Genomic DNA, 57,671 nt, shown 5'->3' with positions numbered 1-57,671 from the left:
CTCTTATACTCCCTAGCTCCTTTATTTTGTCCACAATATGTTGCCATTGTAACACTCATCACTCCAAATGGAAGCATAAAAAACTCTGTTATCTTTCTAGCTGCTGTATGAGCTACTATTGTATTTGTTCCAAGAGCATTGATAGCTATTTGTAGAGCCAAAGTTCCAAAATATACAAGGGACATCATCATTCCCATAGAGAGACCAGAACCATAAAGTTTTTTTACGAGTTGTATATCTATTTTGAAATCCTCTTTTTTCAATCTAAGATTTGGATATTTTTTCCACATATATACTACACAAAATAGTACTGATATTCCTTGAGAGGTGACTGTTGCCCAAGCTGCTCCAACTACTCCCATTTTAAGATTAAGTATAAAATATAAATCCAAAAATATATTAAATCCACAAGCTATAACTAAAAATATAAGAGGAGCTATTGTATCTCCAATAGCTCTTAATATTCCAGCAAAAGCATTATAAAACATAGTAGCTATTATTCCCAAAAGGATAATTTTAATATATCCATAAGATTGTGAAAAAATTTCATTAGAAACATTTAATATATTAAGTATTGGTTTTAAAAATGTAACACTAAAAAAACTTATGAATAGTGCTGTTAAAAAACCTAATAAAAATGTTCCCCCTATACTTTTCCTTATATTCTTTTCATTTTTTGCTCCAAAATTTTGAGCAATAATAATAGAAAATCCATTTGTAAGTCCTGTTAGAAAACCAATAAGTAGAGTACTTATTGCTGTACTTGCCCCAACAGCTGCTAGAGTATTTTCTCCTAAAGTACTTCCCACTATCCTAGTATCTGTTAAGCTATAAAAAAGTTGAAATAAATTCCCTAGACACACTGGGATAGCAAATTTTAGCATTTGTTTTGTAGGACTACCTGTTGTTAGATCTGTCATAATTAAGTCTTCTCCTCGATTTTTAACCTCAATATTTGTAGAGCTTTATTAAATAAATACTTGTACCATTATCAATAATTATACATAGATTTTTATTTTTTATCTATCATTTTTTAGAATATTATTAACTTTCCCAAGTAATATCTAGAATTTCTCCCTTATTATCAGTAATAACTACAAGAATTTGACTGCTAAACTTTTTATCTAGCATAAAATCCCATACAGCATAGTCTTCATATTTTGGGTATATTCCTACTCTTACTAGATTTATAACCCTAAAAAGTTTCTCATCTATTGGAAGAGTTTTTTCTGTTTCTTCAGTGAGTTTTTCTATATCTTTTTTATCGAATTCTTCTATGTGCCAATCTATCCACTCTTTTGTAAGACCCCAGTCATCAAAATCCTCATTTAATTTTTCTTCTATTTTTTCTTTAAAACTAGATAAGTTTGAAATATATTCATCATACTCTAATATCCAATCTTTTTTTCCTACTACTTCCTCTAAATCCAAATCTAATTGGATATCTCTATCCTTTAAATGAATAGTAGTTTCATAATAGTCTTTATTGATATCAATCTCTCCAAAGAATCTTATCTTCATCTTCTTACTTCCTTTCTCCTTAGATTTTTTTATTATTATAGCATAACTATAATTATATAGATAGTAACTAATTAAAGAAAACTCAGAGAATTGTGAAGGAAACACTGAAAGCTTTGCTTTTTGCGTCTCAAAATTTTTTTCACATTTGGATAGTTTTCTCTTTTTGTAACGCTTCTAGTCCTTGTAAATATTTCATTAAGATATTCTGCCTCTTCTTTAGTTACTATTGACATAAGTATCCATCTAATCAATTTTCTTATTTATTTTAATTTTCCATATATACACTCATCATAAATTATGCCATTTTTATATAGATTTTTCTCTTATTCCTTCTAATTTAAATCCATTTTTTTCAATTACTCTTCTTGAGTCAATATTATCTTTAAAAGTGGTCGCCATTATTTTAATAATATCTAACTGCTCAAATGCTAATTCATAAACTTTTTCTGTTGCCTGTGTCATTATTCCTCTTCACCAATATTCAGTTGAAGGATAATAACCTAAGACCCCCTCTTTAATATAAATATCTCCTCTTTTTTCAATACTTATTGTTTCACAAATTTTTCCATCAATAACAATAGCTCTGAAGATTCCATTGCTTCCTTCATTTTTTCTACATAATCTAAATAATCTAACCACCAAATTACATCTTCAGCTTTATAAGGGTTTGGAATTCTATTTGATAAATATTTTCTATCTATTTTATTACAAATATCCTTCAATTCATACTTATACTTTTTATTCCATTTTCTTAATTCTACTTTCATATTTCTCTCCCTTTTATAATCTAATATTTCTCTTGTAACTTTCAATTTTTCTTTCTGGTAATTTTCTCTCTATATTATTTAATATACTCCAAAAATTTTTATTATCCTATGAAAATAAAAAACAGTCAGTATTTTTTAAAAATTTCTGACTGTCAAATTTAATTTAAAATTTATTGTAGCTCTATCCTACTATGACTAGGTTCTCTGAAACATTTACACTCCCTACCACGGCTTAGGGTTCTCCTCATTCAAGTTATGTAATAAATTTTATTTTTAGTCAATTTTTAATTATTTCTCCTTAGTTATCAAGTTAAATACATTCTATATTTCTATATATTTTTTATCTAAAGTTTCGACTTTTCTTCAGCTAGTTTTAATAATCTATCTCTCGTATTATATCTTTTATCAAACTCCACCGCAATCCCAACTCCAAGAGCATAATCTCTCTTTATACAGTGAGCATAATAATAATCTTTTTGATTAAATATATCCTCCTATATACATACTTTTTTGCAACCATAAGTTTATATTTTAATTTTGTCATAATAATATGTCATTTTCAGAACTTTTGAGTATTATATTGACAATTAGATTTAAAAATGTTATATTCAAATTAATAAGAATATTTTATCTTCAGGGCAGGGTGAGGTAACAATTCCCGACCGGTGGTTATAGTCCACGAGAATTTTTTAATTCTGATTTGGTGAAATTCCAAAACCGACAGTATAGTCTGGATGGAAGAAGAAAAGATATACTATTTTTTCGTTTATTTTGCCCAGAGTTTTCTGGGTTTTTTTAATAGTTATCTTTAAGTTTTCCATTAAAAATATTTAATTTTTATGGAGGTTGTTATGAATAAATATTATATTGGATTTGATGCTGGAACTCAAAGTGTTAAGGTTGCTATCTATTCATTAGAAATGGAGTGTGTAGCTGAAAAATCTTATCCTACTACTCTCAATTATCCTCAATCTGGTTGGGTAGAGATGGATGTAAATGAATATTTAGAAGCTTGTAAAAAAGGGATAAGAGATTGTGTTACACAGATGAAGGAAAAAGGCTTAAATCCAAGTGAAGTGAGAGGAATTTTTGGTGATGGAATAATCTGTGGTATTGCTGGAATAGATGAAAATGGTAAACCTATAACACCATATGTAAACTACTTAGATTCTCGTTGCCAAAAAGATGTAGAGGAGCTTTTAAGTAAAAATTTTGATATCTGGGCTAAAGAAACTGGAAATCCTACTCCTAACTGTATGTTTCCAGCTATGATAGCTAGATGGTTTTTAAAAAATACTAAATTTCTAGAAAATGGTTGTAAATTTGTTCACAATGCTCCATATATTTTGATGAACCTAGCTGGATTATCTCCTAAAGATGCTTTTATAGATTGGGGAACTATATCTGGTTGGGGACTAGGATACAATGTCTATAAAAAAGAGTGGTCAGATGAACAACTTAAAATTTTAAATATAGATAAAAAATATCTTCCTAAAATAGTAAAACCTTGGGATATAATTGGAAACCTTTCTCAAGAGATGGCAGAGTTTACAGGATTACCAGCAGGTATTCCTATCTGTGCTGGTGCTGGAGATACTATGCAATCTATGTTAGGTTGTGGGCTTTTAGAGAAAAATATGGCTGCTGATGTAGCTGGTACTTGTGCTATGTTCTGTGTATCAACTGATGGAATAAAAGAGGAGTTGAGCAAACCAGAAAATGGATTGATTTTTAATAGTGGAACTTTAGAAAACTCATATTTTTATTGGGGATTTATAAGAACAGGTGGACTTGCTCTTAGATGGTTTAGAGATAATATCTGTGATAAAGTTGGTGAGGATTCATATTTCGATAAACTTTCTAAAGCAGCAGAAAAAATTCCAACTGGAGCTAATGGAGTTTTATTTTTACCATATCTCACTAAGGGAGTTGGAGAATTAGCAAATGCCTCTGGTTGTTTTTTAAATATGGGAATGGATACTGACCAAGCTACACTATGGAGAGCTGTACTAGAAGCTATTGGATACGACTATATTGGAATCACAGATATATATAAAAAAGGTGGAGTATCCCTAGAGGAGATAACTATAACTGAGGGTGGAAGCAAAAGTAACCTTTGGAATCAAATAAAAGCTGATATGCTAAATACCAAAACTAAGACTTTTAAGAAATCTGGCGGAGCTGTAATGATGAATGTATTAACTGTGGCTTATGCTCTTGGAGATATAAAAGATTTAAAAGAGGTAATAAAAAATAATTTAGAGATTAATAAAAATTATCTTCCTCAAAAAGAAAAAACTGATTATTATAGAGAAATTTTTGAAACTAGAAAGATGCTCTTAAACTCTGAAATGAAGGAAGTTTTCAAAATTTTAGAAAAAGTAAAATAAATTTTTACTTGACAAATAAAAAAAATTATACTATACTTTAGACAATTTAATAGTTCCGGTAAGTAAGGCTACTATAGGGATATGGGTTACTGCCGCAAAATAGTGGAGACACTATGCGCTGGTTTGAACAGGCAACATCGAAACCAAGGTGTTATCTAATGTAACTTCACCGCCCTACAGAGTTGAAGCTCAAACGGTGGTAAAAAATAGTTTTTATTTTTTATATTTATTTGGATATTACTCCATACCACTGTTTGAATTGGGATGGAGTTTTTTATTTTCTTGATTTTTTAGGAGGTGCAAAATGGACGTAGAAAATAGTGGCAGTAGTATGTATTTAAAAGTTCAATATTTATCAGACATCTTTTTCTATGTCTGTTTTTAAGTTCGCCCTTGTTCTTTTAAATATATGCTACCCTGTTTAAGCTTTAAAGATATTTTAAAATTAAGGAGGATAGCAATGAAAAAATTTAAAAACATTAACAAAGCTGAAATCAACTCAAGAAATCTAAAAGATGAAGAAAACAAAAAAATAAGAGTGTACTCTTCTCTAGGAACAGAGGAGTTACTAAAAAAATTAGATACATCTTTAGAGGGAGTTACTAAGGAGCAAGCTGAAAAAAGCTTAGATATATTTGGAAAGAATATAATAACTCACGGAAAGAAAAAATCATTCTTCAAAAAAATAGTAGAGGCTTTTGTAAATCCTTTTACAGCTGTACTTTTCTGTCTAGCCCTTGTGTCTACTGTTACTGATATGATTATTCCTTGGTACAGCAACACTCCAGAAGATTTTTCTCCTATTACAGTAATCATTATCACTACTATGGTTACTATCTCTGGATTATTACGTTTTATTCAAGAGGAAAAAAGTAATAATGCTGCTGAAAGCTTATCTGCTATGATAACTACTACTACTTCAGTTAAAAGATTTGGAGAAAATAAAAAGGAGATTCCTTTAGAAGATGTAGTAATCGGAGATATAGTTTATCTTGCTGCTGGGGATATTATTCCTGCTGATTTAAGAATAATTGAATGTAAAGACTTCTTTATCAGCCAATCTTCTCTAACAGGTGAAAGTGAGCCTGTGGAGAAAAAAGCTCAAATTATACTAGATGATAAACTTGCTGTAACAGAGTTAAATAACATAGCTTTTATGGGAAGCAATGTTATCAGTGGCTCAGCTATTGGAGTTGTTATCTCTACTGGAGATAATACACTTCTTGGTTCTATATCTAAAACTTTAGTATCAGATGAAAAAATTGAATCTAGTTTTGAAAAAGGTGTCAATTCTGTTTCATGGTTACTTATCCGTTTTATGATGGTAATGGTTCCTATTGTATTCTTTGTAAATGGATTTACAAAAGGAAGCTGGGTACAAGCTCTACTATTTGCCATCTCAATAGCAGTAGGACTTACTCCAGAGATGTTACCTATGATAGTTACAACTTGTCTAGCTAAAGGTGCTGTATCTATGGCTAAAAAGAAAACTATCGTTAAAAATCTTAACTCTATTCAAAACTTTGGTTCAATGGATATCCTTTGTACAGATAAGACAGGAACTATCACTTTAGACAAGGTAGTTCTAGAGTATCATATGGACGTACATGGAAATGAAAATAATAGAGTATTACGTCATGCTTTTTTAAATAGCTGGTTTCAAACAGGATTAAAAAATCTGTTAGATTTATCTATTATTGAAAAAACTCATGAAGAGGGAGAAAGGGATAGTTCTCTTTTAGAATTAGAAAAGATATATACAAAAGTTGATGAGATTCCTTTTGACTTTTCTCGTCGTCGTATGACTGTGGTGGTAGAAGATAAATCAGGAAAAAGACAGATGATAACTAAAGGTGCTGTTGAAGAGATGTTATCTATTTGTAAATATACAGAGTTTAAAGGTGAGATAGTTTTACTTACTGATGAGATAAAAGAGGAAGTTTTAAAAACTGTTGAAAATTTCAATGAAGACGGACTTCGTGTTATTGCTCTTGCTCAAAAAACTAATCCATCTCCTGTGGATAGTTTTGGAGTAAAAGATGAAGTGGATATGGTACTTATGGGATATCTTGCTTTCTTAGACCCACCTAAACCTACAACTGCTAAAGCTATTGCTGCTCTAAAAGAGTATGGGGTAAGAACTAAGGTTTTAACTGGTGATAATGATAAAGTTACTAAAAGTATTTGTGGAAAAGTTGGACTTAATAGTAAAAATATTTTACTTGGCTCAGATATAGATAATATGAGTGATGAAGAACTTTCAACTGTTGTTGAAAAGGTAGATATATTTGCAAAACTATCTCCTATGCAAAAAACTAGAATTGTTCAAATCTTAAAAGAGAATGGACATACAGTTGGATTTATGGGAGATGGAATAAATGATGCTGCTGCTATGAAAGAGGCAGATATAGGAATATCTGTTGATACAGCTGTGGATATAGCTAAAGAATCTGCTGATATAATCTTACTTGAAAAAGATTTAATGGTATTAGAAGAAGGAATTATTGAGGGACGTAAAACTTATGCAAATATGATTAAGTATATTAAGATGACTGCTTCATCTAACTTTGGTAATATGTTTTCAGTATTAGCTGCTAGTGCTTTCTTACCATTTTTACCAATGATGAGTATACACTTAATTCTATTAAATCTAATCTATGATCTATCTTGTACTGCTATCCCTTGGGATAATGTAGATAAAGAGTTTTTAAAAATTCCTAGAAAATGGGAAGCAAGCTCTATTGGAAAATTTATGTTATGGATAGGACCTACTAGTTCTATATTTGATATAACTACATACTTATTGATGTATTTTGTTATCTGTCCTATGTTTGTATCGAATGGAGTGCTATACAACTCTATCCCTGTTGAGCAAGAAACATTGAGAACAGCTTATGAAGCTATGTTCCAAACAGGTTGGTTTATTGAGTCTATGTGGTCACAAACTTTAGTTATCCATATGATAAGAACTCCTAAGTTATCATTTATTCAAAGTATTGCCTCTTTACCTGTTATAGTTCTTACAACTTTAGGAGTAATATTTGTTTCAATCATTCCTTATACTAGACTTGGAATCTATTTAGGGCTTACATCTCTTCCTCTAGTATTTTGGTTTGGGCTTGTATTGACAATAGTGGCTTATATGTCAGTAGTTACTTTTGTTAAGAAAAAATATATTAAAAAATATGGAGAATTATTATAAAAAATATTGACAAAATAGTATTTTTAGGTATATAATTACCCCAACAACAAAAAACAAACCATCAAGAGAAACTGAGAGACTGGCTCTATGACGTTTCAGCAACCTATCTTATAGATGTGGTGCTAATTCCAGACAGATGGAAGATACTAATTTTGTATCCAACTCTATTACTTGATGGTAATAGAGTTTTTTTATAATTTTTTCTAGGGAGGATTTTATGATTGAACTAAAGAACATCAGCAAGACTTACTATGACAATGGAAAAAAAGTAGAGGCATTGAAAAATATCAATCTCTCTTTTAATCCTGGGGAAATCGTAGGGATTATAGGATACTCTGGAGCAGGTAAAAGTACACTACTCAGATGTATAAATCTCTTAGAACCACCCACTACTGGAGAAGTTATCATTAATGGAGTCACACTAAATACTCTAAATGATAAAGAACTTCGAGAAATTAGAAAAAAAATAGGAATGATATTTCAACACTTTAATCTAATGAAAAGTAGAACCATCTCTAAAAATATCTCCTATCCACTAAAGGGAAGTAACTTATCTAAAAAGGAGATAGATTTAAGAGTAGAGGAGTTACTTGAACTAGTTAACTTAAAAGAGAAAAAGGAGAATTATCCATCTCAACTATCTGGAGGACAAAAACAGAGAGTAGGTATAGCAAGAGCACTTGCTAACAAACCAGATATAATTCTATGTGATGAAGCTACTTCTGCTCTAGACCCTGAAACTACAATTTCTATTCTGAAGCTTCTAAAAAAAGTTAATCAAGAATTAGGAGTTACAATTATCCTAATAACACATCAAATGGAAGTAATAAAAGAAATATGTGATAGAGTTATAGTTATGGAAGATGGAGAAATTAAGGAACAAGGTGATATTGTAGAAGTATTTTCAAGACCAAAAGCTGACATTACAAAAAAATTTCTTTCTACAATATTTAATAGTAAAAAAATATCTGAATATCTTGAAAATCTACCATCAAAACCTGATGAGCATTTTATAAAACTATCATATATAGGTGAAAATGCTGAGGAGGCTTATATTTCAAAAATTTCTAGAGAATTGGATATAGATGCTAGTATTCTTTTTGGTAATATTGAAATCATTAAAGGAACATCTATTGGAAATCTCATTATTAAATTTGAAGGAAGTAAAGAAAAGGTTTCAAATGCCATAAACTACTTAAACCAAAACAATATAGATACGGAGGTTTTAAAAAATGTTGGAATTTGCATATAAATATTTAGAGAATGTAATATACTATCGTGAAGAACTTTATACAGCACTTGGAGAAACAATTATAATGGTATTTATAGCTGGTATAATTTCAACTCTCATTGGTATAATTTTAGGAATAGCCCTAGCTGTTACTAAAAAAAATGGTATTTTAGAAAATACCTTTATAAATACAACTTTAGCTAGAATAATAAATATATTGAGGTCTATTCCCTTTGTTATTCTATTAGCAGCTTTAATCCCAGTAACTAGATTTATAGTAGGAACTACAATAGGACTAAAGGGAGCTATTGTCCCTTTAATCTTTGGGTCAGCTCCATTTATAGCTAGACAGATTGAATCAGCTCTATCTAGTGTAGATTCTGGAGTAATTGAAGCAGCTTATGCTATGGGTTCCTCTCCATTTGAAATAATCTATAGGGTTCTTCTAAGAGAAGCTCTACCAGAAATCATATATGCTCTAATTATTACAACAGTTAGTCTTATTAGTTTTTCTGCAGTAGCTGGTACAGTTGGTGGTGGGGGACTTGGAGATTTTGCCATCAGATATGGATATCAACATTTTAAAACAGATATTATGGTAGTAACTATTATAATCTTAATTCTTATGATTACAACTATACAATGGATAGGGGAAAAGCTTATTCAAAAAATTAAACACTAAAATATAAAAGGAGAGATACTATGTTAAAAAAATTAAAATATATCATTATTACATCAATTCTAACACTACTTTTTGTTAACTGTGGTGGTGAAAAAACTTCTCAAGAAAATATAATTAAATTAGGAATCAATGGAGATGAAAGTATTGTTTGGGAAACAGTGAGAGATGAATTAAAAAAGGAAAACATAACTTTGAAATTTGTTAGTTTTGGAGATTATATTAGACCAAACTTAGCTCTTCAAGAAAAAGAGATAGATTTAAATGCTTTTCAAACAGAGATATACTTTGATACTTTTAAGAAAGAACATAATTTAACTATTGAAAATATAGCTTATACTGTGATAGCCCCTATGGGGATATACTCTAAAAAAATTACAGATTTATCACAACTAAAAGATAATTCAACTGTTGCTATACCTAATGATAGCTCTAACTCTGGAAGAGCCTTAATCCTACTTCAAGAAGCAGGACTTATAAAATTAGTAGAAGGTTCAGGATTATTTCCTAGAATTAAAGATATAATCTCTAATCCTAAGAATTTAAAAATTGTTGAACTTGTAGCAACTCAAATTCCTAGATCTATTGATGATGTGGATATAGCTGTTATAAATAATGGAGTTGCTGTAGAAGCTAATTATTCTCCATTAGAAGACTCATTATTTTTGGAAGATGCTAAAAATGAAAAGTTAAAACCTTACTTTAATATTATTGCTAGTAGAGAAGACAACAAAGATAATCCTCTTGTAAAAAGAGTAGTAGAAGTTTATCAATCACAAAAAATAAAAGATTTAATAATCGAATATTACAAAGGTTCATCTGTTCCTGTATTCTAAAAAATATAATAGTTAACTAATAGGAGTGATATTTATGGAAAGAAAAATTATAGATTTTATTGATTTAAATAGAGAAAAATTTATAGAAGTGAGCCAAGAGATTCATAAAAATCCAGAGGTTGGGAATAAAGAGTATTTTGCTTGTGAATTGCTTACAAATACTTTAAAAGAGTATGATTTTGAAATAGAAAAAAATATAGCTGGGCATCCAACAGGATTTATAGCTAGAAAAAAATCTCATCTTGGAGCTTATCCTAAGATAAGCTTTTTAGCTGAATATGATGCTCTTCCAAACTTAGGGCATGCTTGTGGACACAATATAATAGGAAGTATTAGTATAGCTGGAGCTATTGCTCTAGGAGAAGCTTTAAAAAATACTCCTGGAGAAGTTATTGTTTTTGGTTGCCCTGCTGAAGAGGGTGGAGAAAATGGAAGTGCTAAAGGTTCTTTTGTTAGGGAAAACCTTTTTAAAGATATTGATGTAGCTATGATTATACATCCAGGTACAGAGAACTTAACAACTGGGAAAAGTTTAGCTGTAAATCCTTTAGACTTTGAGTTCTTTGGAACTCCAGCTCATGCTTCAGGTTGTCCTGAAAAAGGAAAGAATGCTTTAGATGCTCTTTTACACTTTTTCAATGGAATAGCTACTTTAAGACAACATCTTACTCCTGATATAAAAATACATGGTATCATAACTCATGGTGGAGATGCTCCTAATATTATTCCAAGCTATACAAAAGCTCGTTTTTATATAAGAGCAGCTACTAAAGAAGGGTGTGATGAGGTGACTGAAAAAGTAGTTGCAATAGCTAAAGGTGCAGCTACTATGACAGGTTGTAAAGAAAAAGTTTCAAGTTTTCAAAACAGAGTTGATAATGTAATACCTACTCCTATATTTGATGATTTTTATGTTGATGTTATGAAAAGATTAGGAATAGAAGTTAGTAAAGAACATAAAAAAGGAATTGGTTCTACTGATGTTGGAAATGTTAGCCAAGTTATTCCAACTATTCAGCCTAGTATAAAAATTTGTAACTCTGATGTTGCAGGGCATAGTTTGGAATTTGCTGAAGCTGCTAAATCATCTTGTGGAAATGAAGCTGTAATCTTAGGAGGAAAAGCCTTAGCCATTTTAGGATATGAACTACTTACCTCTCCTGAAAAATTAAATTTAATAAAATCTCAATTTAAAAATATAAGAAATCAGTAGATAGAAAAAGATAGCTGAAAACTATTTAAATATGTTACAATATAGAGGAGGAAACTCCTCTATATTTTTTGAAAGGATTATATAATGGAAAAAAAAATTCGTGTGACACTTAATAAATGTGCTATTGATATTATTGAGGCTGATTGTCAGAGTTTTAAAGTTACTAAAAACTTTCTTATAAATTATATCTTTGACAAATTAAAAGAGGAAAGAATTGAAAACATTTATAGTGAAGAGGATAACAAAGGGATTATTCAATTCAATCTCAATAAAAACAATAGAAATATTTATTATGATATTTTAGCTGAGCAAAAAATTCAGATAGAGGCTGACTTTATAAGAAAAATGATATATAGATATACTCATCAATCTAAAAGTTCTAGAGAATTATTTCTCTATGAGGATATTGTAAATCGTATAAAATATGGAATTAAAAATAAAAGAGTTCTAAAGCTTACCTTTGATGATGAGAGAAAAACTTCTATTCTCCCTTTTTACATTGGTAGCTCTAAATTGGAATTAGGAAACTATATATTTTGCTATGATTTTCTTGAGATGAGATATAAAAACTATAAGCTTAGTAATACTAAAACTATTTTTATAACTCAAGAGGAAAAGGAGTGGGAGAATAAAGATTTTATTGAAAATGTAATAAAAAACTTTGATCCTTTTTTATCTCAAGGAAAAAAAATAAAAGTTTCTTTGACAGAGGAGGGAGAAAAACTTCTCTCTACCCTTGCACTCAATCGTCCAGAGACTATCTCTCAAAATGGAAATATCTATGAGTTTAGATGTTCTGAAGAGCAAGCTAAAAGATATTTTGCATATTTTTTAGATGATGTAAAAATAATAGAACCTCTTTCTCTAAAAGAGTGGTTTATACAAAAATATAAGTTAGCACTAGAAAAATATGAGGTAATCACTCAAGGATAAATTGAGTAGTTATATTATAGAATTTAATTTAATTTTATTAAATAGTATGGAGATAATAGTTCATCTAGTAAAGGTTCTATTCCAAGATATGATTTGAATTTTCTATATTCAATATATTTTTTTCTAGATTTTCTTTAGAAATTTTTTCTTTAATAGCTTTAATTAAAATATTTTTTGGAGTATGTTCCATATCTATAAACTCCATAACTTGAGTTTTAAATCCACATAATTCTAAAGCTTGAGCTCTAAATGCATCGGTAGCTAAAGATGTAAATTTTTCAAATAATATTCCGTGTTTACCTAAAGGTAGTTCTGTAGAAAAAAAATCTGAATTTTTATTTTTAGACATTTTTTCATTGAATTCATGCTGACAACAAGGGACTGCTAAAATAGCTTTAGCTCCTAACTCTAATCCTTTTAGTAAAGCATAATCAGTTGCATTATTACAGGCATGTAAGGAAAATACCATATCTACATCTTTTAATTTATTAAAATCCTTTATATCTCCAGTTAAAAATTCTAAATTTTGACAATTTAACTCCTGAACTATTTTATTACATTTTTCTACAACATCTTTTTTTAAATCAAGTCCTATTATTTCATATGTAAATTCTTTAATATTATTTAAATAATATTGTAAAGCAAAAGTAAGGTATGATTTTCCACAACCAAAATCTATAATTTTAATATGATTTTTAATCAATTTTTTATTTTGCATCTCTTTGATAGTATCATCTATAAACTCTAAATACTTATTAATTTGTTTGAATTTAGCGTAAGAATTTTTAAAGACTAAGCCATCTTCTCCCATAATTCCAAGTTTTATTAAAAAAGGAGTAAAGTTTCCATCTTCTATAATATATTTTTTCTTTTTATTGTGCTCTAAAGATTCTAAAAGTCTATTGTTTATAGTTTCTTTTAAGCTATAAGTATTTTTTCCTTTTAAAATTTGAAAATCTGATCCTTGAGTAATTAATAGGATTTGTTTAAATTTATCTATAATTTCAGAAAATCTCTCTATAAAATCAAATAAGTAAATATTTTCATGAAAAGCTTTTTTATCTTTAAAAGATTCTAATTGAATAAATACTTCATTTTTTATTTTTATAAGTTTTAAATTTATTTTTGAAGAATTCTCTTTTTTATTTACAGGATTAGAAATACTTCCTTTTATAAAAATATTTTTTTCTATAATATCTTTGAATAGATTTTCTATATATAATTTATTAACTTTCATAAAATTTCACCTCATGTTCATTTTGTTAATATATCTTAGCATAGAGTGATGATATTGTCCATTTTATTTTAATTATTTCTTGACAAAAAAAATCAAATATGTTAATTTATTATATAGGATATAGGGGTATATAGTATATTTAAAATGTGAAAGGATAGATTAAAATGAAAAAGATTGAATATGAAGTAAAAAATTTAGATTGTGCTGGGTGTGCAGGCAAAATTCAGCATAAAGCTGGGACTATGATAGGAGTACTAAATGCTAATCTAGATCTGTATAAGAAGAAATTTGTTTTAGAGATAGATGATAAATTTGAAGAGGACTCTTTTTTAGGAACGATTAATCGTTTTGCGGATTCTATTGAGCCTGGAACAAAAATTTTTAAAATAGATGAATATGATGAAGAAGAGGAGCTAAGAAAGAAAGTAATTGAAAAAATAGAAGAGGAAAAGAAGGAAAAGATAGAGCAAATAACTATAATTTTAGGAATGATTTTGTTTGTTGGAGCAATTTTAGCTATTAATATATCTTATAATTTACGAATTATTCTTTCTGTTATTACTTATATTATTTTAGGTTGGGATGTCATTTTAAAATCTTTTAAAAATATGAGTAAGAAAAACTTTTTGGATGAAAATTTTTTAATGACAATAGCTACTTTTGGAGCTTTTTATTTAAATGAAACTATTGAAGCTGTTGGAGTTATGTTATTTTATAAGATTGGAGAGTATTTTCAGGATCAAGCTGTATCTAATTCGAGGAAATCTATTGAAAAACTTTTAGATATTAGACCTGATTATGCCAACTTAAAGCAAAGTAATGGTGAACTAATAACGATATCTCCTAAAAAATTAAAAAAAGGAGATATTATTGTTATTAAGGCTGGAGAAAAAATTCCAGTTGATGGAATTGTTATAAAAGGAGAGAGTACTTTGAATACCTCGGCTTTGACTGGAGAATCTCTTCCATTAGAGGTAGTAGTGAGTAGTGAGGTACTAAGTGGTAGTTTGAATGGTAATGGTATTTTAGAAGTTAAGGTAACTAAACTTTTTTCAGATTCCACTATCAATAAAATAATAGAAATGGTAGAGGGTGCTAGTAATAAAAAGGCTGAATCAGAAAAATTTATTACTAAATTTGCAAGATATTATACTCCTATTGTAGTTATATTAGCTATTATAGTTGGAGTTTTTTTCCCAATTATATTTGGAGATTTTTCTCTTTGGTTTTCAAGAGCACTAATATTTTTAGTTATTTCTTGTCCTTGTGCTCTAGTTATATCTGTTCCACTTACTTTTTTTACTAGTATTGGAATAGCATCAAAGCAAGGAATATTGATAAAAGGTGGGAATTATTTAGAAGCTCTTAATGATGTAGGAACAGTAGTATTTGATAAGACAGGAACACTGACTAAAGGGAGATTTAAAATAGATTTTTTAGAAAATATAAATTGTGAGCAAGTGGAATTATTAAGAACTGCTCAAATAGGAGAGTTATATTCTAATCATCCAATTGGAAAAGCTATATTGTCTCAAGTTGATATTGAAGATATAGATGAAACTTTCCTTGAAGGATATAAGGAGTTAAGTGGTTTTGGTGTAGTAGCATATTATGAAGGAAAGGAAATTTTAGTAGGAAACTATAAACTCATGAAAGAATATAAAATAGAATGTATAGAGAAGGAATATGCTGGAAGTGTAATATATGTAGCAAAAGATATGAAATTTTTGGGATACATATATATAAGTGATGAAGTTAAAGAAGATTCTTTGGCAACTATTACAAAATTAAAAAAACTTGGTATAGAAAGTTACATATTGACAGGGGATAATCAAAATATAGCTAATAAAATTGGAGAGAAATTAGGTATCTCTTCAAAAAATATTTTTGCACAATTACTTCCACAAAATAAAGTTGAAAAATTACAAAATATTATGACAGGAAAAAATAAAAAGGTTATATTTGCAGGTGATGGAATTAATGATGCTCCTGTTTTATCACTTGCTGATATTGGAGTAGCAATGGGAGGAGAAGGAAGTGATATAGCTGTTGAAGCTGCTGATATTGTAATTATGAAAGATGAGCCATCTAAAATTGTGGAGTTGTTAAAAATTGCTAAGATAAATAGAAAAGTTGTTATACAGAATATTATTTTTGCTCTTGGAATAAAAATTTTAGTAATGATTCTAGGTGTATTTGGAATAGCGAATATGTGGATGGCTATATTTTCTGATGTGGGAGTTTCATTTTTAGCAGTTATAAATGCTTCTTGGGGAGTAAGGAGATATTTTAATTAAAGGATTTGTAACATATGTTACTGAATTAAAAAAGAATATATTGTAAAATTAAAAAGAGTTGTGAAAAAAATAAAGCAACTCTTAATTTATTATATAAAATTTAGGAGGATAAAAATTATGCATGATGGTTGTTCTGGAAAGTTTGAAAATGGAAAACAAGTAGTAGAGAAATTAAGAATAATGGGATTTAGTGGACAAATGATGCCTATACCTGCACAGATTATATGTAAAGACTGTAAAAATGAAATTATTATGGATACTTTTGAATATAAATGTCCACATTGTGGGATGATTTATGCTGTAACTCCATGCCATGCTTTTGATATAGAAAATATAATGTGTGCAGGAAAAGAGTGAGATCATTTAAAGAACTCAAGAATGAATTATATATTCTTGAGTTCTTTATTTTATAATTATTTAGATATATTTTAGTTGAAATAATATCTAAATAGTTAATTTATTTTAGTTTTTATTTTCAGGTTTATATACTCCACTATTTAAAGCATTTTGCATAGCAGCTCTTATTTTACTAGAACGAAGAGAAGCTCCAGCCCTTGGTATATTACCTGGAAAGTAAAGTGATTCCAAGGCATCTTCTATATTTTTTCCTTCAGTTGAAGTTAAGGCAGCTTGATACCTATCTTTTTCATTTTCAAGAGTTTTCTCTTTTAAATAATCTTGACCTTTATAGAAAAGTGTTCTAAATCTTGTCTTGCTGATAATATCGTTTTTTAGATGAAATTGAACCTCTACTTGTGTTTCTTGTCCACTTACAAAAGCTCCTCTATAAAGTCCATTTCTATATTCATTTGCAAATATGACTGATGTACATAGTAAAGAAAATAAAATAATTTTTTTCATTATATCCTCCTAATATAACAATTAATATATAATATTTTACTATATTATATAAATCAAGTCAATTATTTTGCAAATAAAAATATTAAATAGAATTTTTTATTTTATTCAAAGCTTCTTCAAGGATTATTCTTGGACAGGCAAAATTAAGGCGTATATATCCTTTTCCCTCTTCTCCAAACCAATGACCATAATCAATAGCTACTTTAGCTTCTTCTTCAAAAAATTTCTCTATATCACGATTTTTTAGAATATCTCCAAGATAAATCCAAGCTAAATATGTTCCTTCCGGTTTAATATATTTTGTATTTGGAAGATTTTTTCTTAGAAATTTTTCTATAAATTTTCTATTTTCATCTAAATATTCAATTACTTGTTCTAACCATTCCTCACCTTGAGTATATGCTGATTTAATTGCAGCAATTCCAAAGCTGTTTGGAGTTTCTATTCTCACATTTCTTAAAGTTTTTTGATAAATTTTTCTTAAATTTTCATCTGGTATAATTATGAGAGAAGTCTGTATTCCAGCTAGATTAAAAGTTTTACTAGGAGCAGTACAAACAATTAAATTTGAAAAATATTTTTTCTCTAATGTAAGAAATGAGCAATGTTTATGTTCTTTAAAAATTAAATCGGAATGAATTTCATCTGAAATGATAAGAACATTATGCTTTAGACAAATATCTCCTAGTTGTATTAAGTCCTCTTTTGTCCAAACTCTTCCAACAGGATTGTGAGGATTACATAATATGAAAGCTTTTATATGGTTTTCTATAATTTTTTTCTCAAAATCTTCAAAGTTCATCGAATAGATCCCATTGTTGTTGATGAGAGGATTAGTAATTATATTTCTTTCATTATTTTCAGTTGTTAATCTGAAAGGATGATATACAGGAGTTTGAATTAGAATATTATCACCTTTTTGTGTAAATGCTTGTATCATAAAGCTAATTGCAGGAACAACACCATTAGTAAAAACTATCCATTCTTTTTTTATTTCACTATTCTTTCTTTTTTTATTCCAGTTAATAATAGCCTGATAATACTCTTCATCTGTACTAGTATATCCTAAAACTCCGTGTTCTATAATTTCTTTCATGCTATTTAATATAGGTTGAGCAACTTTAAAGTCCATATCTGCTACCCAAAGTGGAAGTAAATCTGTATGACCATGGTAAGTTTCTTTATATATTTCAGAATTCCATTTTTTTGAGTTAGTATTAGTTCTATCGATAGGTTTATCAAAATTATATTTCATTATATACACTCTCCAAGTTTATTTTAAAATTTCAAATCCATATTCCATTTTATCAGGATGTGGACCTAATCTTTTATTTTTGTTTAATTTTTTTATTTTCTGTATTTCTTCTTGTTGATTACAAAGATATTTATCATTAGCATTATTATAACGTATTTTTTTTATTTTTTTAAATGATATATTTCAAAATTACATACACCAATGACTCTTAATTTCTTATCATTGATAGAGTTTTTCTCTATAATTTTCCAGGTTCTAAAAGTAATATTAGGAATTGTAGTTTTATTTGTTTAATTTGTACATAAAATATTTTCCTTTAAATTATAGCTTTAGAGCTAGTACAACTTTATCCATTACTTGTGCAAATCTTTCTCTTATTACAAGAGTTGCTACTTGATCTTTTGGAGTAGGAGTTTCATTTAAAATAATGAGATTTTTTCCTTTAAAGTATTCAATATAATAAGCAGCTGGATAGACAGTTAGACTAGTTCCTACAATAATTAGTGTATCAGCTTTTTTTATTTCATGTATGGCATTGTTTACAACTACTTCATTTAAAGCTTCTCCATAGAGTGTTACATTTGGTCTAACTATTCCTCCACATTTACAAATAAAATCTTCAGTTGATTTTTTTCCACATTTTAAACAGTACCATTTTTTTAGTGTACCATGTAGTTCTAATATATTTCTACTTCCAGCATCCTGGTGAAGATTATCAATATTTTGTGTAATTACAGCTTTTACTTTCCCAATTTTTTCTAGTTGAGCAATACCTAGATGACCAGTATTAGGTTTAATGTTATTAATAGAAAGTTTTTCAGTAAGATATTTATTGAAAATTTCCCTATGTGAAAAGAAAAAATCATGACTTAAGATTTCTTCTACTTCATAACCCATGAATTTACTTTTATTGTATAAGCCAGTCTTACCTCTAAAATCGTCTAAACCTGAATCAGTAGATGCTCCAGCTCCAGTAAAAAAGACTATATAATTACTCTTTTTTATAATAGTGATCAATTTTTCAATTTCATTCATAAATCCTCCTATAAATTTGCTTAAATTGGGATAAATATCCTATTTTCTTGATAGTATTATACTATATATTTTTTATTTTGTGTAAAAATAGCTTTGATTTTTTATAAAGAGTATAAAAATATCAAGGAAATTTTGAGATTACTATATACATTTTTATAGAAATTGTAGTATAATCTTCTTAAGGGGAATAAGTTTTAAATTAAGGAGTGAGAGATATGAAAAAAATAATCCTATCTATAACCATATTAATTTCTTTAATTGGTTGTACTAACTTAGAAAAAAAAGAGGAAAGTTTACCACAAACTATTAATAGTGTAGTAGAGCTTATTAACGTAGAATATAATTTAGTTAATATATTTCCTGATCAAGGGTTAACATTGGGGTTTGATGAAAATGGAAGAATTTTTGGTTACTCTGGTTTAAATAGATTTTTTGGAAGAGCTGAAATAATAAATGGAAGCATTAAAATAGTTTCATTATCCTCGACACGAATGGGTGGATCGAGGGAGGACTTAATAAGAGAAGACCAATATTTAACATTATTGAAAAGTATGACAAAAATTCAAAAAGAAAATGAGAATTTAGTTTTATCGAATGAGAAAGAAGAACAACTTATTTTCTCTGTGAAATAGTTACAAAAATGAGGGAGTTTATGAATAAATTACAAAATCAAATAAATTTTTTAGTTGAGATAGATAAAGTAAAAGCTGTGTTGAGACAATCAGTTATATTAGGAGATACTAATAAAAGAGAAAATGATGCTGAGCATAGTTGGCATATGGCAGTATGTGCAATAATTTTAAAGGATTATGTGAATTTTGAAAATATAAATATGGAAAGAGTACTAAAAATGATTCTTATACATGACATTGTTGAGATATATAGTGATGATACTCCGGCATTTTCTAATTATTCAAAGGAGGAAAAATATTTTAAGGAGTTAAAGGCAGCTAAAAAAATATTTTCTTTATTGCCAAAAGAACAATATGAAGAGTTTTTTGAGTTATGGTTAGAATTTGAGAATATGAAATCTAGTGATTCTAAGTTTGCAAATGTTTTTGATAGATTTCAAGGATTTATTCAAAATTTATCTTCTGATGGTCACACTTGGAAAAAGTGGAATGTCACAGAAAGTATGGTACTAAAAAGATTAGAACCAATAAAAAAATATGCTCCTCAAATTTATGAGAAATTTATAATTCCTGAAATAAAAAAATATATGGATAAAGGTATTATCAAAAAATAATTTAGAATAGAATAATTAGGAGGTTTTTTATGGGATTAATTTCTATATTTACAAAAAAGAATGTCGAATTAGAAGAAAAACTAAATAAAAAAATAGAAGATTTAGAGCAAATAATCGAGAGAAAAGATAAGGAGATTTCCGACTTAATAAATGAAATAGATAATTTAAATCAGAGTATGGGAGATATTAATAGTAATTTGAATTCAAAACAACTAGAATTGATTGAGAAAAATATGAAAGATATGAAAGAGGAGAATGAAAGATTAAAGCAAGTAATAGAAAAATATAATTTATCTTCTAAAAAAGAGAAGTATTATTATAAAGTAGATATTAAAAAATTTTTTTCTGCATCTAGATTTATTGATTTAGCTAATGCAATTATGGAGAGAGGTATTTTTTATCTTCAAGATTTAACTATTGAAAAGTTTGATTCTCTTCCACAAGATATAAAAAATTTAGAAGATGGAAGAAATAAATTTTTAAAATATTTAAACAAGGATTTCATACAGTGGGAAGTTGTAACATACCTTAATAAAGGAGAGAGAGTTTCTAAAATTTATAACAAGAATAGAAAATTAATAGTTATTTTTGCTGAAAGTGATATTGAATTTATGGAAGATTTGAGGGAGTTTGATTTTTGGAAATTAATTAATTTAGGATTTAAGGACACTCAAATAGAAGAGTTTATAGGAAAAAGAGATGAGTATTACAAGAAAAGAAGAGTAGCAAAATAAAGGAGTATTTATGAAAAATATACTTATTGGGGTATCTGGAGGAATAGCAGCTTATAAAGTGGCTAATATAATATCAAAATTAAAGAAAAAAGGATATAATATAAAAGTTATTATGACTGAAAATGCGACTAAAATAATTACACCACTAACACTAGAAACTCTTTCTAGAAATAGAGTTTATGTAGACATGTGGGATAAAAATCCTCATTTTGAAGTAGAACATATATCTTTAGCTGATTGGGCTGATGTTATCTTAATAGCTCCAGCTACATATAATATTGTTGGTAAAGTGGCTAATGGAATAGCTGATGATATGCTCACAACTGTAATCTCAGCTTGTAAAAAACCTGTTTATTTTGCACTTGCAATGAATGTAAATATGTATGAAAACCCTATTTTAAAAGAAAATATAAAGAAGTTAAAAGAATATGGATATAGATTTATAGAAGCTGATGAAGGTTTTTTAGCATGTAATATAAGTGCTAAGGGTCGTTTAAAAGATGAAGATGAAATAGTAGATATACTTGAACATGATAACTTATACAGAAATAATATTTTGGCTAAAAAAAGACTTTTGATTACGGCTGGAAGAACTGAAGAAGCAATTGATCCAGTAAGATATTTATCAAATAGGTCAAGTGGTCAAATGGGGTATGCCCTTGCTAAATCAGCAATAAAATTAGGTGCTGATGTGATATTAATATCTGGACCAACTAATTTGAAAAAGCCTTTAGGAGTAAGTGAGTTTATACAAGTAAAAACTGCACAAGAGATGTATGATGAATGTATGAAAAGGTTTCCAAATATAGATATTGTAATAGCTTGTGCTGCAGTAGCCGATTATAAACCAAAATATTATTCTAATGAAAAAATTAAGAAAAAAGAGGGAGAACTAATGATTATTTTGGATAGAAATCCAGATATATTATTAGAAATGGGAAAAAGAAAAAAAGAACAAATTTTAATTGGATTTGCTGCTGAAACTGAGAATTTATTAGATAATGCTATAGTGAAGTTAAAAAGAAAAAATTTAGATATGATAATAGCTAATAATGCTGAAAATATGCAAAAAAATACAAATGAAATTTTTATAATAAAAGCTGATGGCTTAATAAAAGAGGTTCCAGAAAAATCAAAAGAAGAGTTAGCATATGATATTTTGATTAATATTTAAAAATTTTAAATTAATTAAGGATTTAGAATAATTTTGATTAGAAATAAGAGCAAGTAGTAATATATTGTATTAGAAAATTTATATTATATATAAATTTATTTTAGTATTAAATATTAACTTGCTCTATTTATTTTTATATAATTTATAAAATTTTTGAATTTTTTTAGCTAATTTAGATCTAAGCAGTTATATTGAATTATAAAACTTAAATTTTTATTTTAAAATTATCAAATCCTATTGACTCAGCATACTTAGCTCCCCATTTTACAAGAGATTCTAAGATAGGAATCAACTCCTGTCCTTTCTCAGTAAGAGAGTACTCCACCTTAGGAGGTACAACAGGGTACACCTTTCTATTGATAAGCTCATCTTCCTCTAGTTCTCTCAACTGTCTAGTCAGCATTCTTTCATTGATACTGGGAATAAATCTTTTCAAATCACTGTGTCTAGCCACCTTGTTTGTATTTATATAGTAAAGGATAATAGGTTTCCATTTTCCTCCTATAATATCTAAAGTCAATTCAAAATAGCAATTATACTGTTTTTCTCTATTCATTTTATCACCCTCTTTGGTATATTTTAGCTTTTATGATCAAAAAAGTAAAGTACAGACAAAAATGTCTGTACTTTACAAAAGGTGTAGTAAAGACTTATAATAAAAATATACAAAAGAAGTTTAGGAGGGGAACTATGAAAAAAGTATTAATAGTTGGAGGAGTAGCTGGAGGAGCTTCAGCAGCTGCTAGATTGAGAAGATTAGATGAAAGTTTAGAGATAGTTATATTTGAAAAAGGGGAATATGTTTCTTTTGCTAACTGTGGACTACCTTATCATATAGGGGGAGTTATTGAAAATAGAGAGAGCTTATTAGTACAAACTCCTGAAAAATTAAAAGCTAGATTTAACCTTGATGTGAGAGTAAATAGTGAGGTTACAGAGGTCAATACAGGAGAAAAATCTGTAAAGGTAAGAACAAAATCTGGAGAGGAGTACAGTGAAAAGTATGATTATCTAGTTCTTGCTCCAGGGGCTAAGCCACTATTACCACCTATCAAAGGGATAGATAGTAAGAAGATTTTTACTCTTAGAAATATGAATGATATGGACAAAATAAAAAAAGAGTTGGAATTAGATAGAGTAAAAAGAGCAGTAGTAGTAGGTGGAGGATATGTAGGAGTAGAAACAGCAGAAAACCTAACTCACTTAGGAGTAGAAACTACTCTTATAGAGGCAGCTCCAAATATCTTAGCTCCCTTTGATGGAGAGATGACTAATATCTTAGAGTATGAGATGACTACTAATGGAATAAACTTGATGACTAATGAAAAAGTAGTGGAGTTTAAAGAGAAAGAAAAGGGAGTAGAAGTAGTACTAGAGAGTGGAAAATCAGTGGTAGCTGATATGATAGTTCTATCTATTGGAGTTACTCCAGATACTAAATTTTTAGTAAATTCAGGAATAGAATTAGGAGCAAGAGGACATATCTTAGTAAATGATAGATTGGAAACAAATGTTTCAGGAGTTTATGCTCTAGGAGATGCCATCTTAGTAGAGAACTTTATCACTAGAGAGGAAAGCTCTATTGCTCTAGCTGGACCAGCTAATAGACAGGGAAGAATAGTAGCAGGAAATATAGCAGGTAGAGATGAGAAATACAATGGAAGTTTAGGTACAGCAATAATAAAGGTATTTGGACTTACAGGAGCTTCAACAGGATTAAATGAGAGAACAGTGAAAAATTTAGGTGTTTCTTATGAAAAAATCTATCTACACCCTAATGACCACGCTAATTACTATCCAGGGGCTACTCCTATCAGTATCAAGGTTATATATGAGAAGGAGAACAGAGAGATTTTAGGAGCTCAAGCAATTGGAGTAAAGGGAGTAGATAAATTCATAGATGTAATAGCAACAACTATAAAGTTTGGTGGAAAGATAGAGGATTTAGCAGAGTTAGACTTAGCTTATGCTCCACCATTCTCTTCAGCAAAATCTCCAGCTAATATGGCAGGATTTATGGGATTAAATATAGAAGAGGGATTAGTAGAGCAGATATTTATGGAGGATTTAGCTAACTACAATAAGGATACACAGATTATCTTAGATACTAGAGAGGAGATAGAGCTAGTTACAGGAGTAATTGAAGGTAGTATCAATATTCCTCTTAGTGAGCTTAGAAAGAGAGTAGGAGAGTTACCTAAGGATAAGGAGATTTTAGCTTACTGTGCTGTTGGACTTAGAGGATATATTGCAGCTAGATTTTTATCACAAAATGGGTACAAGGTAAAGAATATAGCTGGTGGAATCAAATCTAAAATAAGAGAGTTACACTTTGTAGAGAAAAAAGCAGAGGTAGAAACTCCAAAAGTTAATGTAGAGATTGATAAGAGTGAGTATTTAGATTTATCTGGACTATCTTGTCCTGGACCACTAGTAAAAGTAAAAGAGAATATGGACAGCTTAAAAGATGGAGAGGTATTGAAGGTAAAGGTATCAGACCCTGGTTTTTACAATGATATTCAAAGCTGGAGCAAGGTAACAAAAAATACACTGCTATCTCTTGAGAAAAAAGATGGAAACATATTTGCTACATTACAAAAGGGAGATAGTACTAATCTTGATATCGAAAAAAAAAAGACAATAGAGTAATAGAAACTAATGAGGGAGTTACTATTGTAGTTTTCAGTGGAGATTTAGACAAGGCAATAGCAGCATTTATAATAGCTAATGGAGCTTTGACTATGGGTAAAAAAGTAACAATGTTCTTTACATTCTGGGGACTATCTATCTTGAAAAAAGAGAATCTAGGTAAAAAATCATTTATAGAGAAGATGTTTGCTATGATGTTACCTAAGAATAGTGAAAAACTTCCAGTGTCAAAGATGAATTTCTTTGGAATAGGGGCAAAACTTATAAGATGGACAATGAAAAAGAAAAATATTATGTCTTTAGAGGAGCTTATGAGAAAGAGTATAGAGTTTGGAGCTAATATTACAGCTTGTACTATGTCTATGGAAGTTATGGGAATAACACAAGAAGAGTTGATAGATGGAATCAGCTATGGAGGAGTGGGACAATACTTAGGAGCTACTGAAAACTCAAATACAAATCTATTTATCTAGAGATAAGGGGGGAGGAAAATGACAAAAGTATTTTATATAATTGCTATCCTATCTTTGATTATTTCTTTTATTAAAAGTAGAGAGAAAACAAAGATGGTACTAAAAAAAGCTTGGAAATCCTTTGAAAATATTATGCCACAGTTTCTATCGATTATATTGTTGATAGGAGTGATGTTAGCTGTATTGACTCCAGAGCAAATCTCTATGTTTTTAGGGAAGGAGTCAGGGATAATGGGAGTTATAATGGCAGCATTTATAGGGGCAATAACTTTAATACCTGGGTTTGTTGCTTTCCCTCTAGCTAGTGCTCTCCTACAAAATGGAGCTGGAATAACACAGATAGCTGCCTTTGTTTCAACTTTGATGATGGTAGGTATTGTTACTATTCCTGTTGAGATTCAGTATTTTGGGAAAAAGGTAACTATAATAAGAAATCTATCTGCCTTTATCTTTTCATTAGTTGTGGCAATGGTTATGGGGGGAGTACTATGATTAAAAATTTTGTAAAGAGATATAGATTTTTTCTAATACTTTTGATTATAAATATATCCCTACTCTTTATCTCTCCAGAGATTGGAAAAAAATCTTTTAGTATTACTTATGATAATCTTTTGGAGATGTTAGGAGTTATACCACCTATATTTATACTTTTAGGAGTTTTAGATGTATGGCTAAAGAAAGAGACAATGATTAAATATATGGGAAAAGGTTCTGGAGTAGTGGGAGTTTTACTTTCGTTTATAATTGGAGCTACTGCTGCTGGGCCACTTTATGCAGCCTTTCCAGTGGCAGGGGTGCTTTTAAGAAAGGGAACAAGTATATTTAATGTGTTGATTTTTATAGGAGCTTGGTCTACTATGAAGATACCACTTCTCATATTTGAATCCACAGCCTTAGGTTACAGTTTTGCTATGCTTCGTCTAGGACTTAATATAGTTGGAATCCCTGTGATTGCCTTTATCATAAGTGTATTTTTGAATGATAGGGATAGGAGAGAGATTTATACTTTGGCTGAAGATAAAGAGTAGTTGCTGATATCAATTTATCAAAGAGATTATTTCTATTTCTCATTTATTGACAATATGAGTATAAAATGCTAAACTTATGAAGGAAAACTTTGATTTTAAGGAGAGAGTTTTGAAAAAAGAGATTATAGACAAAATTCAAAATATAGCTGAAAGTTGTTTAGATTGTAAGCTATGTATGAAAGAGTGTGTGATGCTAAATGATTATACCTCTTCTCCAAAAGAACTGTTTCAGGAGTATATAAAAGAAGGTTATATGGAGATACCAAAGGAGATAGCATACTCTTGTAATATGTGTAACCAATGTACTATGGTTTGTCCAAAAGATTTAGATTTAAAAGATGTATTTATGGATATAAGAAAAGAGCATGTGAAAGCTAATGGTGGAATCTCTCCTATGAAAGGGCATAGAGCTGTTAGAGTACATCAATATTTAGGGTATACGAAATTTTTTAATACAACAGTAAAACCTGAAAAGAAAGTAAAATATCTATTTTATCCAGGATGTTCACTTTCTTCATATAGCCCTCAATATGTTGAAAAAATTTTTAAATATTTAAGTGAAAGATTTAATGGAGAAGTGGGTGTTCTTTTGACCTGCTGTGGGAAGCCTCTTAGAGATATGGGAGAAAAGGAAAAATTTCAAAAGAGATTAAAGAGTTCATTGGATAAATTTAAAGAGTTAGAGGTAGAAAAGATAGTAGTAGCATGTCAATCGTGCTATAAAGTTTTCTCAAAGTATGCAGAACAGGAGGTAATATCTCTGTGGGCACTTTTAGGAGAGATTGGAGTTCCAAAAGAGAGTGTCGGAATAGGGAAAAACTCAGATGTTGTTTTTAATATTCAAGACTCTTGTTCTACAAGAGATGTAGAGGAAATACATGAGGGAGTAAGAAAAATAATAAAAGAGTTAGGTTATAAAATAGAGGAATTAAAACACTCAAAGGGAAATACTAGATGTTGTGGCTTAGGAGGAATGGTAGCTCCATCAATGCCAACTTTGACAAAAGAAATTATAAAAAAAAGAAGTATAGAGAATACAACTGGCTATATGATTAGTTATTGTGGTGGTTGTAGAGAAGCAATGGAAAGAGGAGGATTAGACTCTTTACATATACTAGATTTAGTTTTTGGAGAGACATATTTAAAAAGAATGAAAAAAGTTCGTTTGATTTCACCAATTGAACAATGGTATAGAAGGTATCAGACTAAGAAATTATTAAATAGGTAGTGAAAAAAATAGGAGAATAGAGTGAAAAATTCTAAATCATGGAAAATAGTTTGTCTAGTTTTTATATTGATGGGAGTGTTTCTTCTAGCTAATAAATTTGGAGTATTTCATTATTTGAAAAATAGAGATGAACTTGAGATGATAATAAAAAATATGGGAGTACTAGCTCCTGTAACATATATAGTAATATATATTATACTTACATTGGGTTGTGTTTCTCCTGTTCCATTAGCAATAGTTGGTGGTGTAGTTTTTGGAGTATTCTTTGGAATACTCTATACAATTATAGGAGCAGGGATAGGATTATCATTGGCTTTTTTAATTGCTAGATATATAGCTAGAGATTTTATAGAGAAAAAATTTGGTCAAAGAGAGATATTTAAAAAAGTGGAAAGTGGAGTAAAAAATGATGGTTGGTTTATATTAGCTGTAACAAGGTTTCTGCCAATTTTTCCCTTTGGACTTCAAAATTATCTCTATGGTTTGACTTCTATTAAGTTTAGTTTGTATAGTATTTTATCAATTATATTTATTTTACCTGGAACAGTAGCTTTTATATTATTAGGTGGGGCTGTTGCCTCTGGAGATATACAAAAAGCTGTAAAAGTTTCATTGCTAGCTTCAATAATACTGTTTTGTTTGAGTGTAATTGCAAAGATAATAAAAAAAAAATTAGATAGAAGAACAAAATAATATTTAAAAATTTAAAATAAAATATAAGTAAGGAAAAGTGAGAAGATTTTATTAAGATTTAGTGAGATTTTCTCACTTTAGCATAAATAGGTAATTTTGGAGGGAGAGCGTGAAAAAAGCTTATAAATTATTTATCATTGGAGTATTGGGAATGACTATACTTGGTTGTAATAGCAAGGAGAAAAAAGAGGTTACCCTATATATGTGGGGGGGAGATGCTAAGATAAATAGTTATGTTCAGGATATAGCAGGAAACTATATAAAGGAGAGAGAGGGAATAGAATTAAAAGCTGTACCTGTTGTAAATATAAAAGATGTAGTAAATAAGCTTATAATTGAAAAGCAAGCTGGAAAAAATAGAGGAAGTGTGGATATTCTTTGGATAAATGGAGAGAATTTTAATGAGTTAAAGGAAGCTAACTTATTAGAAAAGGGAATATTAGCTAAGATAGAAAATAAAAAACTTATAAAAGAGAGTGCTACACTAAAAGATTTTGGTGTGGATATAGATGGAGATGAGGTTCCTTGGGGAGAAGCTCAATTTAATTTTATTTATGATGGAGAAAAAGGGAATATTCCATTTGATAGCTGGCAGAGTCTAAAAGAGTATGTAAAAAGAAATCCTGATAGATTTACCTACCCTGTTGTTTCTGATTTTACAGGAAGTGCCTTTGTGAGAAATATTGTAATTGATATATTAGGATATGACAATATTATGAAGATGAGTGATGAGGAGTTTAAAGAAAATTTACAAGTTGTATGGGACTATCTAAATGAGATAAAACCTTATTTGTGGAGAAAAGGAGAAACTTATCCAGAGTCAGAGGGAAAACTAGATTTACTCTATTCTACAGGGGAGATAGATATCACTATGGGATATACTATAAATAAGGTTAACTCTAAAATAGAAACAGGAGATTTTGTAAAGACATCAAGAAGTTTTTTATTGAAAAAAGGGACTTTGTTTAATAACCATTATTTAGCTATAGCAAAAACTTCTCAAAATAAAGAGGAGGCTTTAAAGATAATAGATGCTATGGTTTCTCCTCAACTTCAGTATGAAAAACAATTAGCAAAAAATTGGGGAGATTTTACAGTATTGGATATAGATAAGCTAGATGAAAAAGAGAGAGAAGGATTTATAAAATTAATAGAAAATCCAAATATACCCTCACTAAAAGAGTTACAAGAGAAAAGAGTATTAGAGCTATCTCCAACAAAACTTTTAATAATAGAGAAAGAGTGGCAGGAAAAAGTTGGAAAAAATTAGAAAAATAATTAAAATATTACCATTTTTAATATATATGTATCTTTTTTTCCTCTATGGTATCTACTATGTTGTAATGACCTCTTTTGGCTATAATAGAATAATAGGAAAGAATGGTTTTACATTAGAGTATTATAGAGAGTTAATTCTTTCGAGGGAGTTTTTAGAAAATTTAAGATATACTGTTAAAATTAATTTTTTTACAGGAGTAATATCTCTACTTTTAGCAGTAGTTTTTCTATATTTAATACACATAAATCGTAATAGCAAATATCTTGGAAAATTTTTTAAAAAAATATTAGAGTTTCCTGTGGGAGTTTCATATTTAACAGGGGCTTATGCCCTTGTACTTTTATTGTCAAGGGGAGGAGTGATAGGAAGCTATCTTGTTAAACTTGGAGTTATAGAGAGTATTAAAGAATTTCCAATTTTAATAAATGATAATTATGGAGTTGGAATTATACTGGGATATATCTGGAAGGTAGTTCCATTTATGGTAATGATGTGTATTCCTATGATGGTAGATATAGAGAGAAAATGGAGAGATTTAGGGACTCTTTATAATTTAACTGAGTATAATTTTTTTAAAAAGATAATCTTTCCTATGATATTACCAACTTTGTCTTTAAGTTTTTTTCTGGTATTGGCATATCTTTTTTCAGCTTTTGAGACTTCTTATATATTAGGAGTAACATATCCAAGAACTTTGTCAGTTCAGATGTATGAGTTATATAGAGAAGGGGACATAGAGTTACGAGGTAAGGTTATGGCAATAAATGTAATAGTAACTTTGATAGCTTTAACTATTTCCTTTATCTCATATTTAACTATGAAGTATCTAATGAAATTTAAAGAGAGGGAGTGGTAAAAATATTTAAGTTCAAAAATATCGTAACTACAATGTTATCAGGTATATTTTTATTACCAATGCTTTCCCTAATTCTTAGAACTGATATTAAGAGCTGGAGTCAAGCTTTACATATGCAAAGAATCTATGAAAGTATAGGGATAACCTTTTATATACTTATTTTGACTATAATTTTCAATATATTAATAGGGACACCAGTGGCATATACCCTTTCAAGAACTAAATCAAAGCTAGGAAAAGTATTAGAAATTTTAGTATTTCTTCCAATTATTTTCCCAGCAACTGTTAGTGTATTAGGAGTTCAATATAGATTTATTCAATTTGGACTGATTGAAACAACTCTGGGGGTAGCAATAGTACACACAGTGATGACGCTACCATACTATATTTTAAGTATGAAGAGTGGTTATACTACAATTAGTGATAATTATTTTAAATTGGGAAAAGTTATGGGAGTAAATGAAAAGCAGATATTTTTTAAGATAACACTTCCTATGCTAAAAAAGTCATTTATAGTTGGAGTAGCTATGATAATAATGGTTTCATTGGTACAATATTTGACTACATTTATTATAGGGGGGAGTGAAGTGATGACTCTTCCTATAATGCTTATGCCATATATGGTAGATGGTGGAAGTAAGATGGGAGCTGTATATAGTATTATTTATATACTCGTTACTTTTATATCAGTAGTTTTGGCAAAAAGTATAATAAATCTATTATGGAGAGATAGGAATGTTAGAAGTAAAAATTAAGGAGAAGAATTATAGAAGTTTTGCTTTAGAAGGAATAGAATTTGAAATAGAAAAAGGAGAGTTTATCTGTTTACTTGGAAAGTCAGGCTCAGGAAAGTCCACACTTTTAAAAATAGTAGCTGGATTGGATCAGGATTATAAGGGAGAAGTAAATTTAGAAAATGAGGATATTGAAAGTGCTAGAAAGAGTGGAAAGATATCTATGGTATTTCAAGAAGACCTTCTTCTCCCACATCTTGATGTATTTGAAAATATCGCTTTTGGACTGAGAATAGCTAAGTGTAATAGTGATGAAATTAGAAGAAGAGTAGAAGAGATTTTAAAAAAATTGGAGCTTGAAGATAAAAAATATAAGTATCCAAATGAATTAAGTGGAGGAGAAAGACAAAGGGTTTCTATAGGAAGAGCTCTTGTTACAGAGCCGAAACTTTTACTGATGGACGAACCATTTTCAGCTCTTGATTATAATTTAAAGAAAGCTATGCAAAAATTAGTAAAAAATTTACAAAAGGAGTTAAGGGTTACTACTCTATTTATTACCCATGATAGAGATGAGGCTTTCACATTAGGAGATAGGCTTGGAATTATGGAAAATGGAAAATTAATTGCATTAGATAGAGGAGAAAAACTGTTTAATTGTCCTAAAACCCTGTATGTTGCAAAAGTTTTAGGGATAGAGAATATATTTTTAAAGGAAAAGTTTGAAAAAATATTTAATTATAAGAGTGAAGTTACTACTAAATATTTAGGTATAAGTGGACAGGATATAAAGATTGCAGAAAATGGTAAAACTCAAGGAAAAGTAGTAGATATGAGTTTTAGTATGGGAAGATACATAGTTGAGATTGAAGTGAAAGATGAGAAAATTAATTGTATTACCAATGTAAGATTAGAGATTGGAGATATGGTTTTTATAGATTTTGAAGAAAAAAATATAAAAGGGATAGAGGATTAGATGTTAGATACTCATTGTAGAAAATATGTTCAGCCAGTTATAAAAATAGGGGCACAATTTTTTTTAAGACTTGGATTCACAGCTAATGGAGTAACTATTTTGGCTATGCTCATAGGAGTTAGTAGTGGAGTTTTTACCTATCTCGGTTATAACTATATAGGAGTTTTAGTTCTTTGGCTATCGGGATACTTAGATGCTGTAGATGGAACAATTGCAAGAGAAACAAATTCAAGCTCAGGTTTTGGAACAATTATGGATATAACCTTTGATAGAATAGTAGAGTCTGGAATAATAATAGGGGTTGCTTCAAGATATAGAGAGTTAAGCTATTCAGCTATGTTACTATCAATTAGTATAATAATAGCTATGACAATATTTTTAACCACAGGTTCTTTAACAGATAAAAAAAGTGAGAAAAGTTTCTATTATCAAGCTGGTTTAGCTGAGAGAACAGAGGGATTTGTGATGTTTAGCTTAATTATTCTATTAAAAGAGAAGGCTGAGATTGTAATATATATCTTTACTATTATGATAGTTATTACAATTTTTCAGAGATTTTTAGAAGCTAAAAGAATAGTAAAATAAAAATAACTATTTAGATAGAGAAGATAGTTTAAAGAAAACTCAAAGAATTGTGTAATTTATGGAGAGAAGTTAGATTAACTCAGCGAAATCGAACGCTAAAAAACACAACTGTTTGAACGAAGTGAGTTTTGTGTTTTTAGTGAGATAAGCCATAGTTAATCAACTTCTTGAAATATGGAACAATTCTTAGTTTTCTTTTTAAATCACAAATATCTGAATAGTTATTAATTTATTTGATAAAAGTTTTTATTAAACCTAAGCTTAAAATAATAGCAAGGGCTAATATAATTATAAAATATGAAAAAATAATTGTTGTATTGAAAAAAATAATAAAACCTATGGTTATGATATCAAGTACAATAAGTATGAGAAAAATCCTTTTCTTAGTGGGTAGATAAGCTACTATCTTGATAACAAGAAGAACTGTTATCAAGATAAGTAGATATCTATCTAAGTCCATTTTATTCCAGATTGAGTTTCTATAAGTTAAAGACCTCATTACCCCCATTTTTTTATCTGAAAGATATGTCAGAATCGTACCAATCAAAAAAATTATAAATTGTAAGAGTGAAAAAGTAGAATATATTATTTTTTTCATATTATTTACCAGCAGGAATACCTGTCTCTATAGGATTAGGCTCATTACTAGTATTTCCACTCCACTCGTTCCAACCACCATCATATAAAGAGATATTTTCTATTCCCATTACATCAGCATAAAATAAAACTTCAGAAGCTCTCCAACCTGTACCACAGTAGAAAGATAATCTTTTATCAGGAGTGATATCCCATTCTTTCCACATTTGTAATACTTCATAGGCATTTCTCATAGTATTATCAGGATTTCTATAATCATCTAAGTTGGAACTATTTGTTCCAGCATGTCCCCATACAGCTCCAGCAGGACGACCTTTAGGCTCGATATAATCATATCCAGAAGTTTTTCCTATAAATTCATCCCATGCTCTATTATCTACAAGTCTACTTCCAGTTTTATCAGCTAAAATCTCTCTTGCTCCCTCTAAATCAATGATATAATCTCTGTTAAGAGGTTTATCAGTACCAAAATTATCCACAGGAGTAGCTTTGTTCACTGTAGTTTCTACAGGATAGCCAGCATTTATCCATTTTTGAGTACCACCATTTAGAAGTCTAACATCTTTTACTCCTAAATATTTTAAAATAACTGCAAATCTAGAAGCAGGCATAGAATCAGCACCATAAACTACAATAGTTGTATCAATAGTTATTCCATTATTTTTAGCTAATTCAATTAGCTCTTCATCAGATTTTCTATTCCAAAGAGGACCCTCTTCAATGTGGTCAGTGTTTACATGAATAGCTCCTGGAATATGTCCTTTTAAGTAATCTGGAGAAGCTTTTTCATCTCCCCAAGATACCTCAAATATTTTATAGTTATTGATACCATTTTTTCCATCTATTAGATTTTTTACCCAGTAAGGAGGAACTAACATTTGATAGTTTTTATAACTTTCCAAAGTTTTTCCAGAGTTTATCCAATCTGAGATATTATATAGATAGATATTTTTATATCCTTTTTTATTCAAGTAATCAGCAACTTTTTTAGCATCTTTGTTATTATAGTCATAAAGAACTATATTTTTATTCTGTGTAATTCCCTTTGTCGTAAGTATTGAATCCAATCTCTCGGTTTTAGTATTTAACCAAGAAGAAGAGAAATCAAGAGCTAGAGGAATATGACCACCTTTTTCAATACCATCTAAACTCCAACCGTTGTAAGCATCATTTTCCCTAGTATCTACAACTACCCAATTAGAGTTAGGGATATTTTTTTCTAAATCTTGTGTTGAGATTACTGTATAGTTTTGTACTTCATTCTCTTTTTCTTTGAAACATCCAGATAAAGTAAAAATACTAATAAGTAAAATCGTAGAAAGTAATTTTTTCATAGTCTTCATTACAAGTACTCCTTTATATTATTATATTTTGCATTAGTTACATTATATCATAGATTTATGAAAAAATATAATAAAAAAGGAGAAACCTCTTATGTTTCTCCTTATTTCCTATACTCTTTCTGGTTTTACAACTAAGATATTTTTCTCATTTACATATGTAACAAATCCAGGCTTAGCTCCCTTAGGTTTGTTAATATATCTCTTTTGAGTATAATCTATACTTATCTTATCTCCAGTAAATCCCTTACTATAATAAGCAGCTATCTCTGCTCCTTTCATAAGTAGTTCATCATTTAGTTCATCACATTGAATAATAACATGAGAACCAGGAATATTTTTAGCATGTAACCAAATATCGTATTTATCAGCTACTTTAAAAGTAAGATTATCGTTTTCAGTATTATTTCTACCAAAAAGAATTCTATAATTTTTCCCTTCAATGATACCATAACCTATCTCTTTATTTTGCTTTTTATTTTTCTCCTTTTTATTTTGGATTTTTATATATCCTTGAGAAATGAGCTCTTCATGTATAATTTTTAAATTGCTTATATCATTACTAGTTTCAATAAAAAGATTAATACTATTTAGATAATTTAAATCTTCATTAATCTCTACAATTCTTTTAGCATTAACTTCAAGGCCTCTTTTTAATTTATTATACTTCTTATATATTTTTTCAAGATTTTCTTGAGGAGTCTTTTGTGGATCAAGAGGAATTTTTATTATAGTATCATTATAAAAATCGTAAGTTTCTACAAATGGCATACCTTTTTTTACGTTATAGATACAAGAAGCTAATATATCTCCTTTCTCCTTATATTTTTCATAGTCAGCTTTTTCCTCTTTCTCTTTGGCAAGTACATTTAATACTTTTTCAGTTTTTTTTATTCTTTTTAGAATATTATCAAGCAATTGTTTTTTTAAAGTTTCAAAGGTACTAGATAAGTTTTGCGATGAAATATAGTAATTTATAATCTCTCTAAATGAATTAAATTTTAAAATTTCGTCATATTTAGACAATGGAATTATATTCAACACAGTTGCTAAAACTATTTTTTGATTATTTAAATATATCTTTGGGGATATTTTTTTCTCTAAAATAGTTTTAAAATTTTCAAAAGAATCAATATTTTGTAAAAGTAATTTTCCAATTCCTTCTATATTTTTTAATAAAGTTCCTTTTTTTAAAAATGAATTGAAGCTGTCATTATCTACTTCTAAGGGGGATATTTTTTTTTCAATTATAGGTTGTTCATAAAGAATTCCTGGAAACATAGCTCTTAACCTATTTTGCTCTAATGAAAATCTTTTTAATAAATCAATAATTTTGTTGTTTCCATCAGTAAGAATAAAATTAGAGTATTTTCCCATTATTTCAAAGTAGATACTATAGTTTTTTATTTCACCTAACTCATTTATCTTAGAAAACTTAAACTGTAATATTCTATCGAATCCAAGTTGGACTACATCTATTAGCATAGCATTGAGTAGATGTTTTCTCATGTTAGCTACTATTCCAGTGTTATTTTCTAAAACTCCCTCTTTAGAATTTGTAATATAACAGATAGGAAAAGATGGGTTACAAGAGAAAACTAACTCTATTTTTCCAAAGTATATTGATAGAGAAGTTTCAGTATTTTTAGTAATTTTGTTTATCTTTTTTTCATAAAGATTCGATTTTAATTCCTCTTTTATTTTATTTAAAGATATTCCATCAATATAGAACATTTTTTGCTCCTTTTTTAGTCAGCTTTAATTCCTATTAAATTTTTAGCATCTAGGATATCTAATTCAATTATTTCACCAGTAGGTGCTTTTATTACAAAATTTTCATTTGAAGAAGTTTTCATTATTTCAACTATACTAAAATTTTCTATTCCATGCCCAGCAAAATAGTTTTGAACGATAGGAGTTCCTTTTATTTCGACAATAGAAACTTTCTCTCCTACATTAAAATCTACAATTGTAAGTGGTCTAAAATAATCAGTTTTTTGTTCTAATGCACCTAAGATAAGTTCAAAAATTTCAATAAAATGACTTAAATCTTTATCAGCAATATTTTCTGTAATACTGGACATTATCATTTTGTGATAATTATTATGGTAAGTAAGAGCTTTACTTCCTTTATCTGTTAAAGATACATATACTTTTCTTCTATCAGAATTAGAACGAACTCTAGCTATAAATCCTTTTTCAGTAAGCTTAGATACTGCTACTGTAGCAGTTCCCATAGTTATTCCAATTTTATCAGCTAACTCATTCATAGTAAGAGATTGCTCACCAATAGCTTCTATTAAATGCAATTCTGTGTGTGTTAAACACTTAATTCCTCTTTTAAGAGCCATATCTTCAGTTTTATAAAATAGTTTGTAAAAATCCTCTAATATTTCATTTACTTTACTAATATTTTCAGTCATAATAGTCATGTTTTAACCTCTCTTTAAATTTTCAATTCTTTCTTTATAATTACCAGAAAACACATAAGAACCAGCTACAAAGATATTAGCTCCAGCTTCTATACATTTTCCTATTGTTTTATCGGTTATACCACCATCCACCTGTATATCTATAGTTTCGTTTAAAGCCCTTACATCTTTAATTTTTTGCAAAGTACTTTCTATAAATTTTTGCCCTCCAAATCCAGGATTTACACTCATAACTAAAACCATATCTAAGTCATTGATAATATATTTTAAAATATCAATAGGAGTAGCTGGGTTTAACGAAACACCTACTTTTTTTCCAAAAGATTTAATCTGCTGGATAACTCTATGTAAATGTATAGTAGATTCAGCATGAACTACAATGATATCAGCTCCAGCTTTAACAAATTCTTCTATATATCTCTCAGGTTTATCTATCATCAAATGAACATCAAAAGTCAAGTTAGTTTTATCTCTGATAGCTTTTATGACTGGAGGACCAAAAGTAAGGTTAGGGACGAAATTACCATCCATCACATCTATATGTATGTAGTTAGCTCCAGCTTTATCTATAGCCATAATCTCTTCGCCTAACTTACTAAAGTCTGCTGATAATATTGAAGGAGCAATCTTTATATTACTCATATTTATTCCACCTCTCTTGTTTTAATTTTTCATAAACTTTTTTGTAAAACTCATATCGAGTTTTTATAATCTTACCATTTTCTACACAATTTTTTATAACACAATTCGGTTCATTTATATGAAGGCAGTCATTAAACTTACAATTTCCTTTATTTTTAAATTCTGGGAAAAGTGATATTAATTCTTGTGTATCTCTAATATTAGGCAATTCTATAGATGAAAATCCAGGAGTATCAGCAATATAACCACCATTAATTAATTCAAGTAGATTAGTATCTTTTGTAGTATGTTTTCCTTTTTTAAGCTTTTTACTTGTTTCACCTGTTTCTAGTTTCTTTTCATTTTGTAAAAGATTTATAATACTCGATTTTCCAACACCACTTGGTCCAGCAAAGGCTGTAATTTTATCTTTTAAAAATAATTTTAAATTTTCAATTCCTATATTTTCTTTTTGAGATATTAAGAAATAATTTATTCCAAGTTTTTCTAAGAATTTTAAGTTGTTTTGTAATTCTTTTATTTCATTATTACTTAATAAATCAATTTTATTAACTATAACGATAGGTTTGATTTTATAGAAAAAACTTCTAAGTAATAAAATATTTAATCTCTCATAATCTATACTTGGGTCCTTTCCAGCAAATTGTATTACAAGATGATCAATGTTAGCAACAAGCGGTCTTTCAAGAAAATTTTTTCTCTTTTCAATACTAATAATGTAATTATCTTTAGATATTTCTACAATATCTCCAACAACACAGTTAGATTTATTTTCTTTTCTTTTTAAAATTCCTCTTAATTTACATTCATAAATTTTTTCATTGACTTTTACATAATAAAATCCCTGTATTTTATTGATAACTCTTCCCTTAATTTCTATCCCTCCTAAGAAAACTTTAGTTATTGATTACAAGATCAACAGTAGAGCCAGCAGGTATTTTTTCATCAGCATTTATACTACTTTTTATTATAACATTTTTTTCTACTCCAGGTATAGAAGAAAATTCAATATTTCCTATTATAAGAGAATTTTTTGTAAGTATATCTAAAGCTTTATCGAAGGAAAGGCCAATTAAATCAGGCATTTTTATTTCAAAAACTTGTTCAGCACCATTTACTAAAAAAGATATTCTTTCACCTCTAGTTAAAAGAGTATCAGTATTAGGATCTGTAGCTAAAACAGAATTATAATTTCCTTGAGCTTTTACAGTAATAACTTTATCAATGATGAGACCTTTTTGTTCAGCTATAGATTTAGCATCAAGATAGTTCATTCCAATTAAATTAGGAACTTCTACAAGAGCTTTTCCTTTACTTACCCAAACTTTTATATTTCTATTTTTTTTTACTATAGAGTTAGCTTCAGGTTCCTGTAAAAAAATTTCACCAATAGGAAGGGCAGAAAACTCGTCTCCAATTTTTTCTATTTTTAGTTCATTCTTTTTTAAGATATCTTCAGCTTCTTTTAATGTATAAGATTTTAAATTCGGAATTTTATAAAATTTTTCATTAAAATATTTTATTAAAAATATCTCCATAAAAAAAAATATACTTAAAGCTAAAGCCAAAAATCCTGACAAAGAGATAAAAAATGTTTTTTTATTCATTACTCCTCCATTGAATTGTATATTTTATAATAATGATAATATCATAAGATACATAAAATATCAATAACTACTTGATAATTTCTAGAGTAAATGATAAAATATATCGTAATTGATTTTATTAAAATATAACTTGGTAAAGTTATGTTTTAAAAGGAGGAAATAGGGTGGAATATACTATAAAAACACTTTTAACGAGAAAGGAAGTGGAGAAAAGAATCAAAGAATTAGCAAAAGAGCTCGAAAAAGATTATCAAGGAAGAGAAATTTTAGTTATTGGGCTATTAAAAGGCTCTGTAATGTTTATGACAGATTTGATAAAAGAAATAAATTTGCCGATTGTGATTGATTTTATGAGTGTTTCTAGTTATTCTGGAACAACAAGTACAGGAGTAATTAATGTACTAAAAGATATAGATGTTGATGTAAAAGATAAAGAAGTTTTAATCATTGAAGATATAATAGATACTGGATTAACATTGAGTTATGTAAAAAAAATGTTGCAAAAGAGGGGGGCTAAAAGCTTAAAAATTTGTACTTTATTGGACAAGCCAAGTAGAAGAACTGCTGAAATAAAAGGAGATTATATAGGATTTAAAATTCCAGATGAATTTGTTGTAGGTTATGGATTAGACTATGATCAATACCATAGAAATTTGCCTTATATAGGTATTATTGTAAAAAAATAATTGGAGGAGAAAATGTCCTTTAAACATAAAAAGAAATTTGGGCAAAATTTTTTAACTGATCAAAAAGCAATATTAAGAAAAATTATGGAAGTATCCAATGTGCAAGCTGAAGATACTGTACTAGAGATAGGACCAGGGGAGGGGGCTTTGACTGCTCTACTTCTTGATACAGCCAAAAAAGTTGTAACTGTGGAGATAGATAGAGATTTAGAAAAAATCTTAAGAAAAAAATTTGATGAAAATCCTAAATATACTCTTGTAATGAACGATGTATTAGAAACTGACTTGAGAGCCTATGTAGGAGCTGGGACAAAGGTAGTTGCTAATATTCCATACTATATCACTTCACCTATAATCAATAAGCTTATAGAGAATAGAGATGTAATAGATGAGATATATATTATGGTTCAAAAAGAGGTAGCTGAAAGAGTTTGTGCTAAAAAGGGTAAGGAGAGAAGTGTTTTAACTCTTGCTGTGAAATATTATGGAGAGGCTGAATATCTATTCACTATCCCTAAGGAGTTCTTTACTCCTATTCCTAAGGTAGACTCTGCTTTTATGTCTATTAAACTTTACAAGGACAATAGATATATAAATCAAGTTGATGAGGATACTTTCTTTAAATATGTAAAAGCTGGTTTCTCAAATAAGAGAAAAAATCTATTAAATAACTTCTCTACTCTAGGATATTCTAAAGATGAGTTGAGAGTTATATTAGCTAAGGCAGAGATACCAGAAACAGAGAGAGCAGAAAATCTTTCAATAGAGGATTTTATAAGATTGATATTAATATTTGAAAATAAGTAATTAAAAAATCAAGAATAACCTTTTTCGTTATTCTTGAATTTTTATATAGAAGGTTTGGAGGAACTATGTTATCAAGCTATGAGTTTTTAATACAGAGTAGAAAAGAGGACATAGATTTTATCAATAAGGTAATAGAAGCTTATGAAGGAATAGGAGTAGTGAGAACAGTAGATGCCAATGCTGGTATTGTAAATGTAATCTCTACTGATGATTTCAAAGATTTTGTAAGGACTATTATAGAAGACTTAGATAAAAACTATGGAGTAGAGGCAAAAATAACAGAAGAGGGACCTTGGAAGGGCTCTCTATACATAAATAAAAAGTAACTAGGAGGAAAAATGGAAAAATTAGAAAAATTAATGCAATATATAATTGGAGAATTAGTAGATAATAACTCTGAAACAAGAATCACTTATGATGTAGTAGATGATACTGTTATATTCAAAGTAAGTGTAGCCCAAGGAGAGATGGGAAAAATAATAGGAAAGAATGGACTTACAGCTAATGCAATAAGAGGAGTTATGCAAGCAGCTGGAGTAAAAGATAAACTAAATGTAAATGTAGAGTTTTTAGACTAGGGGGTAGTATGGAGCTTTTAACAGTAGGAAAAATATCTGGAACTCACCATCTAAAAGGAGCAGTAAAGGTTGTATCTAATATTGAAAATATTGAGATACTATTAAATAATAGAATAGTAGTGGAAGTAGGGGAGAATAATCAAAGAATCCTTACAGTAAAATCTGCTTCTCATCTAGTGGGAAATAAGTGTGTATTAGAGTTTGAAGAGATAACTAACAAGACAGAAGCTGGAAATTTAAAAAATGGATTTATAAAAGTAAGAAGAGAGATATTAGGTGTTGGAGAAGATGAATACCTATTAAATGACTTACTAAATATGAAGGCGATAGATATAGATACTGAAGAAGAGTTAGGAACAGTAGTTGATATTTTTGAAACAGCTGCTCACGATATCTTAGTGATAGAGTCAGCTAAGTGTGAAGTTATGGTTCCAGATATAGATGAGTTTGTAAAGAAGATAGATTTTGATAAAAGAGTAATATATATCCATCTAATTGAAGGAATGAAAGAGGAAAAGGGAAAAAAATATCAACAAGATGATGGAATGGACGAGGAGTAATATGAAAATTAATATTCTTACTCTTTTTCCTGAGATGTTTTCAGGATTTAAAAGTGAAAGTATAATAGGAAAAGCTCTTGAAAAAAATCTTTTAGAGATAAATATTGTAAATATCAGAGATTTTTGTTATGACAAACATAAACAAGCTGATGATATGCCTTTTGGTGGAGGAGCTGGAATGGTTATAAAACCAGAGCCACTTTTTAGAGCTCTAGAAACTGTAAAGGGAAAGGTAATCTATACCACTCCTCAAGGCGTGAAATTTAATCAAAAACTTGCTATTGAGTTGGCTCAGGAAGAGGAGATAACTATCATAGCTGGACACTATGAGGGAATAGATGAGAGAGTAGTAGAGAGTAAAGTTGATTTGGAAGTTTCCATTGGGGATTTTGTTTTGACAGGGGGAGAGTTACCAGCTATGATGATGGCAGATTGTATAGCTAGACTTGTTCCTGGTGTAATCAAAAAAGAATCCTATGAGAATGACTCTTTTTTCAATGGACTTTTAGATTATCCTCACTATACAAGACCAGCTGAATATGAGGGGATGAAAGTTCCTGAAGTGTTACTTTCTGGACACCACAAGAATATAGAAACTTGGAGATTAAAGGAGAGTTTGAAAAGAACTTATCTAAGAAGAAGAGATCTACTTGTGGGAAGAGAGTTAAGCAAAGAGGAGAAAAAGCTTTTAGCTGAGATTAAAAGAGAGCTTGGAAAGGAAAAAAATGATATATAAGTTGGGAGAAAAAACTCCAAAAATAGGAGAGAATAACTATATAGCGGAGAATGCCACTGTAATAGGAGAGGTAGTTACAAATGAAAATGTATCTATCTGGTTTGGAGCTGTTGTGAGAGCTGATATGAGCAAGATTACTGTGGGAAGAGATTCTAATATTCAAGATAATTGTACAGTTCATGGAGATACTTCATATCCAGTAACTATAGGAGAGAGAGTAACTATTGGACACAACTGCATTATACATGGTTGTACTATTGGAGATAACTGTGTAATCGGTATGGGAAGTATACTTTTAAATGAAAGTGTAATTCCTAAAAACTGTCTAGTAGCTGCTGGTTCTGTTGTAACTCCAAAACTCCAAGCAGGAGAGGGGAGTTTAATAGCTGGATCTCCAGCAAGAGTAATTAGACCCTTGAATGAAGAAAACAAAGAGTATCTTTTACATGCCTATAAAGTTTATTTAGAAGATATAGACAAATATAAGGATTTAAAAAAGTTAAATAGGAGAGAAGATGAGAAATAAAGTTTATTTAGGATTAGTTCACTATCCTGTATATAATAAAAATAATAATGTAGTGTGTACGTCGGTTACAAACTTTGATATACACGATATTTCAAGAAGTTGTAGAACATATAATATAGCTGGGTATAGACTTATAGTTCCAGTAGATGCCCAAAAGATGTTGACTGAAAGAATAATTGGTTATTGGCAAGAAGGAACAGGAGGACAATTTAACAAAGATAGAGAAGATGCTTTTTCTATTACTAAAGTGATGAATAGTATAGAAGATACTATTGCTGAAATAGAAAAAAGAGAAGGGCAAAGACCTGTTATAATAGCTACTTCAGCTAGAGTTTTTTCTAATACAATAAAATATAAAGAGTTATCTAATAAGTTATTAGAAGATGATAAACCATATCTATTATTGTTTGGAACAGGATGGGGGCTTACAGATGAGGTAATGGATATGTCTGATTCTGTTCTTGAACCAATTAGAGCTAATACAGAGTATAATCATCTTTCTGTAAGAGCAGCAGTAGCTATCATATTAGACAGATTATTAGGAGAAAAATAACTCTTTTTGGAGGAACAATGAATAGAAATGAGATAAGAATAAAACCACAAGATGGTATCTTTAGAAAAATGGGTATAAAAAATGTAGATGTTACAGAGATTATATTTTCAGAAAGAAATAAAAAGATGAGATTTATATGTAATGTTCCTTCAGTTGATGAGTTAAATGAATTAGATGTCATCTATGAAAATATTAAGAAAAACTTTGGTAAAGAGTTAGAGGTAGATTTTACAGTAAGTTTTTCTGAAAATGATATAAGAAAAGAGCAATTAATAGAGATAGTAGAGAGAGCAATCATAAGATTGAAAGCTAGAAACGCTATCTCTAAATCTTTTTTATACCTATATAGAATAAGTATTGAAAATGAGAGCATCAATATTACTCTTGCTGAGCAGAGTGCTATTGATATTTTGAGAAGTTCTCAAATAGATGAGAAGCTAGAAACAATTCTAGAAAATTTTGGAATATATAATTTCAAGGTAAAGTTTGTATTGGGAGATTTCTCACAAGAGGTATCTAAAATAGAAGAGGAAAAACAAAAAGAGATCATCACTCTTTCAGCAAAGATTGATATGGAGAATAAAAAAATTGCTGAACAAAATTCTAATAAGCCAAAGGCTCAAGAAGTAGTTATAAAAAGTGCTAACTTCTCTAAAGGGGGAGGTTTTTCAGCTAATAAAGCTAAGGAGATTAAAGGAAGTTCTATTCCACTAGAGGAGTTTTTCGAACTCTATGATGATGATACTTGTGTAGTAGAGGGAGAGATCTTTGGAATGGAGTCTAGAGATATAAAAAATGATAGAGTAATTCAGACTATTAGAATAACTGATAACCATACCTCTCTTACTACAAAAATCTTCTTAGAAAAAGATAAACCTCTAGATATAAAAATTGGAGATTTTGTAAAGATAAATGGTAAAAAGCAAACTGATAGATTCTCTGATAATGAAGAGATAATAATGATAAACTCTATCAATAAGCTTGATAAGGTAAAGGAGGAAAAGGAGGATAAAGCTGAAGTAAAAATGGTAGAACTACACACTCACAGTAAGATGAGTGAGATGGTAGGGGTAACTGATATAGCTGATATTATAAAACAGGCTATAAAATTTGGACACTCTGCTGTGGCTATTACAGATTATGCTGTTGTACACTCTTTCCCATTTGCTTATAAAGCAGCTAAGGGAAAGGATATAAAACCTATACTTGGTTGTGAGATGTATATGGTAGACGATGAAGTTCTTATGGTAAGAAATCCTAAAGATGTACCTCTATTAGAAGAGAATTTTGTTGTATTCGACTTGGAAACTATGGGACTTAACTCTCATGAGCATGAGATAATAGAGATAGGAGCTGTAAAATTAAGAGGGAATAGAATAGTAGATAGATTTTCTCAACTTGTAAATCCTCAAAAACCTATACCGAAGAAAATTCAAGAATTGACAAATATAACTCAAGATATGGTAGATAATATGCCAACCATTGAAGAGGTACTGCCAAAGTTTATGGAATTTGTGGGAGATGCTACAATGGTAGCCCACAATGCAGCTTTCGACATGGGATTTATAAGAAGAGATGTAAAAAGACTTTTAGGATATGATTACACTCCAGCAATAATAGATACATTACAGATGGCAAGGGACTTATACCCAGACTTAAAAGGGTATGGACTGAAAAACTTAAATAAGGTATTGGGACTTTCATTGGAGAGCCACCACAGAGCTGTTGATGACTCACAAGCTACTGCTAATATGTTTATCATATTTATGGAGAGATATATAGAGAAGGGAGTCACTAATCTAAATGAGATAACAGGAGCTTTTCCAATAAACTATAAAAAACAGGATACCCACAATGTAATGGTACTAGTCCAAAATCTTGATGGATTAAAAAATATGTACAAGCTAGTTTCAGAAGCTCATATAGACTACTATGGAAATAAAAAACCTAGAATTTTAAAATCTCATCTGGAAAAATATAGAGAGGGGCTGATAGTAGGAAGCTCTATGACTGTACATTTTTCCAATGATGGAGAGCTTACAGATTACTATATGAGATATGACTATGAGAGTATCGAAAGAAGTATTGGTTTTTATGACTATATAGAATTACTCCCTAAGGGGGCTTACTCTGAAATTTACGAAGATGATGGAACAGGAAGTATCTCATCTTTTAAAGCTATTGAGGATATGAATAGATATTTTTACAACTTAGCTAAAGAGAGAGGTATTCTAGTTACAGCTAGCTCTAATGTACACTATCTAGATGAGAAAGATTATAAGATAAGAAGTATCCTACTATATGGAAGTGGAAATGTATTTAGAGCAAATCAATATAAGATAGATAATAAATTTTATTTTAGAACCACAGATGAGATGTTAGAAGAGTTTAGTTACTTGGGAAAGGATATAGCTCGTGAAATAGTTGTAACTAATACCAACCTAATAGCTGACAAGATAGAGAAGATAAAACCTGTACCAGATGGGTTTTATCCACCAAAGATAGACAATGCTGAGAATATAGTTAGAGAGATGACATATGAAAAAGCTTATAGAATATATGGAAATCCTCTTCCAGAGATAGTCAATGCTAGAATAGAAAGAGAGCTAAATGCTATCATTGGAAATGGATTCTCTGTACTTTATCTATCGGCACAAAAGCTTGTTAAAAAATCTTTAGATAGTGGATACTTAGTTGGTTCTAGAGGCTCTGTAGGGTCTTCATTAGTAGCTTTTATGATGGGAATAACTGAGGTTAATGCTCTATATCCTCACTATATCTGTACTAATCCAGAGTGTAAAAACTCTGAATTTATTGAGAGAGAGGGAGTAGGTATTGACTTACCAGAAAAAAATTGTCCTAAGTGTGGAAAACCATATAAAAGAGATGGATACTCTATACCATTTGAGGTCTTTATGGGATTTAATGGAGATAAGGTTCCAGATATTGATTTAAATTTTTCTGGGGAGTATCAATCAGAGATACATAGATATTGTGAGCAAATGTTTGGAAAAGAAAATGTATTTAAAGCTGGAACAATATCGACTCTTGCTGAGAAAAATGCGGAAGGTTATGTGAGAAAGTTTTATGAAGAACATGATATAAAAAATAATAAAGCAGAGATATTGAGACTTGCTAAAAAGTGTGAAGGAGCAAAAAAGACTACAGGTCAACATCCAGGTGGGATGGTAGTAGTACCTCATGATCATACTATATATGAATTTTGTCCTGTTCAAAAACCAGCTAATGATGAAAAAAATGATTCTATTACAACACATTTTGATTATCATGTGATGGATGAACAATTAGTAAAATTAGATATATTAGGACATGATGATCCAACTACAATAAAACTTTTGCAAGAATACACAGGAGTAGATATTTATTCTATTCCATTATCTGATCCAGATACATTAAAAATATTTTCAAGCACAGAATCTTTAGGTGTTACTTCAGAGCAAATAAACTCTGTAGTAGGGACTTTTGGAGTACCAGAGTTTGGGACTCCATTTGTGCGTCAGATGCTAATAGATACTATGCCTAAAACTTTTGCTGAGCTTGTAAGAATATCAGGGCTTTCTCATGGTACAGATGTATGGCTTAATAATGCTCAAGAGTTTATTAGAAAGAAACAAGCTACTCTTTCACAGGTAATTACAGTACGTGATGACATAATGAACTATCTTATTGATCAAGGAATAGAGAAAGGAACAGCTTTTAAAATAATGGAGTTTGTGAGAAAAGGTCAGCCTACTAAGAATCCAGAAGGGTGGAAAGTTTATTCAGATTTAATGAAAGAGCATAATGTAGCGGAATGGTATATAGAGTCTTGCAGGAGGATAAAATACATGTTTCCTAAAGGACATGCAGTTGCTTATGTTATGATGGCTATGAGAATAGCTTATTTCAAAGTACACTATCCGCTAGCTTTCTATGCTGCATATCTATCGAGAAAGGCTGAAGATTTTGATTATGAGATAATGGGAAATTCAAAGGTAGCTCAGTCTCATCTAGAAATTCTTTCTAAGGAAGCAAAATTAGATGTAAAGAAAAAAACTGAAATGGCTATATGTGAAATTATTGTAGAGATGTATGCTAGAGGTATAGAGTTTTTACCAATAGATATATACAGGTCCGAAGGAATAAAGTTTATTATTGAAGATGGAAAAATTAGAGTACCTCTTATAGCTCTTTCTGGGCTTGGAGGAGCAGTTATAGATAATATTATTAAAGAAAGAGAAGAAAGTAAATTTTTGTCATTTGAAGATTTTAAAAGAAGAACTAAAGCATCACAAACAACAATTGATAAATTAAAGACAATAAAGGCTATAGACTCATTGAATGAGACAAATCAAATCTCCCTTTTTTAGAAAAAATATTGAAAAATAGTTGTAAAATTAGAGATGTTGTGGTATAAAAGATAGTAGCGATACTTGTAATAATTGCTAAAAAGAATAAGGAGGATTATCAAATGACTAAAAAAGAGTTTGTAGATTTGTATTTTGAAAAAGGGGAATTCACAACTAAAGTTGATGCAGAAAAAAAAGCGATGGCATTTTTAGCAACAATAGAGGAGGTTTTAACAAAAGGAGATGAAATTTCTTTCTTAGGATTTGGAAAATTTGAAGTAACAGAAAGAGCTGCTAGAACTTGTAGAAATCCTCAAACTGGTGAAGAAATGAAAGTTGAAGCTAAAAAAGCTGTTAAATTTAAAGCAGGAAAATCTTTATCTGAAAAGGTAAATAAATAATTTTAAAAATTGTTACATAATAATATAAAACTCAGGAATGATGGAGCTTTGTAAAATTAAATGAGCAAGTAGAGAATAAATACTTAAATTCAGTATTTGAATTTTATTGTATAAATCTTACTTGCTCTTTATTATTTAGAGTAGATATATTCTTGAGTTATTTTATTTACTTGAAAAATATTAAAAATTAAAGTACAATAAAACATAAAGAAAATGTAAGAAATTTGGAGGATACATGAAAAAATATTTATTTGTAATATTTTTGTTTTTTTCATTTCTGACTTTTGCTGAATATAATTATCCGATTAAAAATCCTAATATGGCGACAATATTGGGAAGTTCAACGCTTATGATCGAAGGTGTTAGCAAAGAAGTTCCGGTGAAAGAATATAAAATAAAATTGTCTCAAAAAAAGGATATACCAGAGCATTTTTGGTATAATGAAGGATTTAAGTTTTCATTAGTTTCTCAAAATAAAAAAGCTCCCTTAGTATTCTTATTAGCAGGGACAGGGTCAGCTCATAATTCAATAAGAATGGAGTATTTTCAGAGAATTTTCTATGATGCTGGCTATCATGTAGTATCTATCTCTTCTCCTATGAATAGCAACTTTGTCATCAATGCTTCTACAAGCAAGATGCCAGGAATGATAGTAGAAGATTCAGAGGATATCTACAAAGTAATGAAAGAGATTAATAAAAAAATTTCTGATAAGGTGGAGGTTAGTGACTATTATCTAGTAGGATATAGTCTTGGTGGAACAGAGGCTGGAATACTATCATGGATAGATGAAAGGGAAAAAGATTTTAATTTTAAAAGAGTATTTATGATAAATCCAGCTGTGGATCTATATAAATCTGCACAAAAATTGGATAAATATATGTATTTTCCTGAAGAAGAGAGGGCAGAAAAGATATCTCAAATGATAGAGAATATAATAGATACAGTTGTAAGTAATACATTACCAGAGTATTCTTCTGTTGATGTAGAAACAATTTACAAGATATTTTCACAAAAACAATTGAGTGATAAGGAGATGGAGCAGCTTATAGGTGGAGCTTTTAGATTGACTTCTATTGATTTAAACTATATAGTAGATGTGTTAAATAATAGAGGAGTCTATGTAAAAGAACCAGTTGGAAAATTTACTCCTATGTTTGAAAATTTTAAAAAAATTAATTTTGCAACTTTTGAAGAGTATATTGAGAGATTAGCTTTACCATATTATCAAGAAAAGTTAGGAAAAGAGTTAGAGTTAGAGGATTTATTGATAAAGGCTAGATTAAACTATATAGAGGATTATTTAAAAAATACTCCTAAAATAATGGCTGTTACCAATGCTGATGAATTGATATTAGATAGTGAAGATATAGAGTTTTTAAAGGCAACTTTTAATGATAGATTGATAATTTATCCATACGGAGGGCACTGTGGAAATATGTTTTTTACTCCTAATGTAAAAGTTATGTTAGATTTTTTAGAAAAAGGAGATGTAGAGTATGAAAATAAATAGATTAATTATTATATTTATGTTGATTTTATCTATCACAACTTTTTCTAAAGAGAGTGAGGAAGTAAAAAATATAGATAACTCTTTTGAATATTTTGAGGTGTATGACCCATTGGAGCCTATCAATAGAAGAATCTATTACTTCAACTATCAGTTTGATAAGTATATATTCTTACCTTCAGTAAAATTTTATAGAGCTATTACTCCAGAATTGTTGAGAAAAGGAGTGAAAAATTTCTTTAATAATGCACAAAATATTTCTACGACAGGTAATTCTCTTCTCCAATTGAAAATAAAAAAGGCAATGAGAGCAATCGGAAGATTTACTATGAATAGTGCTGTGGGAATTGGGGGGATTGTAGATGTAGCATCTAATATGGGAATGCCGAAACCGTATGAAGATTTTGGACTTACTCTAGCCCATTATGGCGTAAGAAAGGGACCATATTTGATTTTACCAATTTTAGGTCCAAGTTCTTTAAGAGATGCTTTTGGAATGGGAGTTGATATTTTTAGTAGAGGGATGCTATATTATACAAGTGATTTAGATATATTAAATAATACAAGTGTTTCTATTCTTTATGCAATTGATAAAAGAGCTGGAATTCCTTTTGAATACCATCAGACAGGTTCTCCTTTTGAATATGAGTATATTAGATTTTTGTATTGTAAGTATAGAAGATTACAAATTGAATTAGGAAGTGAAGTCTTTTAATAAAAAATATGGAGGTTATTATGGATTTACAAGAAAAAGTTTTATCATATAAAAATGAAGTTATAAAACATATACAAGGCTCTGTACAAATAAAGAGTACACTGGAAGAAAGTAGACAAGGGATGCCTTTTGGAGAGGGACCAGCTAAAGCGTTAAATTATTTTGCAGAATTAGGAAAAGAATTAGGATTTGAAGTAGTCAACTATAATAATTATGCTATAACAATAGAGTTTGGAGAGGGAGAAGAGGTACTAGGAGTATTAGGACACGTAGACGTTGTACCAGAAGGAGAAGATTGGGATTATCCTCCATATAGTGGTGCTATTGTAGATGGTAAAATATATGGAAGAGGAACACTAGATGATAAGGGACCCTCTGTAATCTGCCTATATGCTATGAAAACTATAATGGATTCTGGAATAAAATTAAATAGAAAAGTTAGAATGATATTAGGAGCAAATGAAGAGAGTGGAAGTAAGTGTATGGACTACTATTTCAATACTTTAAAGATGCCACAACCTACATTAGCTTTTACACCAGATTCGAATTTTCCAGTTACTTTTGCTGAAAAGGGAATAGTACATATTATATTAAATAACAATTATCCTACTTTAAAAGAGGTATCACTTGTAGGAGGAAATGCTTTTAACTCTGTTCCAGAGAGATGTGAATTAAATATTCCTAAATCATTTGTAGCTGGAGTAGAGGAAGCAATAGAAAAATATAATGCAGATAAAGAGTATAAAGTAACTTGTGAGTTAGTAGGAGAAAACTATTTAATCAACTCTTATGGTAAATCTGCTCATGCTTCTAAGCCAAAATTAGGATACAACTCTGTATCAGCACTATTTGAGTTTTTAAAACTTGTAGATGTAAAAAATGAGGAGCTAAAATCTCTGGTAGAGTTCTTCAACGCTTACATTAAAATGGAGTTAAATGGAAAATCTTTAGGTGTTAATTTTGAAGATAGTGAAAGTGGAGAACTTACTTTAAATATAGGAAAAACCACATTAAAAGATGGAATCTTAGAAGTTTGTATAGATATAAGATGTCCAGTTCATGTAGATAATATAAAGATTATAAATATAATAAAAGAAAAAGTTGAAGATAAAATGGAAGTAGAAGTAGCTGGAAATACTGCTTCACTTTACGTAGCAAAAGATAGTTTCTTAGTATCTACTCTTATGGGTATCTATAAAGACATAACTGGAGATACTATAAGTGAGCCTATCGCTATTGGTGGAGGGACTTATGCTAGAACGGTAACTAATGGAGTTGCTTTTGGAGCTTTACTTTCATCTCAAGTAGATAATATGCATCAAAAAAATGAGTATTTAGAGGTAGATAAAATAGATACATTATTAAGAATTTATACAGAAGCTATTTATAAATTAGCAAAATAGGATATTTTTATAAGGAGTAAAAAATGCGAAAAATTTTATTTGGATGTTTGTTTATTATTGGAATTAATATTAATGCTGAAGAAATAATTATTTATGGACCTAGTTCTATGAAATGGATAGAGAAGGAGTATGGAAGGGTTTTTAAAAAAGAAACTGGAGACAGTATAAAATTTATCTCAATAGATGGTATAGTAGGAAGATTAAAACTTGAAAAGAAAAGACCTAGAGCAGATGTAGTAGTGGGACTTACAGAGCTTACTACTGAGATGGCAAGAAGAGAAAATTTAATATTGCCATACGTGCCAAAAAATATAGATAATATAGCTAATGAAAGTTTTAAAATGAGTAGTGAGTATGTAATTCCTATGGATTATGGAATTCTAGCTATAAACTATAATAAGGAAAAAATATCTACTCCACCTAAATCATTAAAAGAGCTTGGAGCTATGACTAAGCAACTTATGGTAGAAAATCCAAAAGTTTCTATTACAGGGGAAGAGGCACTTCAGTGGAGTATAGCACTTTATGGAGAGAATTGGCTAGATTTTTGGAAGGAATTAAAACCAGCAATATATAGTGTAGAGCCAGGTTGGAGTGAAGCTTTTGCAAAGTTTACAGCAGGAGAAGCACCTATGATGGTGGGGTATGCAACAAGTAATCTATTTTTTACAGGAGAGGATTCATCTAAATATGATAGTTTCTTATTAGAAGATGGAAACTATATCTATCAAGAGGGAGCAGCTCTAGTAAATAAAAAAGAGGTTAAAGATGGAGCTAAGAAATTTATGGAGAGAGTTTTATCTGACAAGTTTCAAAAAATTATGAGCGAAGAGAACTATATGTTTCCAGTTACTAATATAGAAGTAAGTGAGGGATTTAAAAATGTACCAACTACTGATAAAACTGTAAAACTTACAAAGGAACAGATAGAGGATTTAATAGAAAATTTGGATATTTATAAAACACAACTTATTGATATATTAAAAAAATAAATTCTTACTTGAAAAAAAATGAAAATTGTGTTAGGATGATAAAGATACAGTTACTAAGATAGGGAGGAATAAAGATGAGAAACTTTATTGAAAAATTAAAACATATTTATTTTGTTTTTTATCTATTTTCTGACTATTTTATATTTTTAGAATTTTTAGTTATTAAGAGAATGAAAGGAATGTTACCTCTCTTTATCTAAAGGAGAGTTCATTCCTTTTTTTATGTTTAACTCGATACATTTTAACAGGAGGAAAAGAAAGTATGAAAAACTTCATATCTATTAAAGATTTAACAAAAGAAGAGATATTAGAAGTATTAGAAGTAGCAAATGAACTTTCACAAAAATCAGAAGCAGAGTTGGCAAAGGGGAAAATAGTAGGAAGTTTATTCTTTGAACCTTCAACAAGAACAAGATTATCATTTACATCAGCAGCTTATAGATTAGGAGCACAAGTTTTAGGATTTGATTCTCCAGATGCTACTTCATTAAAGAAAGGGGAGTCTTTAAGAGATACTATAAAAATGGTAGAGGCTTACTCTGATATAATAGTTATGAGACACTATATAGAGGGAGCGGCAAAATTCGCTTCTGAAATTTCTAAAAATCCTGTTATCAATGCTGGAGATGGAGCAAATGAACACCCTAGTCAAACTCTTTTAGACTTATTTACAATAAAAAAAGAGATTGGAAGAATTGAAAATATTAAAATAGCTTTTGTAGGAGATTTAAAATATGGAAGAACTGTACACTCTCTTACTAAAGCATTAGAGATGTTTGGTGGAGAGTTTTATTTCGTAGCTCCAGAATCAATACAAATACCAGAGTACATCACTAAAGAGTTAGATGAAAAAGGAATGAAATACCATATCTGTTCTGAGTATGAACCAATATTAAAAGAGATAGATGTACTTTATATGACAAGAATTCAAAGAGAAAGATTTGATGATATAGAGGAGTATAATAAAGTAAGTGGAGTTTACAAAATATCTAAGGATACTATATTAAATAAGTGTCAAGAGCATATGATAATATTACATCCACTACCAAGAGTAGATGAGATAAATATAGATTTAGATGATACAAAGCATGCACTATATTTTAAACAAGCAGCAAATGGAGTTCCTACAAGAGAGGCTATGTATGTTTTAGCACTAGGATTAAAAAATTCCACTGCTCCTAGAAAAGAGGAGAAAGAGGAAGTTGAAGGACACTTCTTAACTGTTTGTAAAAATCCTAAGTGTGTAACTCATTATGAAGAGACAGAGAATAAAGTAGTGGTAAAAGATTATGGAAAATTCTGTTATTACTGTGGTAAGGAAATTTAAAAACATAATTTGAATAGTAAATAAAATTAAAGAAAACTCAAAGAATTGTGTAATTTATGGAGAGAAGTTAGATTAACTCAGCGAAATCGAACACTAAAAAATGCAATAAGTCGAAGACTTAACCCTTGCATTTTTAGTGAGATAAGCTATAGTTAATCAACTTCTTGGAATATGAAACAATTCTTAGTTTTCTTTTGAGTTTTTCTATATAAATATAAGTATTTTGAAGTATTGGGAGGAAAAATGTTTTTAGAAAATTGTGAAATTTTAGAAAACAAATTAGTTGCTGGACACAACTACCTTATGAAAGTAAAAGGAGATAAAACAGTAAAAACTGCTAAAGCTGGACAGTTTTATATGTTACAATGTAAAAATGGTGTATATTTTTTAAGAAGACCTATCAGCTTACATTATGCAGATAAAGAGAATAATATTTTAGAGTTTTATTATGAGATAAAAGGTGGAGGAACTAAAGATTTAGTCTCTATGAAAGCTGGAGAGATAATCAATATTCAAGGACCACTTGGAACAGGATTTACAACAGAAATCTCTGGGAAAGAGTTATTAGTAGTAGGTGGAGGAATGGGAATGGCTCCAATGAAACTATTAATAGAAGTTTTATCTAAAAATAATAAAGTTACTTTTATAGCTGGTGGAAGAAACAAAGAAGCTATGGAGATAATGTCAAATTTCAATCTTGATGGAATAGAGAACTATATTACAACTGATGATGGTTCTGTAGGTATACATGGAAATGTTATAGTTAAAATGGAAGAATTAATGAAAGTTAAAAAATATGATATGGTATTTACTTGTGGACCACAAAAAATGATGGAAGCAGTTGCAAAAACAGCTAAGAAATTTGAAACTAAATGTGAAATTTCATTGGAAGCTAGAATGGCTTGTGGAGTAAAAGCTTGTGTTGGTTGCTCAATCAAAACAAAATTTGGAATGAAAAAAGTTTGCCATGATGGACCTGTTTTTGATTCTGAAACTATTGTAGACTTTGACCCAGTTGTAGAAAAAACTGAAACTTGTTGTGGAAATTAATTTGTTGGAGGAAAAGATGAACAGATTACAAACCAAATTTTTAGGTGTAGATTTTAAAAATCCGATAGTAACTTCTTCTGGTTGTTTTGGATTTGGAATGGAATATAAAGAGTATTTTGACCCAAATATATTAGGGGGAATAGGAATAAAAGGGCTTACTGTGGAGCCAAGAGATGGAAACTATGGTACAAGAATAGCTGAAACTCCTGCTGGAATGTTAAACTGTGTAGGACTTGAAAATCCTGGAATAGATTATTTTGAATCTCACATTTTACCAGAGATGAAAGCTCAAGGAATAACTACAAATATAATAGCTAATATCAACGGAAAAACTGTAGAGGAGTATGTTGAAATAGCAAAAAGAGTAGATAAAATTCCTGAAATAGCAGTAGTAGAGTTAAATATCTCTTGTCCAAATGTAAAAGATGGAGGTATGGCTTTTGGAGCTAATCCAGAGGTAGCTGCTAGAGTAACAGGAGAGGTAAGAAAAGTTACATCTAAACCATTAGTAGTAAAACTTTCTCCAAATGTTACTGATATAGCTAGTATAGCTAAGATAGTAGAGGAAAATGGAGCAGATGCAGTATCTCTTATCAATACTTTACTTGGAATGGTAATAGATATAAGAACTAAAAAACCAGTATTAGGAAATACTTTTGGAGGATTTTCTGGACCAGCTGTAAAACCTGTAGCTGTAAGAATGGTTTATCAAGTATATAAAGCTGTAAATATTCCTATTATTGGAATGGGAGGAATAGCTTCAGTAGAAGATGCTCTTGAGTTTATAATGGCTGGAGCTTCTATGATATCAATAGGTTCAGCTATTTTCTCTAATCCTATGCTAGCTGTAGAAATAGCTGAGGGATTACAAAAATATTGTGAAGAGAATGTACTTGAAAATATAAGTGAGTTAGTAGGGACAGCTCACAGATAATTTTATCAAAAAAATAAAAATTTAAATGAAACCTAAGATTTGCTTCAGACTACAAAAAGTTGATTAACTATGGCTTATCTCACTAAAAAAGCAAGGGTTAAGCCTTTGGCTTATTGCTTTTTTTAGCGTTCAACTTCGCTGAGTTAATCTAACTTTTCTCCGTAATTTTCGCAAATCTTTGAGTTTTCATCTTTTGTTAATAATTAATTTGGATAAAATTATCTAAAATCAAATTAAAAAGGAGATAGATTTATGTATAGTGCTAAGGATAGAATGATAATAGCTTTGGATTTCCCAACAGCTGACCAAGCAAAAGAGCTTGTAGAAAAAATTGGAGATGGAGCAACTTTTTATAAAGTTGGATTAGAACTTTTCTTAAACTCTAAAGGAGAGATAATAGAGTATCTTTCTACTAAAGGGAAAAAAGTTTTCTTGGATTTAAAATTCCACGATATTCCAAATACAACAGCTATGGCTTCTGTGTTTGCTGCTAAGCAAAATGTATTTATGTTCAATGTACATGCTAGTGGTGGAAGAAAGATGATGACTAAAGTTGCAGAAGAGGTTAAAAAAATAAATCAAGATAACCTTGTAATAGGAGTTACAGTTTTAACAAGTTTATCAGTAGAAGATGTAGAGGAGACTTTCCAATCAAAACTTTCTCTTGCTGATTTAGCTTTAAACTGGGCAAAACTTGTAAAAACATCTGGATTAGATGGAGTAGTATGTTCTCCATGGGAAGCTAAACTTATAAAAGATACTTGTGGAAAAGATTTCAAAACTGTGTGCCCAGGAGTAAGACCAAAATGGTCAG

General features: G+C 29.4%; 55 protein-coding genes, 2 pseudogenes and 3 riboswitches (2 of these 60 only partly in view). Of the genes and pseudogenes, 42 read left to right on the top strand and 15 right to left on the bottom strand.

Going from position 1 to position 57,671, the window contains the following annotated elements; genetic code table 11:
* The 4 genes from DYA59_RS04905 to DYA59_RS04890 form a co-directional block, all read right to left on the bottom strand.
* Positions 1 to 920 carry the 5' portion of an MATE family efflux transporter gene (locus tag DYA59_RS04905; RefSeq protein ID WP_115269938.1) on the bottom strand. It extends 418 nt beyond the left edge of the window, so 920 of the gene's 1,338 nt are visible here — the first part of the coding sequence; its start codon is at positions 918 to 920; the stop codon falls past the left edge of the window.
* A 124-nt stretch (positions 921 to 1,044) separates the two neighbouring features.
* Entirely contained in the window at positions 1,045 to 1,521 is a 477-nt protein-coding gene (locus DYA59_RS04900; RefSeq protein WP_115269936.1) for a DUF2004 domain-containing protein, read from the bottom strand.
* 306 nt (positions 1,522 to 1,827) lie between these two features.
* The gene (locus tag DYA59_RS04895) at positions 1,828 to 1,983 is read right to left on the bottom strand and encodes a GNAT family N-acetyltransferase (protein ID WP_115269934.1); all 156 of its coding nucleotides are present in this window, start codon (positions 1,981 to 1,983) and stop codon (positions 1,828 to 1,830) included.
* An 83-nt stretch (positions 1,984 to 2,066) separates the two neighbouring features.
* Positions 2,067 to 2,288, bottom strand: coding sequence for a hypothetical protein (locus DYA59_RS04890; RefSeq protein ID WP_115269932.1), 222 nt, complete (start codon positions 2,286 to 2,288; stop codon positions 2,067 to 2,069).
* Positions 2,289 to 2,913: 625 nt separating this feature from the next.
* Positions 2,914 to 3,038, top strand: a riboswitch (FMN riboswitch).
* Between the two features lie 101 nt (positions 3,039 to 3,139).
* Here DYA59_RS04890 and DYA59_RS04885 point away from each other — a divergent pair.
* The 7 genes from DYA59_RS04885 to DYA59_RS04855 all read left to right on the top strand — a co-directional run bounded on the left by DYA59_RS04885 (position 3,140) and on the right by DYA59_RS04855 (position 12,772).
* Positions 3,140 to 4,678 (top strand): FGGY-family carbohydrate kinase, encoded by a 1,539-nt coding sequence (locus tag DYA59_RS04885; protein WP_115269930.1) that lies wholly within the window; start codon positions 3,140 to 3,142, stop codon positions 4,676 to 4,678.
* Between the two features lie 47 nt (positions 4,679 to 4,725).
* Positions 4,726 to 4,887: riboswitch (M-box (ykoK) riboswitch) on the top strand.
* Positions 4,888 to 5,138: 251 nt separating this feature from the next.
* Positions 5,139 to 7,880: a magnesium-translocating P-type ATPase gene (mgtA, locus tag DYA59_RS04880; protein ID WP_115269928.1), complete on the top strand. Its 2,742-nt coding sequence runs from the start codon at positions 5,139 to 5,141 to the stop codon at positions 7,878 to 7,880.
* Positions 7,881 to 7,935: 55 nt separating this feature from the next.
* Positions 7,936 to 8,023: riboswitch (SAM riboswitch) on the top strand.
* A gap of 74 nt (positions 8,024 to 8,097) precedes the next feature.
* Entirely contained in the window at positions 8,098 to 9,132 is a 1,035-nt protein-coding gene (locus tag DYA59_RS04875; RefSeq protein WP_115269926.1) for a methionine ABC transporter ATP-binding protein, read from the top strand.
* A complete protein-coding gene (locus DYA59_RS04870) occupies positions 9,113 to 9,793 on the top strand; it encodes a methionine ABC transporter permease (RefSeq protein WP_115269924.1) in 681 nt (226 codons plus the stop codon). Before DYA59_RS04875 ends, DYA59_RS04870 begins: the two co-directional genes overlap by 20 nt.
* 20 nt (positions 9,794 to 9,813) lie before the next feature.
* Positions 9,814 to 10,626: a MetQ/NlpA family ABC transporter substrate-binding protein gene (locus tag DYA59_RS04865; RefSeq protein WP_115269922.1), complete on the top strand. Its 813-nt coding sequence runs from the start codon at positions 9,814 to 9,816 to the stop codon at positions 10,624 to 10,626.
* Between the two features lie 34 nt (positions 10,627 to 10,660).
* Positions 10,661 to 11,839, top strand: a complete 1,179-nt coding sequence (locus DYA59_RS04860; RefSeq protein ID WP_115269920.1) for a M20 family metallopeptidase — start codon at positions 10,661 to 10,663, stop codon at positions 11,837 to 11,839.
* Between the two features lie 84 nt (positions 11,840 to 11,923).
* Positions 11,924 to 12,772: a WYL domain-containing protein gene (locus tag DYA59_RS04855; RefSeq protein ID WP_115269918.1), complete on the top strand. Its 849-nt coding sequence runs from the start codon at positions 11,924 to 11,926 to the stop codon at positions 12,770 to 12,772.
* A 23-nt stretch (positions 12,773 to 12,795) separates the two neighbouring features.
* Here the strand turns inward: DYA59_RS04855 and DYA59_RS04850 are convergent.
* Positions 12,796 to 14,009 (bottom strand): annotated as a pseudogene (locus DYA59_RS04850) (class I SAM-dependent methyltransferase).
* Between the two features lie 164 nt (positions 14,010 to 14,173).
* Here DYA59_RS04850 and DYA59_RS04845 point away from each other — a divergent pair.
* Together DYA59_RS04845 and DYA59_RS04840 are read left to right on the top strand one after the other, a co-directional pair.
* Positions 14,174 to 16,306, top strand: a complete 2,133-nt coding sequence (locus tag DYA59_RS04845; protein ID WP_115269916.1) for a heavy metal translocating P-type ATPase — start codon at positions 14,174 to 14,176, stop codon at positions 16,304 to 16,306.
* Between the two features lie 117 nt (positions 16,307 to 16,423).
* Positions 16,424 to 16,663 (top strand): hypothetical protein, encoded by a 240-nt coding sequence (locus tag DYA59_RS04840; protein WP_115269914.1) that lies wholly within the window; start codon positions 16,424 to 16,426, stop codon positions 16,661 to 16,663.
* A gap of 105 nt (positions 16,664 to 16,768) precedes the next feature.
* On the opposite strand, the gene DYA59_RS04835 is transcribed toward DYA59_RS04840, so the two are convergent.
* The 3 genes from DYA59_RS04835 to DYA59_RS04825 all read right to left on the bottom strand — a co-directional run bounded on the left by DYA59_RS04835 (position 16,769) and on the right by DYA59_RS04825 (position 19,457).
* A complete protein-coding gene (locus DYA59_RS04835) occupies positions 16,769 to 17,167 on the bottom strand; it encodes a hypothetical protein (protein WP_172606952.1) in 399 nt (132 codons plus the stop codon).
* An 82-nt stretch (positions 17,168 to 17,249) separates the two neighbouring features.
* Positions 17,250 to 18,422, bottom strand: coding sequence for a MalY/PatB family protein (locus DYA59_RS04830; protein ID WP_115269910.1), 1,173 nt, complete (start codon positions 18,420 to 18,422; stop codon positions 17,250 to 17,252).
* Positions 18,423 to 18,743: 321 nt separating this feature from the next.
* Positions 18,744 to 19,457: an NAD-dependent protein deacylase gene (locus DYA59_RS04825; protein WP_115269908.1), complete on the bottom strand. Its 714-nt coding sequence runs from the start codon at positions 19,455 to 19,457 to the stop codon at positions 18,744 to 18,746.
* A 215-nt stretch (positions 19,458 to 19,672) separates the two neighbouring features.
* Between DYA59_RS04825 and DYA59_RS04820 the strand changes: the two genes are divergently transcribed.
* The 4 genes from DYA59_RS04820 to coaBC are packed head-to-tail and all read left to right on the top strand — an operon-like array spanning position 19,673 to position 22,611.
* Entirely contained in the window at positions 19,673 to 20,089 is a 417-nt protein-coding gene (locus DYA59_RS04820; RefSeq protein ID WP_115269906.1) for an META domain-containing protein, read from the top strand.
* Between the two features lie 20 nt (positions 20,090 to 20,109).
* Positions 20,110 to 20,703, top strand: coding sequence for an HD domain-containing protein (locus DYA59_RS04815; RefSeq protein WP_115269904.1), 594 nt, complete (start codon positions 20,110 to 20,112; stop codon positions 20,701 to 20,703).
* Between the two features lie 29 nt (positions 20,704 to 20,732).
* Positions 20,733 to 21,437 (top strand): hypothetical protein, encoded by a 705-nt coding sequence (locus DYA59_RS04810; RefSeq protein ID WP_115269902.1) that lies wholly within the window; start codon positions 20,733 to 20,735, stop codon positions 21,435 to 21,437.
* A gap of 10 nt (positions 21,438 to 21,447) precedes the next feature.
* The gene (gene coaBC, locus DYA59_RS04805) at positions 21,448 to 22,611 is read left to right on the top strand and encodes a bifunctional phosphopantothenoylcysteine decarboxylase/phosphopantothenate--cysteine ligase CoaBC (RefSeq protein WP_115269900.1); all 1,164 of its coding nucleotides are present in this window, start codon (positions 21,448 to 21,450) and stop codon (positions 22,609 to 22,611) included.
* A gap of 205 nt (positions 22,612 to 22,816) precedes the next feature.
* On the opposite strand, the gene DYA59_RS04800 is transcribed toward coaBC, so the two are convergent.
* Positions 22,817 to 23,167 (bottom strand): winged helix-turn-helix transcriptional regulator, encoded by a 351-nt coding sequence (locus DYA59_RS04800; protein WP_115269898.1) that lies wholly within the window; start codon positions 23,165 to 23,167, stop codon positions 22,817 to 22,819.
* Positions 23,168 to 23,301: 134 nt separating this feature from the next.
* Between DYA59_RS04800 and DYA59_RS04795 the strand changes: the two are divergent.
* From DYA59_RS04795 to DYA59_RS04750, 10 genes and pseudogenes are all read left to right on the top strand, one after another.
* A pseudogene (locus tag DYA59_RS04795) lies at positions 23,302 to 25,733 on the top strand (FAD-dependent oxidoreductase).
* 18 nt (positions 25,734 to 25,751) lie between these two features.
* Positions 25,752 to 26,225: a permease gene (locus DYA59_RS04790; RefSeq protein ID WP_115269896.1), complete on the top strand. Its 474-nt coding sequence runs from the start codon at positions 25,752 to 25,754 to the stop codon at positions 26,223 to 26,225.
* Positions 26,222 to 26,761 (top strand): permease, encoded by a 540-nt coding sequence (locus DYA59_RS04785; RefSeq protein ID WP_115269894.1) that lies wholly within the window; start codon positions 26,222 to 26,224, stop codon positions 26,759 to 26,761. The genes DYA59_RS04790 and DYA59_RS04785 overlap by 4 nt, the downstream gene beginning before the upstream one ends.
* Positions 26,762 to 26,870: 109 nt before the next feature.
* The gene (locus DYA59_RS04780; RefSeq protein ID WP_172606951.1) at positions 26,871 to 27,989 is read left to right on the top strand and encodes a (Fe-S)-binding protein; all 1,119 of its coding nucleotides are present in this window, start codon (positions 26,871 to 26,873) and stop codon (positions 27,987 to 27,989) included.
* Positions 27,990 to 28,010: 21 nt separating this feature from the next.
* Entirely contained in the window at positions 28,011 to 28,682 is a 672-nt protein-coding gene (locus DYA59_RS04775) for a TVP38/TMEM64 family protein (protein ID WP_245943716.1), read from the top strand.
* A 109-nt stretch (positions 28,683 to 28,791) separates the two neighbouring features.
* On the top strand, positions 28,792 to 29,952 hold the full coding sequence (locus DYA59_RS04770; RefSeq protein ID WP_115269890.1) for an ABC transporter substrate-binding protein: 1,161 nt from the start codon (positions 28,792 to 28,794) through the stop codon (positions 29,950 to 29,952).
* Entirely contained in the window at positions 29,939 to 30,817 is an 879-nt protein-coding gene (locus DYA59_RS04765; RefSeq protein ID WP_115269888.1) for an ABC transporter permease, read from the top strand. The genes DYA59_RS04770 and DYA59_RS04765 overlap by 14 nt, the downstream gene beginning before the upstream one ends.
* The gene (locus DYA59_RS04760; protein WP_115269886.1) at positions 30,811 to 31,572 is read left to right on the top strand and encodes an ABC transporter permease; all 762 of its coding nucleotides are present in this window, start codon (positions 30,811 to 30,813) and stop codon (positions 31,570 to 31,572) included. Before DYA59_RS04765 ends, DYA59_RS04760 begins: the two co-directional genes overlap by 7 nt.
* The gene (locus DYA59_RS04755; RefSeq protein WP_115269884.1) at positions 31,553 to 32,527 is read left to right on the top strand and encodes an ABC transporter ATP-binding protein; all 975 of its coding nucleotides are present in this window, start codon (positions 31,553 to 31,555) and stop codon (positions 32,525 to 32,527) included. Before DYA59_RS04760 ends, DYA59_RS04755 begins: the two co-directional genes overlap by 20 nt.
* Positions 32,528 to 33,112 (top strand): CDP-alcohol phosphatidyltransferase family protein, encoded by a 585-nt coding sequence (locus DYA59_RS04750; protein ID WP_115269882.1) that lies wholly within the window; start codon positions 32,528 to 32,530, stop codon positions 33,110 to 33,112.
* A 599-nt stretch (positions 33,113 to 33,711) separates the two neighbouring features.
* Here the strand turns inward: DYA59_RS04750 and DYA59_RS04745 are convergent.
* The 6 genes from DYA59_RS04745 to DYA59_RS04720 form a co-directional block, all read right to left on the bottom strand.
* Positions 33,712 to 35,052, bottom strand: coding sequence for a sulfurtransferase (locus DYA59_RS04745; protein ID WP_115269880.1), 1,341 nt, complete (start codon positions 35,050 to 35,052; stop codon positions 33,712 to 33,714).
* Positions 35,053 to 35,160: 108 nt separating this feature from the next.
* Positions 35,161 to 36,783: an Rqc2 family fibronectin-binding protein gene (locus tag DYA59_RS04740; protein ID WP_115269878.1), complete on the bottom strand. Its 1,623-nt coding sequence runs from the start codon at positions 36,781 to 36,783 to the stop codon at positions 35,161 to 35,163.
* A 14-nt stretch (positions 36,784 to 36,797) separates the two neighbouring features.
* Positions 36,798 to 37,472, bottom strand: a complete 675-nt coding sequence (locus DYA59_RS04735; RefSeq protein WP_115271488.1) for a MarR family winged helix-turn-helix transcriptional regulator — start codon at positions 37,470 to 37,472, stop codon at positions 36,798 to 36,800.
* A 12-nt stretch (positions 37,473 to 37,484) separates the two neighbouring features.
* A complete protein-coding gene (rpe, locus tag DYA59_RS04730) occupies positions 37,485 to 38,123 on the bottom strand; it encodes a ribulose-phosphate 3-epimerase (protein ID WP_115269876.1) in 639 nt (212 codons plus the stop codon).
* Positions 38,116 to 38,982, bottom strand: a complete 867-nt coding sequence (gene rsgA, locus DYA59_RS04725) for a ribosome small subunit-dependent GTPase A (protein WP_147368832.1) — start codon at positions 38,980 to 38,982, stop codon at positions 38,116 to 38,118. Before rsgA ends, rpe begins: the two co-directional genes overlap by 8 nt.
* 37 nt (positions 38,983 to 39,019) lie before the next feature.
* The gene (locus DYA59_RS04720; RefSeq protein WP_115269873.1) at positions 39,020 to 39,730 is read right to left on the bottom strand and encodes a PASTA domain-containing protein; all 711 of its coding nucleotides are present in this window, start codon (positions 39,728 to 39,730) and stop codon (positions 39,020 to 39,022) included.
* A 164-nt stretch (positions 39,731 to 39,894) separates the two neighbouring features.
* On the opposite strand from DYA59_RS04720, the gene hpt reads away from it, so the two are divergent.
* From hpt to pyrF, 19 genes are all read left to right on the top strand, one after another.
* Positions 39,895 to 40,416: a hypoxanthine phosphoribosyltransferase gene (gene hpt / locus DYA59_RS04715; RefSeq protein ID WP_115269871.1), complete on the top strand. Its 522-nt coding sequence runs from the start codon at positions 39,895 to 39,897 to the stop codon at positions 40,414 to 40,416.
* A 12-nt stretch (positions 40,417 to 40,428) separates the two neighbouring features.
* A complete protein-coding gene (rsmA, locus tag DYA59_RS04710) occupies positions 40,429 to 41,223 on the top strand; it encodes a 16S rRNA (adenine(1518)-N(6)/adenine(1519)-N(6))-dimethyltransferase RsmA (protein WP_115269869.1) in 795 nt (264 codons plus the stop codon).
* A 65-nt stretch (positions 41,224 to 41,288) separates the two neighbouring features.
* Positions 41,289 to 41,549, top strand: coding sequence for a DUF4911 domain-containing protein (locus DYA59_RS04705; protein ID WP_005887244.1), 261 nt, complete (start codon positions 41,289 to 41,291; stop codon positions 41,547 to 41,549).
* Between the two features lie 12 nt (positions 41,550 to 41,561).
* Positions 41,562 to 41,801, top strand: a complete 240-nt coding sequence (locus tag DYA59_RS04700; protein ID WP_005887246.1) for a KH domain-containing protein — start codon at positions 41,562 to 41,564, stop codon at positions 41,799 to 41,801.
* Between the two features lie 8 nt (positions 41,802 to 41,809).
* Positions 41,810 to 42,361: a ribosome maturation factor RimM gene (gene rimM / locus DYA59_RS04695; protein WP_005887248.1), complete on the top strand. Its 552-nt coding sequence runs from the start codon at positions 41,810 to 41,812 to the stop codon at positions 42,359 to 42,361.
* Position 42,362: 1 nt separating this feature from the next.
* Positions 42,363 to 43,097: a tRNA (guanosine(37)-N1)-methyltransferase TrmD gene (gene trmD, locus DYA59_RS04690; RefSeq protein ID WP_115269867.1), complete on the top strand. Its 735-nt coding sequence runs from the start codon at positions 42,363 to 42,365 to the stop codon at positions 43,095 to 43,097.
* Entirely contained in the window at positions 43,087 to 43,623 is a 537-nt protein-coding gene (locus DYA59_RS04685) for a gamma carbonic anhydrase family protein (RefSeq protein WP_115271486.1), read from the top strand. The genes trmD and DYA59_RS04685 overlap by 11 nt, the downstream gene beginning before the upstream one ends.
* The gene (locus DYA59_RS04680) at positions 43,613 to 44,176 is read left to right on the top strand and encodes an RNA methyltransferase (RefSeq protein WP_115269865.1); all 564 of its coding nucleotides are present in this window, start codon (positions 43,613 to 43,615) and stop codon (positions 44,174 to 44,176) included. Before DYA59_RS04685 ends, DYA59_RS04680 begins: the two co-directional genes overlap by 11 nt.
* A gap of 17 nt (positions 44,177 to 44,193) precedes the next feature.
* A complete protein-coding gene (locus DYA59_RS04675) occupies positions 44,194 to 48,546 on the top strand; it encodes a PolC-type DNA polymerase III (RefSeq protein ID WP_115269863.1) in 4,353 nt (1,450 codons plus the stop codon).
* 101 nt (positions 48,547 to 48,647) lie between these two features.
* Positions 48,648 to 48,926, top strand: coding sequence for an HU family DNA-binding protein (locus DYA59_RS04670; protein ID WP_115269861.1), 279 nt, complete (start codon positions 48,648 to 48,650; stop codon positions 48,924 to 48,926).
* A gap of 235 nt (positions 48,927 to 49,161) precedes the next feature.
* Entirely contained in the window at positions 49,162 to 50,439 is a 1,278-nt protein-coding gene (locus tag DYA59_RS04665) for an alpha/beta fold hydrolase family protein (protein ID WP_115269859.1), read from the top strand.
* Positions 50,426 to 51,151 (top strand): MlaA family lipoprotein, encoded by a 726-nt coding sequence (locus DYA59_RS04660; RefSeq protein ID WP_115269857.1) that lies wholly within the window; start codon positions 50,426 to 50,428, stop codon positions 51,149 to 51,151. Before DYA59_RS04665 ends, DYA59_RS04660 begins: the two co-directional genes overlap by 14 nt.
* Before the next feature lie 20 nt (positions 51,152 to 51,171).
* Positions 51,172 to 52,554 (top strand): dipeptidase PepV, encoded by a 1,383-nt coding sequence (gene pepV, locus DYA59_RS04655; RefSeq protein WP_115269855.1) that lies wholly within the window; start codon positions 51,172 to 51,174, stop codon positions 52,552 to 52,554.
* Positions 52,555 to 52,577: 23 nt separating this feature from the next.
* A complete protein-coding gene (locus tag DYA59_RS04650; RefSeq protein ID WP_115269853.1) occupies positions 52,578 to 53,546 on the top strand; it encodes a thiamine ABC transporter substrate-binding protein in 969 nt (322 codons plus the stop codon).
* A gap of 74 nt (positions 53,547 to 53,620) precedes the next feature.
* Entirely contained in the window at positions 53,621 to 53,746 is a 126-nt protein-coding gene (locus DYA59_RS09605) for a hypothetical protein (protein ID WP_281268939.1), read from the top strand.
* 62 nt (positions 53,747 to 53,808) lie between these two features.
* Positions 53,809 to 54,873, top strand: coding sequence for an aspartate carbamoyltransferase (gene pyrB, locus DYA59_RS04645; RefSeq protein ID WP_115269851.1), 1,065 nt, complete (start codon positions 53,809 to 53,811; stop codon positions 54,871 to 54,873).
* 243 nt (positions 54,874 to 55,116) lie between these two features.
* A complete protein-coding gene (locus tag DYA59_RS04640) occupies positions 55,117 to 55,923 on the top strand; it encodes a dihydroorotate dehydrogenase electron transfer subunit (RefSeq protein WP_115269849.1) in 807 nt (268 codons plus the stop codon).
* A 16-nt stretch (positions 55,924 to 55,939) separates the two neighbouring features.
* Positions 55,940 to 56,857, top strand: coding sequence for a dihydroorotate dehydrogenase (locus DYA59_RS04635; RefSeq protein ID WP_115269847.1), 918 nt, complete (start codon positions 55,940 to 55,942; stop codon positions 56,855 to 56,857).
* 252 nt (positions 56,858 to 57,109) lie between these two features.
* Positions 57,110 to 57,671, top strand: partial view of an orotidine-5'-phosphate decarboxylase gene (gene pyrF, locus DYA59_RS04630; protein WP_115269845.1) — the 5' portion only. 167 nt of this gene lie beyond the right edge of the window; the window shows 562 of its 729 coding nt (coding positions 1-562); its start codon is at positions 57,110 to 57,112; its stop codon lies beyond the right edge, outside the window.

This window comes from Fusobacterium necrogenes (assembly GCF_900450765.1).
Lineage (GTDB): Bacteria > Fusobacteriota > Fusobacteriia > Fusobacteriales > Fusobacteriaceae > Fusobacterium_A > Fusobacterium_A necrogenes.
This window is presented reverse-complemented; position numbering and strand designations above follow the sequence as displayed.

Coding starts and splice junctions, on each gene's coding strand:
- DYA59_RS04900 (WP_115269936.1), bottom strand. CDS start 1,521: ATGAAGATAAGATTCTTTGGAGAGATTGATATCAATAAAGACTATTAT.
- DYA59_RS04895 (WP_115269934.1), bottom strand. CDS start 1,983: ATGACACAGGCAACAGAAAAAGTTTATGAATTAGCATTTGAGCAGTTA.
- DYA59_RS04890 (WP_115269932.1), bottom strand. CDS start 2,288: ATGAAAGTAGAATTAAGAAAATGGAATAAAAAGTATAAGTATGAATTG.
- DYA59_RS04885 (WP_115269930.1), top strand. CDS start 3,140: ATGAATAAATATTATATTGGATTTGATGCTGGAACTCAAAGTGTTAAG.
- mgtA (WP_115269928.1), top strand. CDS start 5,139: ATGAAAAAATTTAAAAACATTAACAAAGCTGAAATCAACTCAAGAAAT.
- DYA59_RS04875 (WP_115269926.1), top strand. CDS start 8,098: ATGATTGAACTAAAGAACATCAGCAAGACTTACTATGACAATGGAAAA.
- DYA59_RS04870 (WP_115269924.1), top strand. CDS start 9,113: ATGTTGGAATTTGCATATAAATATTTAGAGAATGTAATATACTATCGT.
- DYA59_RS04865 (WP_115269922.1), top strand. CDS start 9,814: ATGTTAAAAAAATTAAAATATATCATTATTACATCAATTCTAACACTA.
- DYA59_RS04860 (WP_115269920.1), top strand. CDS start 10,661: ATGGAAAGAAAAATTATAGATTTTATTGATTTAAATAGAGAAAAATTT.
- DYA59_RS04855 (WP_115269918.1), top strand. CDS start 11,924: ATGGAAAAAAAAATTCGTGTGACACTTAATAAATGTGCTATTGATATT.
- DYA59_RS04845 (WP_115269916.1), top strand. CDS start 14,174: ATGAAAAAGATTGAATATGAAGTAAAAAATTTAGATTGTGCTGGGTGT.
- DYA59_RS04840 (WP_115269914.1), top strand. CDS start 16,424: ATGCATGATGGTTGTTCTGGAAAGTTTGAAAATGGAAAACAAGTAGTA.
- DYA59_RS04835 (WP_172606952.1), bottom strand. CDS start 17,167: ATGAAAAAAATTATTTTATTTTCTTTACTATGTACATCAGTCATATTT.
- DYA59_RS04830 (WP_115269910.1), bottom strand. CDS start 18,422: ATGAAATATAATTTTGATAAACCTATCGATAGAACTAATACTAACTCA.
- DYA59_RS04825 (WP_115269908.1), bottom strand. CDS start 19,457: ATGAATGAAATTGAAAAATTGATCACTATTATAAAAAAGAGTAATTAT.
- DYA59_RS04820 (WP_115269906.1), top strand. CDS start 19,673: ATGAAAAAAATAATCCTATCTATAACCATATTAATTTCTTTAATTGGT.
- DYA59_RS04815 (WP_115269904.1), top strand. CDS start 20,110: ATGAATAAATTACAAAATCAAATAAATTTTTTAGTTGAGATAGATAAA.
- DYA59_RS04810 (WP_115269902.1), top strand. CDS start 20,733: ATGGGATTAATTTCTATATTTACAAAAAAGAATGTCGAATTAGAAGAA.
- coaBC (WP_115269900.1), top strand. CDS start 21,448: ATGAAAAATATACTTATTGGGGTATCTGGAGGAATAGCAGCTTATAAA.
- DYA59_RS04800 (WP_115269898.1), bottom strand. CDS start 23,167: ATGAATAGAGAAAAACAGTATAATTGCTATTTTGAATTGACTTTAGAT.
- DYA59_RS04790 (WP_115269896.1), top strand. CDS start 25,752: ATGACAAAAGTATTTTATATAATTGCTATCCTATCTTTGATTATTTCT.
- DYA59_RS04785 (WP_115269894.1), top strand. CDS start 26,222: ATGATTAAAAATTTTGTAAAGAGATATAGATTTTTTCTAATACTTTTG.
- DYA59_RS04755 (WP_115269884.1), top strand. CDS start 31,553: ATGTTAGAAGTAAAAATTAAGGAGAAGAATTATAGAAGTTTTGCTTTA.
- DYA59_RS04750 (WP_115269882.1), top strand. CDS start 32,528: ATGTTAGATACTCATTGTAGAAAATATGTTCAGCCAGTTATAAAAATA.
- DYA59_RS04745 (WP_115269880.1), bottom strand. CDS start 35,052: ATGAAGACTATGAAAAAATTACTTTCTACGATTTTACTTATTAGTATT.
- DYA59_RS04740 (WP_115269878.1), bottom strand. CDS start 36,783: ATGTTCTATATTGATGGAATATCTTTAAATAAAATAAAAGAGGAATTA.
- DYA59_RS04735 (WP_115271488.1), bottom strand. CDS start 37,472: ATGACTGAAAATATTAGTAAAGTAAATGAAATATTAGAGGATTTTTAC.
- rpe (WP_115269876.1), bottom strand. CDS start 38,123: ATGAGTAATATAAAGATTGCTCCTTCAATATTATCAGCAGACTTTAGT.
- DYA59_RS04720 (WP_115269873.1), bottom strand. CDS start 39,730: ATGAATAAAAAAACATTTTTTATCTCTTTGTCAGGATTTTTGGCTTTA.
- rsmA (WP_115269869.1), top strand. CDS start 40,429: ATGTCCTTTAAACATAAAAAGAAATTTGGGCAAAATTTTTTAACTGAT.
- DYA59_RS04705 (WP_005887244.1), top strand. CDS start 41,289: ATGTTATCAAGCTATGAGTTTTTAATACAGAGTAGAAAAGAGGACATA.
- DYA59_RS04700 (WP_005887246.1), top strand. CDS start 41,562: ATGGAAAAATTAGAAAAATTAATGCAATATATAATTGGAGAATTAGTA.
- rimM (WP_005887248.1), top strand. CDS start 41,810: ATGGAGCTTTTAACAGTAGGAAAAATATCTGGAACTCACCATCTAAAA.
- trmD (WP_115269867.1), top strand. CDS start 42,363: ATGAAAATTAATATTCTTACTCTTTTTCCTGAGATGTTTTCAGGATTT.
- DYA59_RS04685 (WP_115271486.1), top strand. CDS start 43,087: ATGATATATAAGTTGGGAGAAAAAACTCCAAAAATAGGAGAGAATAAC.
- DYA59_RS04680 (WP_115269865.1), top strand. CDS start 43,613: ATGAGAAATAAAGTTTATTTAGGATTAGTTCACTATCCTGTATATAAT.
- DYA59_RS04675 (WP_115269863.1), top strand. CDS start 44,194: ATGAATAGAAATGAGATAAGAATAAAACCACAAGATGGTATCTTTAGA.
- DYA59_RS04670 (WP_115269861.1), top strand. CDS start 48,648: ATGACTAAAAAAGAGTTTGTAGATTTGTATTTTGAAAAAGGGGAATTC.
- DYA59_RS04665 (WP_115269859.1), top strand. CDS start 49,162: ATGAAAAAATATTTATTTGTAATATTTTTGTTTTTTTCATTTCTGACT.
- DYA59_RS04660 (WP_115269857.1), top strand. CDS start 50,426: ATGAAAATAAATAGATTAATTATTATATTTATGTTGATTTTATCTATC.
- pepV (WP_115269855.1), top strand. CDS start 51,172: ATGGATTTACAAGAAAAAGTTTTATCATATAAAAATGAAGTTATAAAA.
- DYA59_RS04650 (WP_115269853.1), top strand. CDS start 52,578: ATGCGAAAAATTTTATTTGGATGTTTGTTTATTATTGGAATTAATATT.
- DYA59_RS09605 (WP_281268939.1), top strand. CDS start 53,621: ATGAGAAACTTTATTGAAAAATTAAAACATATTTATTTTGTTTTTTAT.
- pyrB (WP_115269851.1), top strand. CDS start 53,809: ATGAAAAACTTCATATCTATTAAAGATTTAACAAAAGAAGAGATATTA.
- DYA59_RS04640 (WP_115269849.1), top strand. CDS start 55,117: ATGTTTTTAGAAAATTGTGAAATTTTAGAAAACAAATTAGTTGCTGGA.
- DYA59_RS04635 (WP_115269847.1), top strand. CDS start 55,940: ATGAACAGATTACAAACCAAATTTTTAGGTGTAGATTTTAAAAATCCG.